This window comes from Pontiella desulfatans (assembly GCF_900890425.1).
GTDB lineage: Bacteria > Verrucomicrobiota > Kiritimatiellia > Kiritimatiellales > Pontiellaceae > Pontiella > Pontiella desulfatans.
This window is the reverse complement of record NZ_CAAHFG010000002.1, coordinates 1,211,104-1,268,774: the sequence shown is the minus strand read 5'-3', so window position 1 is coordinate 1,268,774 and position 57,671 is coordinate 1,211,104. Positions and strand designations below refer to the sequence as shown.

Here is a 57,671-nt window from a genome sequence, read left to right as displayed (position 1 = left end):
GCCCGAACACATTACGCATTACGAATTATTCGTTACGAATCCATGAGCAATAACAAACCATTCGATTTTTGGTATGCGGTGAACAACACCGAACTAATCAGCACCCCGACCAACCGGCTCGAAACCTTCGGCGACACGGTGGTGAACTATTACCTCGTCTGCCAGCAGATGGACAGCACCGAGAAGGTCGTGGTTCGCGAAGGCCACCTCAAGGCGCTCAAGCCCGCCATCATCACCCCCGGCGCACTGGGGCAGGTGGATGTCGGCGACCTTGGCGAAGAGGCCCGGCAGTATGCAGAGTGGCTGAAGGAACACGCCAACGACCTGCGCATCCTGCAATACGGGTTTTCGTTGCAGAAGCAGGAGCTCAAGGAATACATCGTTACCGACCACATCGATAACGTCCTCGCGCGGGTCAAAACCGAAGTGGCCGAGCTAAACGATCCCCTCAGCGCCATTCTCGTGGGGGTCGACGACCCCTGGCGGGTCTGCCTCATGAAGCTGATGGTCGAGCTCGTCCAGCATTCCGCCCAGGCCAACATACAAGACCTTCAGCAACAGTCGCTCGATCTCAAAAAACGCCTGGTCGACAACATCGACCAAGCGTTCCTCGAAGCCTCGCGCGATCCCGGGCGGATCAACGCCCTCGCCGACATGCTCAAGCAAAACGGGCTCTGGTCAACCTACGAAGACCGCTTCTTCGCCCTCGTCAAGGCGTCCGGGAAATAACAAGAACCGTTCCGGCCATCAATAGGCGCGTTCGTTGCTGTTTTCCATGAAGTTGATGAAGGAGCGATTGGCGACGCGGTGGCCGCCGGGGGTTGGGTAGTTGCCCGTGAAGTACCAATCGCCCTTGTGGCCGGGGCAGGCTTCGTGCAGGCCGCCGATGCTTTGATAGATGATTTGCACCTCGGCCTTCATGCCCTCCGGCGTGAGCAACTGGGCAATCTTGTCGGAAACCTGGTCGGGCGTAAACGGTTCAAACAGCCCTCGCACCTGGTTTTGGGCTTCGGACCGTGGCTTTTTCTCATCTTCTTTGCACGCCTCGTAGATAGTGTTCAGCACATGTTCGCGCCCGGATTCGCGCAACAATTCAACCGCGGCCTCGAAGGCCACGAAATCCTTCATCTTCGACATGTCGATACCATAGCAGTCCGGGAAACGGATCTGAGGCGCGGAGGAAACAATGACGATCTTCTTCATACCGAGGCGGTCGAGAATGCGAAGGATGGATGTGCGCAGCGTCGTACCGCGCACGATGGAGTCGTCGAGCACCACGAGCGTATCGGTCGGCTTAACAATGCCGTATGTGGTATCGTACACCTGCGCAACGAGATCTTCGCGGTCGGCATCGGCCGTGATGAAGGTGCGCAGCTTGGCATCCTTGGTCATCAGCTTTTCAACGCGGGGCTGGAACGAAAGCAGCTCGTCGATACGCTCGGCGGTCAGGCGGCTTTCCTTTAGCAGATGGTATTTCATCCGCTCGCCCACCATGTCCTTGACCCCTTCGACCAGCCCGAAAAAGGCGGTCTCTGCCGTGTTGGGGATGTAGGAAAACACGGTGTTCTCCAGGTCGTAGTCCACCTTGTCGAGCACACGGCGCACCAGCGAGCGCCCCAGGTTCTTGCGTTCCTGGTAGATGTCGGCGTCGGTGCCGCGCGAAAAGTAGATGCGTTCGAACGAACAGGGTGTTTTTTCCAGGGGTTCGTTGACCTTCTCCATCCTGACTTCGCCCGTCCGCTTGACGATCAGGGCGTGACCCGGATCAATCTCCTTAACCTCCCCGATCGGGATATTGAGCGCCGTCTGGATCTGCGGGCGTTCGGAGGCGATCACCACGATTTCGTCGTCCTGGTAATAGAAACCGGGGCGGATGCCGCTCGGATCGCGCAGGGCAAACAGGTCGCCATGGCCGATCATTCCGCACATCACATAGCCGCCGTCGAAGGAACGGGTGGCCTTTTTGAGGATCCGGGTAACATCGAGTTCGCGCACGATCTTCTCGGTGATCTCGATTCGGTTGAGCCCTTCCTTGCGGTATTTGCGGAAGAGGAAATCGTTGGCTTCGTCGAGGAAGTGCCCGATCTTTTCGAGCACCATCACCGTGTCCGCCTTGTTGCGCGGGTGCTGACCGAGATCGACGAGCATATCGAACAGCTCGTTGTTGTTGGTCAGGTTAAAATTGCCGGCCACCACCAGGTTGCGGGTCATCCAGTTATTCTGGCGCAGGAAGGGATGGCAGAAGGATTCGCCCTGTGCACCGTGGGTGCCATAGCGCAGATGCCCCAGCAAAAGTTCTCCGGCGAAGAGCACGTTCTCCTTTACCCACGCGCCGTCATCCATCTTTTCCGGATGCTTTTCGCGGGCATCGGCAAAGGCCTTCACCATGCGGTTGCGCACGGCCATGATCGGGTTTTTGTCGGCCGAGCGCGTTCGGAAGATATAGGGCACGCCCGGCGGCATATCGAGTTTGATCGCGCAGGCGCCGGCGCCGTCCTGCCCGCGGTTGTGCTGCTTCTCCATCAGGAGTGTCAGCTTGTTGACGGCATACATGGCGGTGCCGTATTTCTCGATGTAGTAATCGAGCGGTTTCAGAAGTCTAACGGCGGCAATACCGCACTCATGGCCGATCCAATCGCTCATAACATACCGTCCTCTGGTTATGTTCGGGTTTGATTAGGAAAAACAGCACGGTGCCCTAGAAACCGAATCCGGTCAAGCTTGGCAGTAGTATTTCCTGCCAGGAACGACTCCCCCTCGGCCGGAACCGACCAAAGCATCATACTTGCATAAGTATGATGTTTCATATTGGCCAATAATAGCGGAATAAAACCAATTATCACACTTATGCAAGTATGATAATTGCGGTTGAACTCAATGCCGAAGGATCCCGCCTATCCCCCTGCTTTTTTGACGGTGTAGCCGAGCTGCGTCAGCTCGTTCACCAGCAGGTCGCGGTGGTCGCCCTGGATCTCGATTACCTGGCCTTTGACCGTTCCCCCGGTTCCGCATTTCTGCTTCAGCTTCTTGGCCAAGTCCTTAAGGCCCTCGGGATGGATCGGGACGCCGGTGATGACGGTCATCCCCTTGCCTTTCCGCCCCTTGGTTTCGCGCCCAACGCGGACAATGCCGTCGCCTTTGGGCGCATCCGGCTTTTTCTTCTCGGGCTTGATTCGCCCTTGGTCGGTTGAAAAAACAATATCGAGATCGTCGAATGAATTCATGTTTTTGTCCCCATGCGTAATGCGTAATGCGTAATGCGTAATGCGTAATGCGTAATGCGTAATGCGTAATGCGTAATGCGTAAAGTGGGAACAACTCCCCGCCTGCCGAGTCAATTACGAATTACGTATTACTCGCTACTCCCCGAGACGAGCCGCACCCCGTCTTCCTCGATGGTGATGAGCCGCTTTTTGTAGAGCGCGCCGATGGCGTTCTTGTAGGTTTTCTTGCTGACCCCAAACAATCCATTAATCTGCTCGGGCGGCGTTTTGAACGTGATTGGAATAAAACCGTCGTGCTCTTTGAGAACGTTCAGGATGACGTCGGTCAGCTCGGTCACTTTTTCGTAGCCCGGTTTCTGGAGCGTCAGGTCGATGCGTCCATCGGGCCGCACGTTCTTGATGAATCCCTTCAGCTTCTGGCCGCGCGACAAGGCCTGGAAGACCTCGTTATGGAACACCATCCCCCAACGCTCGTTGTTGATGATGAACTTGAAGCCCAGGTCGCTCTGCTGCCAGGCCATCAGATCCACCTCTTCGCCCTGCTTGTAGAAGCGCTTCGTTCCCTTGAGATATTTATCGAGCTTGGAGGACCCGACGATGCGCCCGCTGGCCTGGTCGAAGTAGACATGAACCAAATACGACTCGCCCTGGCGCATCTTGACGCGCTGTTCACGGAACGGGACAAACAGATCCTTCGGCAGTCCCCAATCCATGAATGCGCCGATGGGGGTATTGTCCTTGCAACGGAGCAGCACGAACTCGCCCACTTGCGCCTTGGGGCGCAGGGTTGTGGCCGTCAGGCGGTCTTCGGAGTCGAGGTAGACAAACACGTCCACCTTGTCGCCCTCTTTCCAGCCGTTGGAAACAAAGCGTTTCGGCATTAGGATTTCGCCGAGCTCCAGGCCGTCGAAGAGCAGTCCGAAATCGGAATCGCGCGAAACGGCCAGCTTATTCATTTTCCCGACTTCAACCATGGCTGCGTCTCCTCGGGTTCGGACGGCGGCTCTTGATCCGGGATGGGCGCTGCCCCTTCTTCGTATTTTTCGGGCGACCGTCGTTCCCCACCGTCACCTTGCCGCGTTGCTGGCGCACCTTGGGGCCAGGCTTGGCATCGGCGCCGGTGGCGTTCATCGCCGATTCCGAATGGAGCGAATGCTTGAGATCGACCGGGATCTCGATACGGATCAGTTTTTCAATGGCCCGGAGATAGTCGCGCTCCTCCGCGCAGCAGAACGAAATGGCATCGCCTTCGGCGCCGGCACGGGCGGTACGGCCAATCCGGTGCACATAGGTTTCGGGTTCCACCGGCATATCGTAGTTGATGACGTGCGAGATTTCCTTCACGTCGATCCCGCGCGCGGCGATGTCGGTGGCCACCAACGCGCGCACCTTGCCGGCCTTGAAATCGGCCAGCGCCTGCGTACGGGCGCCCTGGCTCTTGTTGCCATGGATTGCCGCGGCGGCAATCCCAACGCCCTCGAGCTTACGCGCCACCTTGTTGGCCACGTGCTTCATCTGGACAAAGACAATGACGCGGTCGAGCTTCTTGCTCGCCATCAGCTGCATGATCAGCTCGTCCTTGTTCTTTTTCCCGACGAACATGACCTTCTGTATGATGCGGTCCACGGCCGGCTTTTCCGGCTCGATGGCAACCTGAACCGGATTAGCCACCAGCGACTCCGCCAGCTGTTTGACCGTCGGCTCCATCGTGGCGGAGAAAAAGAGCGACTGGCGCTTCTTCGGCAGCTTGGCGATCACCTTTTTGATGTCGTGGATGAAGCCCATATCGAGCATGCGGTCGGCTTCGTCGAGCACGAAGATTTCCACCCCGCCGAGATCGATGCAGTTCTGGTTCACCAGGTCGATCAAGCGCCCGGGCGTGGCAACGAGGATGTTCACGCCGCGGCGGATGGCCTTCACCTGCGGGTTTTGGCCCACCCCGCCAAAAATGACGGTGTGCGAGATTTTGGTGTTTCGCCCATATTTTTCGACGCTTTCGCCGATCTGTGCCGCCAGCTCGCGGGTTGGCGCAAGCACCAGCACTTCGGGCCTTTTCGGAACCGGCCGCTTATTTTTTTTGACCAGGTATTGGAGGATCGGCAGCGTGAACGCCGCGGTTTTTCCGGTGCCCGTCTGGGCACAACCAATCATGTCGCGTCCTTCCAGCAGCGGCGGGATGGCCTGCTCCTGGATGGGGGATGGTGTGTGGTAGCCTGCTTCGGACACGGCACTGCCGATTTCGGGCAATAGCGATCCAAAGACCCCGTTGAGGTCGTTTGCTTTCTTCATTTGTTTTTCCTATCCGGCGAATAAATATTTTTCTGCTCGCCGCCGGTGGAGTGAAGAAAAAGAGGACTTTGGCCGAACTGGCCGTCCATGAATAAGGCGCGGTTGTATAGACCCAGCCGCTTCGAGTCAAGCGGGTTCTGAGCAGCAATGAATCCATGGAATTCAATGGAGCGTTCGGATACCCGCTGAAAAACGCCCCCAAACAGGAAAAGCAACCCCTGATTTCGCCACCGGCCTGCAATGGCGTAATCCAAGGGTATGTTTTACATATTTACACTTGAGTCCATTCGCCAAGTCTATATAAACTATTCGATGAATTTACGGCTCGTGGAGTCGTCGCATCATGTAACCGCATCTCAGGGAGACAAAAATGAACAGAAAAACAGCGATTGTGATTCTATCGGGATTGACACTTCTACTTGCCGGTTGCAACGACGACGGCGGCGAACCGCAGATGAACTACACCAAACCTGCGGATGTCAGCGGTTCATGGAGCGGATGGGAATACCATTACGACAAAAACCTTGAACTGACCATGGATCTTGACCAAAACGGAAACAGCGTTTCCGGTTACGAAGAAAAGGCCTCCAGCCTCTACGGAATGCCTAACCTTGATTGGGATCTTACGGGTTCCTATGATCCGGGGACCGGGATCCTGACCCTCACGCGATTGAGCAGCTCCATTGACTACGATCCGATTCAATATCGCTTCATCGACGAGAACACAATGGAGTCGTTCGAGCCTTCCCACATTGAGCAACGGCTGACCCGATAGAACCAGAATGGCCCTAAATGGCCTGCCGCCCCTGGATGGCGCGGGCAAGGGTCGTGGCATCGGAATATTCGATGGCACTGCCTGCCGGGAGACCGAATGCGATGCGCGACACCTTCACCTCGCGGTTCGAGAGAACTTCCTTGAGATAGCTGGCCGTGGCGTCGCTTTCCACATCGGTGCCCAATGCAATCAGCACCTCCGCGATGCCCTCATCGGCAATGCGGCCGAGGAGCCGATCGACCCGCAGGTCGGCGGCACCGGTTCCATGCATCGGGGAGAGGCGCCCCATCAAGGCATGGTAGCGCCCCTGGAATCCGCCGGATTCCTCGATTTTCATGATATCGGCGGGGGACTCGACCACGCAGAGGATCTGCGCATCCTTGCGGTGGCGGGTGCACAGCTCGCACGGGTTGATGGCCGACAGCGTTACATTGCCACAACGTTCGCAGTTTGCGATTCCGTCGTCGGCTTCCAGCAACGCATTGGCCAGGATGCGCATCAGCCCCTTGTCGTCTTGCACCAGCGCCATGGCCATGCGTTCGGCCGTGCGGCGCCCGATGCCCGGCAACCGGCTCAGTGCCGCAACAAGATTATCGAGGGGGATGAGGTGGTTCATTTAATGAAGATTTAAGAATTCAGAATGAAGAATGGAGGAACTCAAACGGCGTTGGCCTTTTCAAAGGAAGGCAACCGCAGATCTACCATTCTACATTCTTAAATCAATGTTCTTAATTTAAAATGGCAAATCCATACCGGCGGGGAGGCCCATGCCCTGGGTGAGCTTGCCCATTTCCTTGGACATGGTTTCCTGGGCGGTGTTGAGCGCACCATCGACGGCGGCCAGCACGAGATCTTCGAGCATTTCCACGTCTTCGGGATCGACCGCATCGGGGTTGATCTTGATGCTCGTCACCTTCATATCGCAGGTGGCCGTAACCGTCACCATACCGCCGCCGGCCGTGAACTGCACTTCGGTCTTGGCGAGTTCGGCCTGTTTTTTCTTCATGTTTTTCTGAAGATCCTGGGCCTGCTTCATCATTTTCATCATGTTCATATCGTCGCGTCCTTCTGTTGGTTCATTAAATTACATCATCTTCTACAAATACACTATTAAGAGAGCCGTGAGCCGTGAGCCGTGAGCCGTGAGCCGAAATTCACGCATCAGTCATCACTCGTCACTCCCTAATATCGGTTATTTCGCCATTAAAAGCATCCACCACGGTTTTAACAACGGGATTCGCATACCATTTCTGCTCTTTGGTGAGCGTTTGCGTGTTGTCGGGGCCGAGATCGTTCACGGGGCTATCGGCCGGCAACGGGCGTGGGTCGTCGGGCTTGAGCGCCTCGTAGGAAACGGCAAGCAGCCGATTGAGATGCCGATCCACGGCACGGGCGAGCGCGAGCTTGGCTCGGTCGTCCTCCAGCCGCTTGAGATCATTGGAAAACTCCGGATCGTAGCCCACCACCAGGTGCGTTTCGTCGGTGCGGAGCGGAGCGGTGTTGAGCAGGCTGCCCTTGGCGAGCGCATCGGCCTTGCCGACGTGGTCGATGATGTCGTGCCACTTTTCGAGCAGGAGTTCGACCTCGCTATCGGAGGCTATCTTTTTTTTTTGATCCCCGCCGCCATAGGCGGGGGCGGTTTCCGCAACCCTGGCGGAGGCTACCGGGCCGGATTTAAAGTTTTTTTTTAGGTCGGCCACCTGTTTGAGCAGCTCGTTGATGGTGGCTGTTTCGGCCGCACGGGAACAGCGAATCAAGCCGGTTTCGAGCAGGGTTTTCTTGGAAAGCGCATAGCGCATGCGGCCATCCGTTTCGACCAGGGCATCGATGATGCGCAGCACACGGCCGGCTTCGGTTGCGGGAGCCTGCTCCTGGTAGAACGCCAGCTGCGTCTCGGGAAGCTCCAGCGCGGAAGCGCCCTGCCCGGCATAGAGCACCACCAGCAGGTTCCGGAAGTTTTCGAGCAGCTCCATCACCACGCGCTGCAGATCTTTGCCCGCCCGGTCCATCTCCGAGATAATGTTGATGATGGTCGGCACGTCCGACTTCAGGATGGCCACGGTCAGGTTTTCGAGCACATGGCGCGAAACCAGCCCGAACACGGCCAACACATCGTCTTCATCGATTTCCTTGCCCCGGAAGGAAATGATTTGGTCGAGGGCGGACTCGGCATCGCGCAGTCCGCCTTCCGCCCCGCGGGCGATGGCCAGCAGGGCGTCTTCGGTAATGGAGATCCCCTCCTCATCACACCCCTTGCGGAGGCGGTCCACAATATCCTGAACGGAGATCCGGCGGAGGTCGAACCGCTGGCAACGGGAGAGGATGGTGGGCAGCACCTTGTGCACGTCGGTGGTGGCAAAAATAAACTTCACGTGCGATGGCGGCTCTTCGAGTGTCTTAAGCAGCGCGTTGAACGCGGCGGTCGAGAGCATGTGCACTTCGTCGATAATATAGATCTTGTACGGGCCGCGGGCCGGTGAATAGCGGGCGTTGTCGCGCAGGTCGCGCACCTGGTCGACACCGTTGTTGGAAGCCCCGTCGATCTCAATGACGTCGAGGCTGTTGCCGGCCATGACCTCCTTGCAGGAGTCGCAGACATCGCAGGGGTTCGGGGTTGGCCCTTTTTGGCAATTGAGCGCCTTGGCCAGGATGCGGGCGGAGGTGGTCTTGCCGGTACCGCGCGAGCCGACGAACATATAGGCATGGGCCACGCGTTCGGTTTCGATCGCATTCGTGAGCGTCTTGGTGACGTGCCCCTGCCCGACCACATCAGCAAACTGCTGCGGCCGCCATTTTCGTGCTAGTACTTCATAAGCCATAAATAAAAGTCCACTTCCTGCGGCAGGCCAACGAAAGGGCTCCCGGCCAGCGCTCCCGCCGGCGCTTCCAGACACCCGAAAAACATGGTTTACCGCTGCTGCCTTCCGACCCTGACGGGGTTCGCCCGATCTCGTCATCCGGATGCCAACGTTCAACACGCTTGCCGGGAACCGTCTCGTTGTCCTCCCGGTTCAAGGGAAGAAACGGGAAGATACTAAGGCCGCCTTGGCAAGGCAAGCCCGACAGGCCGGAAATCCCGCGCAGAACGATTTGGCGCGGTTCCCCGAACAACGAACCGGGGCCAAAGGGGCATCCGAAACACGGGCAAACAAACCTAGATCCGGGCATGGAATTACCACAGAGAACCCAGAGACACAGAGCATTCTAATCCTCTGTGCCAGTGTCCTCTACCGCAGCGGGTGGTGAAAACCTGCCAGGCTTATCTACACATGCATGCCAAAATCCTACAAGACCCGCCGAACGTTGTTTCTGTAGATTCATGGGTTAAATCGAAGCGAGAAAGGCTTATGGGAATGATACAGGGCATTTGGGCCATAACGGCAACTACCGTTTTCGCCGCCACGTTGGTTCAGGCGCAGGAAGTGCGGACGGTCTCGCCGGATGAAACGATCGTCTTCAGCATTTTGGCGGAGGGTGCAAACATCTGCGGGAAACTGGCCGTGGACGGTAAAAGCGTGATCGATCGCATCCCGATGTCGATCACCATCGACGGTGTTGAATACCCCGGCAGCGGCGGCTTGAACAAAACGGAGACGCGCACCATCGACCGGGAAACCGTTCCGGTGATCCCCGGCATAAGCAGCCGGTTCCGGGAGCAGTGCAACGAAACCGTGATCCGGTTCGATGGCCCGGTGAACTTGCGGGTGCGCGTCCATAACGACGGCGCGGCGTTCCGCTGGGAAAGCCGGATCGACCGGGGCGAGGTGACCGTTAACGGCGAAGAATTGGCCTTCGAATTTGCGGATGACTACCCCGCCTACTACCCGACGCCCGAAAAGAAGGGCTACTTTTCCCACCAGGAACGGCGCTTAGGTCGCCTTCCCATCTCCGCGGCCCCGATAGGCCAGCCCACGAGCCCGCCCGTTCTGCTCGAGCTGGACGGTGGTCGGAAGCTCCTGCTGACCGACGTCAATGTGCAACACTATCCGGGGCTATGGATCGAAGGGGCGGAAGGCACCGCCCTCAAAGCCAGCTTCCCGCCCTATCCGGCCAAGACCGAACTAAAGGGCGACCGCGACCTGACGGTGGCGGAACGGAGCGATTTCCTGGCGAAATGCCCCGGCACCCGCAGCTTTCCATGGCGCGCTTTCGTGGTTGCCGACGATGCCGGACTGCTGACCTCGACCATGCTCCACACCCTGGCCGACCCCTGCCGGCTGGACGACACGGCGTGGATCAAGCCGGGCAAGGTGGCGTGGGACTGGTGGAACTATAGAAACATTACCGACATGCCCTTCAAGGCAGGAATCAACCAGGAAACCTACAAGCACTTCATCGACTTTGCCGCCGCCAACGACCTGCAATACATCATCCTCGACGAAGGATGGAGCGAGAAAGGGCCGGACAACCTGCTGCACGTCGTTCCCGCGCTGAACATCGCGGAGCTGGTTGAACATGGCGAATCCAAAAACGTCGGTGTCATTCTCTGGATGACCTCCGCCGCGCTCGAACAAAATTTCGATGCGGCGTTCGAACAGTTTTCAACATGGGGCATCAAAGGAATCAAGGTCGATTTCATGCAACGCGACGACCAGGTGATGATGGACTTTTGCGAGCGGATCGCCATCGTGGCCGCGAACCACCAACTGCTGGTGGATTTCCACGGTGGCTCGAAGCCGACCGGACTCCAGCGCACCTATCCCAACGTGCTGACGCACGAGTCGGTGCTGGGGCTCGAACAAAACAAGTGGAGCAAGAACGCGACGCCCGGCATGGCGGTGCTGCTGCCCTTCACCCGAATGGTGGCCGGTCCGATGGACTATACCCCCGGCGCCATGGACAACTATACGGAAGCAACCTTCCGCGCGGTCGGCCGGAACCCCGGCAGCCAGGGCACCCGCTGCCATCAGCTCGCCATGTATGTGGTCTATCTCAGCCCGCTGCAAATGCTGGCCGACACCCCGACCAAATACCGGCGGAATCCCGGGTGCATGCCGTTCCTGTCGGCGGTGCCGACCACCTGGGACGAAACAGTGGTGCTGCATGCGGAGGTCGGCAAGGCTGTGGCCGTCGCCCGCCGCAAGGGCGACACCTGGTACATCGGCGCCATGACCGACTGGACGCCGCGCGAGCTGGAGTGCAAACTCGGTTTTCTCGGCAACGGCGACTTTCAATTGAACTCCTGGAAGGACGGCCCCAACGCCGCCACCGAAGCCACCGACACCACCATCGGCGAATCGACCGTCGATGCATCATCGACGCTAACGCTAAAACTCGCGCCCGGCGGCGGCTATGCCGCCATCATTAAACGCAGCAAATCTTAAGGAGCACATAATGAAACCACTTCACGGGACATCCCTTCTGCTGGGAATCGGCCTCGCATTGGCAACCGGAGCCTTGGCCGGCAAAACCGACCAGCTGCTGGAAAAAGCGGAAGCGATCGCGGCAAACCTCGACCGCCTGGAGAACAATGGGCCCGCCATCACTGCGGCGTTCAAGCTGATCGGGCAATACGACACCGAAGTCGGACCGCTCTTCATCAACGGCGCCACCCGCAACGGAATGCCACGCAGCCCCAAGGACGGAATGGAGCTCCACTATGCCCTGATCGCCATCCAGCAGGGCTTGATCGATAAAACCTACACCTCCGAAAATCTGGAAAAACACAAGAGCCTGCTCGATGGCGCAGCATTCGAAACCTCGGCCTACTTCCCCGGAGCCGTCAAGTCGCCGGCAAACCCGAGCGCGGTCGAAACCGCGAAGGTCAACGCCTCGCAAACGACCGCGTGGGGCCAACCCGTCAGCGGGCAGGACAGCCCCGCCCGCCGCCCGACCGGTTGCTATCTCGCCCCCGGCGACATCGCGGTGGTGCGGGTCCCTTCGGCCCTGGTGGACACGGGCTATTCCATTCGCGTTGGCGCGCATTCCTGGGATTTGTCGAAAAAACCGTCCATCAAGCGGCTCGACCGGGTTTCCATCGTTTACCCGATCAAGAAACGGGACACGCTGATCGCCAATCCGCTGGGTGGAGGGATCTATCTCGAAGTGCCCTACGAAGCGGACGCGGGCGTGGTTACCCTTGCGATGAAGAACGTGGTCCGCGCACCGTTTTTCTCGGCGCGCAGCTTCGACCTGACAACGCTCGATGCGTGGAACAAGACCGAGAGAACCCATCCGGCGCCGTGGGCCGATTTCGAGACCGACAAATTCATGATGCAGATTCCAACGGCCTGGCTCGACCAGGTTGAAGACCCCGTCGCGCTAATGGCCGACTTTGACCAGGCAATGGACGCCGTGTCGGAACTATTCGGGCACCCGCTCGTACGCTCGAAAACCGTCCTCTACACCCAGCCGGATGTGAACATGCGCGGCGGCGCCAACTTTCCCGGCTATCCGCAGTCGAACTATCCCTACAACGCCAACAAGCCCGGGGAGTGCCGGCACACGTGGATGGTGAAGGGGCCGCAGCACGCCGACTGGACGGTGTTCCACGAAGTGGGCCATTCCCAGTTTTGCTCGAAGTTCCGTGGCGAGGTCGAAGCACTCGTCAACCTGCCGACTGCCGCGATCCTGAACATGAAGTTCGGCTGGAGCCTCGACAAGGCCTACGGCCACGCGGTCATGGACATGGACCAGCTCACCATGGAGGACATCGCCGCCATGTGGATGGTCACCGAGAACTTCCGCCAAGGCAAGGAGATGGACCATTCCAACAAACCCGGCGACGAAATGAAATACCAGCATCGCGGCTTCGGCAAATATATCGAGATCGCCAACCTGTTTGGCTGGGAGGCGCTCAGCCGATTCTGGCACACGGACAACGCAAACTGGAAGGAAGGCGACAAGGTTCCGAACAATGCCGACCCAACCGACGACCGCATCCTGCGCCTGTCGAAAGCGGCCGGGGCCGACCTGACGCCGTTGATTCATTTCTGGGGCATCCAACCGGAACACCCGACCGCCTTGGCCGCAGCCATGAAAAAGGAGGGGCTCAAGCCTTCTAGAAAAATCCTCGAGCGACTCCAACACTACAAAACGGCCATCCCGATGGACAACGATGCGTTCCGGCAACACACCCATCTCGTCTATCCAAAGGGATTGAACAGACGGAACAACAACCCGTTGTTTGGCCCGGGTTGGTATGAGGTTCAGTTGCCGAAATATAACGAAGAGCATGGCAAGGCGGCACAAGCCGCGTTGCAGGACATCATCGACCTCTATTTCCCGGGTATGGGCTAATGGTTTCGTTGAACACCGCCACCCGGCCCCTTGCGTGATATTGTACACAGTGACGCCCTGATCGTGCAATACGCTGTACGCCGCCCCTGCTAGCTTGATCCTAGGCAATTGGTAGGTTCCTGCTGGATCTGCCGAACGCCACGCAAGCAGGAAGAAAATAAGGAGAAACCATGAAAACAATGAAAATTACAGGGATTGCGGTTGCAACGGCCCTGGTCGCCCTGAGTGCGTCCTATGCGGACGTGACCCTTTCCACCAGCGCCCCCACGAGCGATATTTTGTCTTCGGCCGGCGGGGGCATCAACACTTCGCTCTTCGACGAAGATGCCAACGACAACCACGCACGCGGGCAGTTGTTTTCCTTGGCCGACGGCACCGGCACGGGATATAAGATTACGGCGATCACGATCCGGAAAGATGTTAATCAGACGTATGCCAACGACATACTCACATTGCGTATCTTCGAAGGAACGGCAGCACAATGGGGGACAGGAACAGGCCACTCCACCAGCATCGATGGAAGCAATTATTTTGTGGATACGACCGTGAGCCCCCTTTATACCGAGGCGTTCACTTTGAATGGAACGTTTGCCGACAACAACTATGTGACCTTCCAGCTAGCCACTGCACTTGAAGTCAGCGAGGACAGCGATTTTGGATTCTTGATGACCTATGACCGATCCTCAACATCGAATCCTGATCGATTCCAGCACTACGAAGGCTCTGCAGGCGGACGTGTTGCAATCACGTCCACCGCGCATACAACCCCCTCCACTCGAAACATCCATTACTATGTTCAAGGCACCGTCATTCCGGAACCGGCGACGCTGGGGCTGTTCGCCCTGTTCGGCGGAGCGGTCATGTTCATTCGCCGCCGCTTCAGCATCTAGGAACGTCCACCTGCGAAACGAAAACCCCGGTTGCATCCGGGGTTTTTTATTGTCCATGGCACCGAGGACGGTGCATCGGGAAAAACACAGTGTACCGGCTCCAAGAGCCGCTTGCGCTTCCGGGAAGCGCCGCTACAATGCAAGGCAACCATTTGAACCCGGAAAGCAACGATGAACATGAACCAAATCAAACACGCCGCCCTATTAACCTTCGCATGCTGCATGGGCTCCGCATTGGCGAATTCGGACTTCCACACCCCCAAGGCGGACCAGGGCGGAATCACGGCAGCGTCGAAGATGCAGAAGGGCCTGCCCAACGTGCTGATCATTGGCGATTCGATTTCGATCGGCTACACCAAGCCCGTCATTGAGGAGCTCCAGGGCGTGGCCAACGTAAGGCGGGTCAAGGAAAACTGCGGCGACACCCCCCGGGGGTTGCAGAAGATCGACCCGTGGCTGGGCAATACGGAATGGGACGTGATCCATTTCAACTGGGGCCTGTGGGATCTGTGCTACCGCCACCCCGAGTCCAAGACGCAGGGCAACCGCGATAAGAAAAACGGCACCCAGGCTGTGCCGCCGAAGCAGTATGAAAAGAACCTGGAGGCACTGGTGCAGCGACTGGAAAAAACGGGCGCCGTCCTGATCTGGGCTTCCACAACCGTCGTGCCGGAAGAAGAAGCCGGGCGCTTTGTGGGCGACGAGGTGAAATACAACGCGATCGCCGAAACGATCATGAAACAGCACGGCATCGCGATCAACGATCTCCACGCCCTCTCCAACACGATCAAGGATCAACTTACGGCCCCGGGCAATGTCCATTTCAAGAAGACCGGATATGCAACGCTCGGCAAACAGGTGGCGGACTCGATCCGCACCGCCCTTGAAGCTAGAACATCAGGGAATTGATACAGAACATATCGGGGAAGGAAACAGGATGAACGGATTGAAACAGTGCCAACGCGGTGCGATGGGCTTGGTTGCGGCGCTTCCCCTATTGGCCTCCAGCATGGCGCAGGTGGAAGAGCAGACTCCGCCGAATGTGGTGGTCTTTCTGGTTGATGACCTCGGCTACATGGATATCGGCGCAAACAACCCCGACTGTTTCTACGATACGCCGAACATCGACAGGCTGGCAAAGTCGGGCATGCGCTTCACCGACGGCTATGCCGCCAACCCGGTCTGCTCGCCGACGCGCTACAGCCTGATGACCGGCAAATATCCCACCCGCGCGGAGGCGACGAACTTTTTCGGGGGCAACCGCCCCGCGACGTATAAAGGCGCGGAAATGCAGCACCTGATGCCGCTGGAAGAGATCACGCTCGCACAAGCGCTGAAGGCCAAAGGCTATGCCACCTTTTTCGCCGGCAAATGGCATCTGGGCCCCACCGAGGAATATTGGCCCCAAAACCGCGGTTTCGATATCAACATCGGCGGGCACAAAGCGGGCGGTCCCTATTCCGGAAAAGGCTATTTCGCGCCCTTCGAAAATCCGCAGATCAAGGAGGAGAGCCCGGAGGGCGAACATCTCCCGGCCCGTCTGGCGCGCGAAACGGCCAAGTTCATCCAGGCAAACAAGGAAGGCCCCTTCCTGGCCTACCTGGCGTTCTACTCCGTCCACACCCCGCTGATGGGCCGCCCCGACCTGGTGGAAAAATATGAAAAGAAAGCCGGGCAGGTTCCGGGCAATGAATTTGGCGCGGAAGAACAGGTCTGGCCGGTGGAGAAAAAGCGCGAGGTGCGCCTCCTGCAAAAGCATGCCGTCTATGCCGCCATGGTCGAAGCCATGGACGAAGCGGTCGGCGTCGTGCTCAAGCAGCTCGAAGAATCCGGGCTGGCCGGCAACACCATCGTGGTCTTCACGTCCGACAATGGCGGCCTGTCCACCTCCGAAGGCTCACCGACCAGCAACCTGCCGCTGCGTGGTGGCAAGGGCTGGGTCTATGAGGGCGGCATCCGCGAACCGTGGATCATCCGCTATCCCGGCATCACCCAACCCGGCGCCGTCAGCGACGAGTTGATTTGTTCGATCGACCTCTTCCCCACCCTCGCCTCGGCGGCGGGTGCTGAAGTGCAACACGAGATCGACGGCGTCGATCTGCTGCCCGCGCTGAAAGGCGAGTTGCTTGAAAAGCGTCCGCTGTATTGGCACTACCCGCACTACAGCAACCAGGGAGGCATTCCCGGCGGTGCCATCCGCGTTGGCGACTACAAGCTGTTCGAGAACTACGAAGATGGGCGCGTCACCCTCCACAACCTCAAGGACGATATCGGCGAACAGAACGACATCGCCGCGCAACACCCGGAAAAGGTTAAGCAGATGCGGGCCAAGCTGCATGCCTGGTATAAGACGGTCGATGCCAAGTTCCTCCGGGAAAAGAACGGCAAGCAACCCTGGCGCCCGTAACGATTTGTTATTCCACCACTGAGGACACGGAGACACAGAGGATCAGAAATAAAATCCAACCCCTGCACCTCAGAGCCCTCTGGGGTTAAATTAGATCCATGGAGTTAATCGATGAGCTTTAAATCAAATATCGGCCTGTGCGCCGTATTGCTATTTCCCGTGGCCGCTTTTCCAGGAAGCACGGTGAAACCCTTTTCCACCATGAAGGTTTCGCGCCTGCACTGCGAATATCGCGACCAACCGATGGGCATCGACCACCCGCAGCCGCGCCTCGGCTGGGTGCTGCAATCGGGAACGCGCGGCGACCAACAGACCGCCTACCGTGTCGTGGTCTCCTCAACGGCCGAAGGGCTCGGCAAGATCGATGGCGATCTGTGGGACAGCGGAAAGATTGAATCCGCCCAAAGTGCGGGTGTCGTGTATGAAGGGAAACCCTTGGCATCCGGCCAGCGCGGCTACTGGATGGTGCAGGTTTGGGACTCCGAAGGAACGCCGTCGGACTGGTCGGCCCCCTCCTCGTGGGAAATGGGCCTGATGAAGGCTTCGGACTGGCAGGCCGAGTGGATCAACGACGGCAAGGCCAACCCGACGCAGGACGAGGACTTTTTCAAGGACGATCCGGCGCCGCTCTTCCGCAAACCCTTCAAGCTCTCGGGCAAGGTTGAATCCGCGCGGCTCTATATCACCGCGCTGGGCTACTACCGCGCGTCGCTGAACGGCGAAAAGGTTGGCGACCAACAGCTGGATCCGCTTTGGACGCGCCCGGATAAACGCGTCTTTTATTCCACCTTCGATGTGACGAAGCAACTTTCATCCGGAGAAAACTGCCTGGGGGTCTCGCTGGGCAACGGCTGGTACAATCCCCTGCCCCTGCGCCTGTGGGGCCGCCGAAACCTGCGCGAAAACCTGCCCGTTGGGCGGCCGCAGTTCATCGCCCGCCTGCAGATCAACTATGCCGACGGATCGAACGAGTCGATCGTCAGCGACGCTTCGTGGAAGGTTGCGGAAGGCCCGATCCTGCGCAACAACATTTATCTCGGCGAAAAGGTCGATGCCCGCAAGGCCATCCCCGGCTGGGACGCGCCCGGACTGGACGACGGCAGCTGGGCGACCGCCAAAACCGCGCCCGCCCCCGAAGGCCAACTGATGGTTCAGCCGAACGCGGCGATTAAGGTGACCTCCACGTTCAAACCCGTGGGAATCATGGAGCCGGCCAAGGGCGTTTATATCGTCGACATGGGCCAGAACTTTGGCGGATGGGCGAGCTTTAAGTTCAACGTACCCGCCGGCACGCAGATCAAGATGCGCTACGGCGAGCTGGTCCATGAAGACGGCTCGCTCAACCCGATGACCAGCGTCTGCGGGCAGATCAAAAACAAATCCGGCAAGCCGCAGGTTCCCGGCGCTCCGCCCATCGCCTGGCAGGAGGACACCTATGTTGCCCGCGGCGGAGGCGAAACCTACACGCCGCAGTTTACCTTCCACGCCTTCCGCTATATCGAGCTGACCGGGCTGCCCTCCAAGCCGGCGCTGGACGACATCGAAGGCCAGCGCATGAATTCGGCCGTCGAACCCATCGGCTCGTTCAACTGTTCCAACGACCTGTTCAACCGCATCCAGAAGATGGTTCAGTGGACGTTCCTCAGCAACCTCTTTGGTGTGCAGTCCGACTGCCCGCACCGCGAGCGCTTCGGCTACGGCGGCGACCTGGTCACCTCGTCGGACGCCTTCATGATGAACTTCGACTTGTCGGCCTTCTATCCCAAGGCCACCCGCGACTGGGCCGACAGCGCCCTGCCGAACGGCATGCTGACCGATACCGCGCCTTCCGTTGGGATCCAGTATTGCGGCGTGGGCTGGGCCATGGCGCATCCGCATCTTCAGGCGCAGCTCCACCGCTACTACGGCGACCGCCGGATTATCGAGGAGCAGTATGCCGTCAGCAGACGCTGGTTCGAACTCGTCCGCTCCAAAAACAAAGATCATATCGTACGAAACGGCCTGCACGACCACGAGGCGATCAAAAAGGATAAAACGCCGCAGATGGTCACCCCGCTCTATTGCGAATCCGCCCGCATACTTGCGCGCCTCGCAAGCATCCTCGGCAGAGAGGACGAGGCCAGGGAATACGCCGAGCTCGCCGAAACCATTAAAGCGGCCTACATCGAAAACTTCGTCGACCAGCAAACGGGCGTGGCCGGCTCGGGATTCCAGAACTCACAGTCGTTCGCGCTCTATCTCGACATGTTGCCGGAATCCGTGCGCCCCAAGGCGCTGGCGCATCTGCTCAAGGATATCGAAAATCATGATGGTCACCTGACGACCGGTATCTTCGGCACCTTCTATATGCTCGATGCGCTGAGCCGCGACGGCGAAGAGGAAACGGTCAACGCCATGGTCAACAAGAAGGCGTATCCCGGCTGGGGGCACATGCTCGAAAACGGAGCGACCACATTGTGGGAGCATTGGTCGTTCAGCGACAACACCTTCAGCCATAACCATCCCATGTTCGGCTCCGTCAGCCAATGGTTCTACAACTGGCTCGGCGGCATTGAACCCGCCAAGGACGCGATCGGCTTCGACCGCATCAACCTGCAACCCCGCTTTGTCGAAGGGCTCGACTGGGTCGAATGCTCGCACCGCACCATCCACGGCCCGGTCGTCTGCAACTGGAAACGCACCGGCAACACCGTTGAACTGGAGCTGCGCGTCCCGGTCGGCGCCACGGCCGTGCTGACGCTTCCCACCGCTTCGTCCGTCACCGAAGGCGGACGACCGCTCGACCAAGGATTGAAACTGCAGCTCGGATCCGGAAGCTATGCCTTTGAAGTGAAGCTTTAACGCACTGCCGTGGGTTGCAATTCCAATTTCGACCGTACGGATGCCATAGACGGGACTGGAGACCCCCTCCCGAACGTCCTGTTCGCGGAGGGATTCGCGTTTTCCCTGCCACCCGTTTGGGTAGCCCCAATCGGGGTCAGCCCTCGAATTAATACTTTACTATCAAGCAATATCATGACACAAACCCTTCATGGCAAGGTCATTGAGAGTTGAGTTCCATGGAGCAATCTATCATGTCTCATGCAGAATGATTGGCGACCATAGGTTTGACCAGAGCCCTCTGTTTGCTGACGACAAAGACCGCGCACGGTTTATTGATCAACTTAGCGAACGGGTTGGTCGCCACCAGATACGCCTTTACCTGTATGTGCTGATGACCAACCACTTCCATCTCGTGTTCGAGACTCCTGCCGGAAACTGCTCAACGTTCATGCAGGCATTATCCACAGCCTACACCGTCTACTACAATCGCCGGCATCACCGACATGGCCACCTGCTCGATGGTCGCTACAAGGCAAAGCTTGTCGAGGGAGACCGGTATCTTCTCGCGTTGTCACGTTATGTCCACCTGAATCCAGTTCAAACCCAAAGCGAAAGAGCCAAGCCGAACCGGGAGCGGATCTCTACACTGCGCGCCTACCGATGGAGCAGTTTCCCAAGCTATATCGGCAAACGGAGAGCGCACGAATTCGTGGACTACTGCCCCATCCTCGCAATGGCCGGGGGGAGTGCTGACGAACAGCCTAAACGCTATCGGTCCTTCGTGGAATCCGGCCTGGCAAACGACGACATTGAATTTCAGGAACTACTAAAGCTCTCTCCTCGCAGCATCGGGGGAGAATCCTTTCGCACTTGGATTGATCACCTGCATGGCAAGCGTTCCAAGGACTGCAATCGGGAAGACGTTTCCTTCCGCCACATCACCGAACCATTGCCATCCAATACGGTTCTGGAAACCGTAGCCAATGCATTGGGCGTCGAAACGACGTCATTCATGGTACGCCGCCGGAACAGCCCCTTGCGGGCAATAGCAGCCTCCATGCTCATTCGCTTTGCAGGAATTTCCCAGCGCGGAGCAGCAGTGTTTCTGGGTATGGGAACGGGCGGAGCGGTGAGTGCCCAGCTTCGCAAGCTTCCCGTTTGGCTGGCCGCCAATGCCCAACTTAGGAAGGCGTGCGGGAACATCGAAAAAAGCCTGGAAGAACTGAGAAGTTCAAACAGCCGCCCAATCAAGTAAAGTATTAATTCGAGGGCTGACCCCACCACGCCCACCACGCCCGGGAACATCGAAAAAAGCCTGGAAGAACTGAGAAGTTCAAACAGCAGCCCAAGCAAGTAAAGTATTAATTCGAGGGCTGACCCCACCACGCCTGAAGCGAAGTCCGTCAACGAGAACGGACGAACGATCGACAACGCGGTGGGCGTGGAAAAACTCCCCGCCGACCAAGGATTGAAACTGCAGCTCGGATCCGGAAGCTATGCCTTTGACGCTTTAACGGTTTTTCCCTGCGCCGCGCCTAATCCCAGATACACAGGCATGCCCAAATCCTACAAGACGCCGCGATCCGGGCTCTGGTAGCTTTATCGGCTTACTAAACAGTGGACTAGTGTATGGGTCGTAAATTCAAAGCATGGGGGGTTGGCCTGCTGGCCGCAGCCTGCGCGCCGCTTCTGGCATCGGCGGCACCACCGGCGACCGGGGTTCCGCAAACCGAAAAACTCGTGTTCGGCTGGACGTTCAGCCGGTCCGGCTCCGACCTGGCATCGGAACCCGGTTTCGACGATTCCGGATGGGAAACGGTGCGCATCCCCCACGACTGGTCGATCCTCGGCCCCTATGAAAAAACGAATCCCAGCGGCGGCCAAGGCGGCTATCTGCCGACCGGACTCGGCTGGTACCGCAAGACCTTCCAGCTCGACGAGGTTGATCCCGCGAAACAATACCTGCTCCTCTTCGATGCCTCCTTCATGAACACCGAGGTGTGGGTAAACGGCAACAAAGTCGGCGAACGCCCCTATGGCTACATCAGCTTTTATATCGACATCTCGCAGGAACTGAACTCCGGCCGCAACACGCTGGCCGTGCGGGTGGATAACCAACAGGCGCCCAACGCCCGCTGGTACCCCGGTTGCGGCCTCTATGGCGACGTGACCCTGATATCCAAAAACAAAATCAATTTCGACCAATGGGGCGTGTTCGTCACCACGCCGTCCATCACAGCTGGACAGGCTACCGTCGCGGTCGAAGCCACGCTGAACAACGGCACCGCCAAGGCGCATAAAGCCACCGTGGAATCCATCGTGCTCGACAGGGCGGGCAAGCAAGTGGCATCGACGAAACAAGCGGTTCTGTTGGCGGCCAACGGACCGTCCGTGGCAACGCTTGGTTTGCGCATCGAAACCCCGGAGCTCTGGTCGCCGGAATCGTCCGCCCTCTACACCCTGGTCAGTTCCATCAAGATCGGGAGCAAGACCATCGACACCAACCAAACGCGCTTCGGCATCCGCTCGCTGCGGTTCGATCCGGACGAGGGCTTCTTCCTGAACGGGAAATCGACCAAACTCAAGGGGGTGTGCGAGCATTCCGATGCGGGGCTTGTCGGGTCGGCCATTCCCGAAAAGGTGCTGCGCCGCCGCCTGCGGATCCTGAAGGAGATGGGCTGCAATGCCATCCGCGTCTCCCACAATCCGCGCCGACCGATCTTCTACGACCTGTGCGACGAAATGGGCATCATGGTGATGGACGAGCTGTTCGACGGCTGGGGAGCGAAGAGCAAGCACGACTATGGCCGCCACCATTTCAAGGAGTGGTGGAAAACCGATGTGAAGGACTGGGTGCGGCGCGACCGCAACCATCCCGCGGTCATCATGTACAGCATCGGCAACGAAACCGGCATCAAGGATACGCACAACATTAGCGCCGAAGTGAAGAAATACGACACGACGCGCCCGACCACCGGTGGCAGCCTGTTCTATGGCGTGGATGTGGCGGGCTTCAACGCGCCGGGCGGCACACCGGGCATCCTCGAAAAGTTCCACGAGGAAAATCCCGAAAAGGCCGTTGTGCTGACCGAGGTTCCGCATACGCTGCAGACGCGCGGCTTCTACCGCACGCTCACCTGGTGGCGCAACCGCAGCATCATGGTCAATCCGTTCACGGCTTACGGCGACAAGCAGATTTTCTTCGATGGCCACGAACGCTACAGCTCGTCGTACGACAACTGCGGCGTGCGCATCACTGCCCGCACCTGCTGGAAGCGCACCAAGGAAACGCCGTGGATCATGGGCGAGTTCCGCTGGACCGGGTTCGACTATCTCGGCGAAGCCTCGTTCGGCGGCGGCAGCTGGCCGGCGCGGATCTGGAACTTCGGCATCATCGACCTGTGCGGCTTCCCGAAAGACCACTATTTCTTCTACCAGAGCCAATGGACGGACGAGCCGATGGTGCACCTCCTGCCGCACTGGACGCACCCCGGCATGGAGGGCGTCGGAATTCCCGTGGTGGCCTACTCCAACTGCGAAGAGGTCGAACTCTTCCTCAACGGCAAGCCGCTCGGCAAAAAGCCGCCGCGCGACCTGCTCGACATCGTCTGGAAGGTGCCCTACGAAGCCGGAACATTGAAAGCCGTCGGCTACCGCGGCGGCAAGGCCGTTGCCGAAAAGATATTCAAGACCGCCGGCGCCCCGACGACCATCGAGTTTGCCGCCGACAATACAAACATGGCCGCCGACCGGTTCGACATCAGCCACCTCACCACAACGATCAAGGATGCCAACGGCAATTTTGTGCCGTGGGCCTGCAACCGAATCGATTACCAGATCGACGGCCCGGTCGAACTGCTCGGCTTCGACAACGGCGACCCGCTCGACGTCACCACCCACCGCGAAACCCACCGCAAAACCTTCAACGGCCTCTCGCTCGGCATCTTCCAAAGCACCGACCAGGACGGCGCCATCGAAGTAAGCGGCGCGGGCATCCTCGGGCGCACCCTCTTTCCGGAGAGCACTACGGTTGCCATCGAGATGAACCGGATTGCGTTGAGGGGTGATCTTGACGACGCCAGGTTCGACATCACCTATTCTGTCAACGGATCAAAGGCGGTTAGATACACGGCACCGTTCGAACTGAATGAAACCGCAACCATCAAGGCGATCATCGCGAAGAACGGAAAGCCCTTCCTGACGACCGAAAGCACGTTCACCAAGGGGCCGCTGCCGCGAATCACCTCCCCGAACTTCGACACCGAAGGGAGCGACGACCCCCAAACCTTCAACGGCCCCAAGGACAAGGAGGTCGTCGGAAAATGGAGGCTCACCGCCATCCAACGCGGCAAGGGGGAAGTCAAAAAGGTGGCCCCTCGCACATTTGATTTTGATGGAAGCGGAAGCGTGTTCACCCTCGACGGCACCGAAAGGAACCTCTACGGCTACTGGTGGTACGACTATCCCGACGATGTGTTTGAAAATCCGGACGACGCGGGGGTGGGCAAGCTCTTCATGTATGTGACCGACCAGATGTGCGTCATGAAGCTCGACTCGCAGGAAGCGGAAACAATGTCCATCGCCTCGCGCTTCTCCACCTGGTATTTCGAACGCGGCAAATCGAGTGGCAACGAATGAATACGAGATATTTCTCCATTGCTTTCAGCATCATAGTCGCAACCGTCCTTGCACAAACATCCGTTGCCGACGGCGCGGGGATTTCCGAACAGATCGCGAAACTCAAGGTTGCGGCGCCAACGCAAGAAATGGTGGCCGACCTAAACCTGGATCCCTTCTACACCAAGGCGCTGGATCTGGGAGGCTTCACCATTGTCGGCAACGACAAGGTGGATGACCATGCCTTCAGGGAGACGGCCTACATCGTCAAGCAAATGCTGCAAAACCGCCCCGACGCGATCCAGAAACTGGCCGAAAACCACGTCCGCTTCGTGCTGATCGACTACACCGAATTCGTGACGCAGATGCCGGAATACAGCGACATGAAACCCGCGAAGTTCTGGGACCGCCGCGCACGGGGCCTTGGCCCCAACCATCAACGCCCCGCTGTCAGCTGCGGCGAGGAAAACGTGCTGCGCTACCCCGGCGACCCCTACCATCAGGAAAGCATCCTCGTCCACGAATTCGCGCACGCCATCATGGACATGGCGCTCGTCGACCTCGATCCCGAATTCAAGCCCAGGCTGGTGGCGGCCTACGACGACGCCATGGCCAAGGGGCTCTGGAAAGACAAATACGCCGCCAACAACGTCCACGAATATTGGGCCGAGGGGGTGCAGTCGTTCTTCGACGACAACCGCGAACCGGACCACGACCACAACCACGTCAACACCCGCGAAGAGCTGACCGAATACGATCCGGTTCTTGCCGATATCATCATGGAACAGCTCGGCGACATTGATTGGAAATATGCGAAACCCGCCGCTAGAGCCGCGTCGGAAAACATTCATCTCGCAGGCTACGACCCGGCGACCGCCCCGACCTTTGCCTGGCCGCAGGAGCTGCTCGACTGGTACGCCAATTACCAGGAGGAGCAGAAAGCAAAGAAAAAGGAAGAAGGCTGAAGCATCACCGTAGCAGGAAATATGACCGCAAAGACGCTAAGATACCAAGTACAGATGATTCCACGCCTTTGTTTCTTTGCGTCTTCGCGGTCAACACCTCCTGTAGCAAAGCAATCAACATGACTAGCTATGAAATGAAGGATGGCATGATGAAAAAAGTAAACCGCAGATCGTTCCAGAAAACCGCGGTGGCGGCCTCGACCGCAGTGCCGCTCTTCAGCATTGGCAAGCCCGGCCCATCGGCCAACAGCAGGCTGAACGTCGCGGTGATCGGCACGGGCAACGTGGCATGGCGGGCTTTTGAAGGAACCCAAAACGAAAACCTCGTGGCCATCTGCGATGTCGATTCGCGGATGTTCGCGCAACATGCCAAACGGTTTTCCGCCATGGAGAAAGCGGCCACCTTCGCCGACTTCCGGGTCATGCTCGACAAGCTGGGCGGGGAGATCGACATGGTTTGCATCAGCACGCCCGACCACACGCACTTCCCCGCCACGCTGGGCGCCATGGAACGCGGCATCCATACCTTCACGCAGAAACCGCTGACGCACAACGTCTGGCAGGCACGCACGCTGAAAAAGGCGAAGGCCCACTACAAGGTGCTCACCAACATGGGCAACCAGGGCCATACCTCCAACGGCATCCGGCAGCTTAAGGAATGGTACGACCTCGGTATTTTCGGCCAGATCACCGAGGTGCATTCCTACAGGGACGGGCCGAAGTGGAACGGCAACTATTTCCAGCGTCCGGAAACCCTCCCGCCGGCAACGGATGCGGTTCCCGCCACCCTGGACTGGGATCTCTGGCAGGGGCCGACCGGCCCGGCCCCCTTCAACAAACTCTACCACCCGAAAAAATGGCGCGGCTTCAATCGCTATGGCGGGGGCATGTTCGGCGACTGGTTCTGCCACATCGCCGACGCCCCGGTCTGGCTGCTCGACCTCTACGAACCGGTCTGCATCGAAGCCGAGAGCGTGGAGGGCGGCAACGAATGGATGGTGGCCGATGGTTGCCGCGTCCGGTTCGACTTCGAACGCCGCGCCGACAAGGCCCCCTGCACCGTCTATTGGTATAACGGCGATCCCAAGCGGTTCAGCCCGGCTCTTCCGGAAGACTGGGGCTGGGGCAGCCTGCCCGCAGCCGGCACATTCTTTCATGGCACCAAGAACAACGGCTTCACCGACGAGCGCTCCAACAACCCTCGCCTCTCCAGCAGGGATGCCGCGATTGCGTTCAAGAACGCGGGCTATCCCGCCGAAACCATTCCACGTATCGAAGGCGGTCCGGTGCTTGAACTCGTCAACGCCATCAAGGGCGGTCCCGAACCGGGATCGAATTTCGACTATGCCGCGCCGTTCACCGAGATCATGCTGCTCGGCATCCTTGCCGTGAACCATGGCGGCCGGATCGAATGGGACTCCAGGAACATGCGGATCACCAACCGCCCGGAACTGAACCAATACCTCAAAGAGCCCGTCCGCAAGGGCTGGGAATATGGCGAGGAGCTCTGGAAGAGCTAACCCATTCAATTGACGACATCCCGGCCACCATTCACCAAAGCGACCATTGGATGTTTAGCACAAGAAACCAACAGGATACTGAATGATGAAAAACATGAACCGCAGATCGTTTCAGGCCATCGGCTCCGCCGCGGCCGGGGCTTCGGCGCTGGGACTCACCGGCTGCCAAACCACCGCCAACCGCAAAAGCGAAATCTACCAATTCAACATAGGCAAGCCCGGCCCCTCCGCCAACGAAAAGGTCAACATTGCCCTGATTGGTTCCGGCAACATTGCCGCATACGTCTACCACGAAGCGCAGAACGAAAACATCGTGGCGCGCTGCGATGTCGACGAGGCCATGTTCGCCCACCACCTCGGCAAGCATCCAGACAATGCCACGGCACCGACGTTCACCGACTTCCGCGTGATGCTCGACCAAATGGGCAAGGAGATCGACATGGTCTGCGTCAGCACGCCCGACCATACCCACTTCGCCGCAACGATGGCCTCGATGGAGCGCGGCCTCGCGACCTTCACCCAGAAGCCGCTGGTCCACAACATTTGGCAGGCGCGCACGCTGAAGAAGGCCAAGGCCCAATACAAGGTGCTCACCAACATGGGCAACCAGGGCCACACCTACAACGGCATCCGACAGCTTCGCGAATGGTACGAGGATGGCATCTTCGGCCAAATCACCGAAGCGCATTCCTGGATCGGCGGCCCCGAATGGGGCGGCGAATATTTCGAACGCCCCGGCGCGTTCCCGCCGCCGAACGATCCCGTTCCGGCCACCCTCAACTGGGACCTGTGGCAGGGTCCGACCGGACCGGCCCCTTTCAACCATCTCTACCATCCGAAAAAATGGCGCGCGTTCCATCCCTATGGCACGGGCACCTTCGGCGACTGGTTCTGCCACATCGCCGACGCCCCGGTCTGGCTGCTCGATCTCTACGAACCCGTTGCGGTCGAGGCCGAGAAGGTGTCCGGCGGAAACGAGTGGATCGTGCCCGACGGCGTCCGCGTCCGTTTCGATTTCGAGAAGCGCGGCACCAAGGAGCCCTGCAAGCTCTACTGGTATAACGGCAACGCACACTTTGCTCCCAAGGCCCCGGACGACTGGACCTGGGAAAACACGCCCGGAAACGGAACCTACTACTTCGGCACCAAGAACAATGGCTACACCGATGCCCGTTCCAACAATCCGCGCCTCGCCAACAAGGAAGCGCAAAAGGCCTACAAGGAAGCGGGCTACCCCGAGGAAGTCTATCCGCGCCTGAAGCAGAGCGGCCCCATCCGCGAGCTGATCAGCGCCGTTAAGGGCGAGATTCCGGAATGCGGATCCAACTTCGACTATGCCGCGCCGTTCACGGAGGTCATGCTGCTGGGCATCCTTGCCGTGAACCATGGCGGCAAGATTGAGTGGGATTCCAGGAACATGCGGATCACCAACCGTCCGGAACTGAACCAATACCTCAAGGAACCCGTCCGCAAGGGCTGGGAATATGGCGAGGAACTCTGGAAAAGCTAAACCTTTACCCCCGGAGGGCACGGAGACATACAGAGGGGTCTGGCGTATGGAATGCGTCGTCTCCGTGTCCCTCCGGTTTCCGACTCCACCTTTCCATTGATCGTCCTACCGCCCCAGCGAGGGCGATGATCACGACGATGAACGTTCGAATGCGGTGGGCGGTTGGGGATTAGTTGGCGCGGTGCATGAGCACCAGGCCGGCGATCTGCCCGAAGACGATCGGCAACCAGGGCATCAGCCACGGGTAGAGGTGCGGGTCTTTGTCGAAGGTGTCGGACAGGATGATGAAGATGTAGTAGACGAACATGATGACGAGGCTCATCAACATGCCGATCGAGGATTCCTTGCGGTGCGACTTGATCCCCAGCGGAATGGCGATGAGCACGAACATCAGGGGCGAAACCGAAAGGCACATGCGCTGGTGGAAATCCACCAGGTCGCGGGTTCGTTCAACGACGAGGTCTTTCTTCCCCATCCATTCCTGGTTTTGCTCCGGGTTCCGGATGCGGTGGATCAGCTCCAACGCCGTCATGTTCTTGCGTTTCTTGGTGAGGGTCTTTTTTCCGGTGAGTTCGTTGATATCGAGCCGGATCGGATATTTGCGGGCATTGACGTAGCGGGTTTTGGCGGAATCGTCCGGGGCATCGGGATCGGGGATTTCGATCCGGACATCGAAAAGGTCGATCTTGAGCAGCGCCTTTTCCTTATCGACCGTCATGATTCCGCTGTCGGCGCGGACGGTTCCGGTCACCTTGCCCTTCTTGTCGACTTCGTAGACGATCAGATCCTTGACCCGGTTCCGGTTTTTCTTTCCGACATAGATCATGTATCCGTCGAATTCGCGGATGAAGCGCCCTTCCTCGAGGAGCTTGATGGGATCCTCCACCCCCATGCCCTGGAGGAGCTTCCTGGTTTCGTAGGTGGTGCTGGGATAGACGACGCAAACGTTGTAAAGGCAGAGGCAGGAAAGCACCAAGGAAAAGAGCAGGATGGGCGAGGAAATCTGCCACAGGCTCAGTCCGCCACTTTTCAGGGCGCTGATTTCGCTATCGGACGAAAGACGCCCGAAAAGCAGCAGCGTGGAAAACAGGGCGCTGATGGGGATGGCGAATGCGAGCGCATAGGGCAGGTTATACACGAAAAACTTGCCAACCACGATGGCCGGCAGCCCTTTGGATATGACGTCGATCGCTTTATAGATGGCACCGATGCTGAAGGCGAACGTGACCAGCAGCATCGCCGTGCCGAACACGATGGCGAAATCCACCAACAGGTATTTAGTTAATTTGCGCAATGCATCCTCCTTCAGATGCTTCTATTGATAGGCGATTGGCGGAAGCAGGACAAGGTTTACATCATCACCGAGCCGCAATCCTGCCGCGCATATTCGGGCACAATCCGCTCGACCACGGATTTGATGGCGCAGGCATCGTGGGTGGCGGCCGCCGACCGCAACTCGTTGATGCGCTCCTCCAAGGCCCCCTGGAACTCGGCATAGACGGACTCGTCCTCGGTTCGCAGCACCATGATTTTTTCGTGGTTGGTTTGAACAATGCCCTCCCCCTCGGTAATGAGCTCTTCGTAGAGTTTTTCCCCCTCGCGAATGCCCGTGAAGCGGACTTCGATCTCGGTATCGGGTTCCTTGCCGGAAAGGCGGATGAGATCGCGCGCCATGTTGGCAATCTTGACCGGCGTGCCCATCTTGAGGATGAAGATTTCGCCCCCCTGGCCAAGCGCGCCGGCCTGCAGGATTAATTGGGCGGCTTCGGGAATGGTCATGAAATAGCGCGTCATTTCCGGATGGGTGACGGTTACGGGGCCACCGCGCGCGATCTGCTTGCGGAAGATGGGGATGACCGAACCGGAAGAACCAAGGACATTGCCGAACCGAACCGCCATGAACGCGGTGCTGGATTGTTTCGCGATGGCGTGAAGCACCAGCTCGGTCATGCGCTTGGATGCGCCCATGATGTTGGTGGGTCGCACGGCCTTGTCGGTCGAAACCAGGACGAAACGCTTGACCCCGGCCTCGTGGGCGCACTTCATAACGGTGTAGCTGCCGATCACATTGTTGTCGATCGCCTGCCACGGATTGTTCTCCATGAGCGGGACGTGCTTGTATGCGGCGGCGTGGTAGACCGTGGACGGACGAAAGCACTCGAACATTTTTTTCATGACCGGTTCGTCCTGCACGCGCGCGATTACCGGGACGATTCCCTCGAAGCCGTGCACCCCCTGGAGTTCCATTTGGATATTGAACAGGTTTTCCTCGCAACTATCCACCAGCACCAGCCGCGCGGGGTTGAAGCGGATCACCTGGCGCACCAGCTCCGATCCAATGGAGCCGCCCGCCCCCGTAATGAGGACGGTGCGATCTTCCAGATAGTTCGCGATGGCCGAGGTATCGAGCTTGACCGCCGGTCGACCGAGCAGGTCGGAAAAGTCGACATCGCGCAGTTCCTTCATCGAAACCGTTCCATCAATAATGCTCTGGGCATTGGGCACCTTCTTGAACGGGAGCCCGGAGGCCTCGCAGGCCTCGATGATTGAGCGGAGCCTTCCGCCGTCAACGTTGGAAATGGCGATCAGAATCAGCTCCGCTTCGTATTTCCGGATGGCCTGGCCCAGCTTATCGACCGCCCCGAAAATCCGGCATCCATGAAGCGAGCGCCCATGCTTTTTGGGATCGTCGTCGAGATAGGCAATGATCTGGTAGGGGTTCCTGATATCGGACTGAAGCTCCCGGAACAATCGCTCTCCGCTATACCCCGCCCCGATCACCAGCGTCCGTTGCTGGCGCGGCAGCGATTGTTTGAGCATGGCTCCAACCGACCCGAACTGGCGATAGCCGAACCCAATGCGAATGGAAATGCGCACTGCGGCCACCAGCACAAAGGTCAACAGCGCATCCAACACGTAGACACTGCGGGCAAAACCGACGAAGTGGTAGCGGTAGGCGATGTAGGAAACCATCAGCATGGAAGAGAGCATGACCGCCACCGCCAGCTTGCGCATATCGCGCAGGTTGGTGTAGCGCCACATCCCGCGGTAGAGGCCGAATAAACCGAAGATGACCATTTTATAGGGAACAACCACGGCCAGGGCCCGGATCAATTGGGTGTCGTATCTGCCTTCCAGGAAAACCGGGTCGGAGAAAAAGTCGAAGCGCAACGCATAGGCCCCGACCAATGCCAATGAAACCATGGCCACATCGGCCAGCAGCATCAGGTATGAATTGGGATTCTTTAAATGGATGTTAAACATTGCTGCTTTCGTGCCTCGCCCCTAGTGGCTGACATCCTTGCGCCAGACAACATGCCAAGCGGTCAAAAGGATAATCTTCATGTCGAGCGCAAAGCTTCGGTTATGGAAATACCAGGTGTCCAGCTCGACCTTGCGAACAATCGGGATATCGTCGCGCCCATTCACCTGCGCCCATCCGGTGATGCCGGGAACCAGCACATGGCAACCGGCCTCGGTTCGCAACGAAATCTGGTCGTCCTGGTTGAACAGCGCCGGGCGCGGCCCAACGATCGACATCTCGCCCTTGAGCACATTGATCAATTGCGGCAGTTCGTCGAGACTGCTTTTGCGCAGGAAATCGCCCACCGGGGTAAGGAATGCCTTGGGATCGGTCATCAGATGCGTGGCCACCTGGGGCGTATCGATGCGCATGGTCCGGAACTTGATCATGTTGAAATGGGAGTTGTTCGCACCGATCCGGTCGGAGACATAGAACACCGGCCCCTTCGAAGTGAACCGAACGGCCAGGGCGCAAAGAACGAAAACCGGCGAAAAAACCACCAGAATCGACAGCGAGACAACAATATCAAAAAAACGTTTCATGGCATTCGCGACATGTAAGCAAAGAATGGCGGAACCTACAAGGAGATGTAGTACTCCTTGCAAGAGGCCAGGCAGTCGGAAAAGGGCTGGAATGCCATTCCCGGGAAACACGCCTGCATGCGGGTGGTTGAAACCTCGGTGGTCTGGGTGAGTTTTCCAAGGGTATTGGATGTGAATGGGAACCGGCCCAAAACCTTGGCGGCGAGATCCCCGCCGAATCCCAAAACCCGCAATAATGCGAGGGGAACATGAGGTACTGCCGAGAAGCCGCAAACCTCATTGTAGGCGGCGCAGATTTCCGATAAGGACGGGGCTTCGGGCAATGCCAGGTTGACCAAACGGTGCGGCACCTGGTCCATCAGGGCGAATTCCGAGATGAGCCCGGCGGCCACCTCCACGGGAAGTACGCTCTTGCGGGCCGTCCCCTTTCCAGGAACCAGGAACATCCTTTTTTTCATGGCCGCCGCCATTTTGGCAAAGTTTGCCCGGTCGCCCTCGCCGAAGACGGTTGCGAGGCGGACAATGCGCCAATCCAGACCGGAGCCGGCCACCAGTTGCTCCCCTTCATATTTGGAACGGGCATAGTGCGTTTCGAGCAACATCGGGAAATCCTCATCCACGGGTTCGCCATTGGCCGCCTTCCAGTCGTAGGAAGCGATCGACCCCACGTAAAGAAAACGGCCGACCCCGTTGCGGGAACACCAATCGAGCATATTGCGGGTGCCGTCGCGGTTGACGGCATAGAACATTTTTTGCTCCTCCGGAGTCTCATTCGGCCGGTGGGCATATCCCGCGCAATGGATCACGGCATCGATGCCCTCGGCCGGGAAATCGAGCGGCTGGGTGATGTCGAGACCTTCGAAACGCTCCCACGGCCCGGTGGCCTCCGCCAAATCGGCACCGACCACGGGAATCCCCTTCCCGGCCAGGAACGCGCAAACCGCCCGGCCGATCCACCCGCATGCACCTGTCACCAAAACCGCCATGGTTCCTACCTTGCCATCCAGCCCTGAAAACGCTGCCACGTCCGGTTCAGTAGCTTGGCCGGGAAAAACAGGGGGGACACATGAATCCCGTTCTTTCGCATGCCTCGCATGATTTCGCGGTTTTGCCGCCATAGATTGGAACGCTGTCCCGTTGCGCCGCCGGTTCGCATCCGTACCATGATTTTCGGAATGTAGCGGGCGCGGATTCCCTTCGAGAAGATGCGAAAAAGGAACTCTCCGTCCGCTGCGAGTGGGAAGTCCAGGTCGAAAAGTCCGAACCGCTCATAGACGGAACGCCGCAGATAGACGGTCGGATGCGCAGGATACCACCCTCGCGCCAACTTCTGTTTTGAATATATTCCAGACCGCCAAACACGCTTCGTTTTCGAAACATCGCCGGCATCGACATAGACCAAATCGCCGTAAACGGCCTCCACCTCCTGATCCTCAAATGCCGCGGCAACTTCCAGGAGGACATCCGGTGCGGCCAGCATGTCGTCTGAATTGATAAGCCCCACGACATCTCCCGTAGCCATGCGGATTCCCTTGTTCATGGCATCGTAGATCCCCCCGTCCGGCTCGCTGACCTGTTTCGATATGAGGTTTTCGTATTTTCCGGCAAGTTCCAGGGTGGCATCCGAGGAAGCGCCATCGACGAGGATGTATTCAAGTTCGCTGAACGCCTGCAACCCCACGGATTTAAAGGTGTCTTCGATAGTCGAAGCGCTGTTGAACGAAGCTGTGACCAGACTAATCTTCATTTGGAACGAGCCCAATCCCCAAGAATTTCAAGGCCATGGCAAACAGAGCCAGCCAGGCAACCAATAGCGCACCGGGGCAAGTGAACCAGACAAAATCCATCATGAAGAGCACAAGAGCGAAGCTGACCATGTCGCGGTTGGCCAGAAAACTACGGTAGGCCAGTGCGGCAAACACGCCCTTGACCAGCCCCGCCACAACCAGACCGAGCACGCCGAAATTAAGGTATCCCTCAATGCCGCGCCGGAACACCTTGCCGCCGACCACCCGGCCGTGCCCCTTGGCCGCAAGCCCCGGATGGTATTTTTCTATCACGAACTCGGTCAGGCCGAACGACATGGGCTTTTCGGGGTAAATGAAGCGCGGCACATAGGTCCACAGCGCATTGACGTACTCCGCGCCGTAGCAAAGGTGGAACTGATCCCCAAAGTCGCGGAAGAACAGGCAGGCATAGTAATAGTGGTCTGCATAGGACACCACTGCGTGCGAGGTGCTTTGCTCCTCTTCGTCCCCCATCGCTGTTTTCACATAATCCTTCTGTTGGAAATCGACATAGCGAGGCACGGGAAAGGAATCGATGTTGTCCTTGAAAGACTGCCATTGCACGCGATGGGTCTGGAACAAGATGATGAATATGACGGCCAACGAGGACATCGCGAGAATAAGTTTCGGCAATGAAAGCCTGCGGAAAAAGAAATAGTAATAGGCCACCCCGGAAAAGCCAACGTAGAGCGGGCCGCCCTTGGAGCCGAAGAAATAGGCGATGAACGCGAAAAACACCACCGTTGCGGCAATCGCCTTCGCCGTCTTGGCGCGGAAAAACAAGATCAGGAAATAGGCGGAGACGAGCAGCAACTGCGCCCCGACGAACAACGGCCCGACCCCACCACGATAGAACTGGAGGCCAAGACGCGGGTAGAGTAGCCAGTTACGAAGCCCGAACCCGGAAAGCCAAGTCAGCAATCCATAACAAACAACCATGCCCCCCAATGCAAGGAACACCAACACGTCCACCCGCCGGCCATGCTGCGTCCCCTTCTGCCGAAGTGCACCGAAGGCTGCGGGGGATCGACGGAAAAGAAAGAAGGGCAGGGAAAAGCTGCAATAGTACAGCAGCACCATGAAGTTCGTTTTCACGATCGCCTTGGTTTCTTCGGGGAAATTGCCGAGCGCGAGCTGCAAGGCCGGAAAAAACACCAACAGCAAGACAAAGAACGCCGATTGGTAGGTGTGGGGCGTGAAAAAATCCCACTTTTGGGCCCGCACGAATGCGAGTGTAATACCGGCAATAACAAGAAAAACAGCTGCGAAAGAAAAATAAGCCAAAACAATACTCCTAGACCATGTCCCTATAGATTTGCATGTACTTTGCGGCAATTACGGAAGGAGTGCAACCCTCCGCAAACCGGCGCCCCACATTACCGAGGCAATTGTCCGGGTTGTTGCCCAGGCACCATTCGATTCCAGTGGCCAGATCCCCTACATCGAAGGGCGTTGCCAGATAGCCGGATTCCCGGTGCGCAATCATGTCCGGCATGCCGCCGATGTTGAAAGCAACGGCGGGGGTTGCGCACGAGAGGGACTCCATTACCGTATTGGGCAGGTTGTCCTGAAGCGACGGGGCAACAAATACATCCGCGGCGGCATAGTATGAAGCCATCTCCTCTTCGCTGGAAATATATCCCGTATAGTGGATCGGGAACGGCAAGTCCTCCTGCCCGTCGGTTTTGTCGGCCCCCACCACCACCAGATGGACATCCTGGTTCCGGGAGGCGAGTTCCTGCAGGGCGGGTTTGAGCAAATGCAAACCCTTGATTCGGTTGACATGCCCCCGCATGGAACTGAACAGAACCAGTTTTTTATCCAGTGGCAACCCAAGCCTCGACCTTGCAACCGCCTTGCTTTGCCCCACGAAGACCGTTGTATCGATCGGGTTCTTCACCACATGGACAGGTTTTCCCGCGAATGCCAAACTTCGGTCTGCGCAACTGGCCATCCACTTGGAGGGGCATACAATGCCCATATTAACCATGGAATAATGCCTGGCCTTGCGCTGCTGCTGACGGAAGGCCGCATCCTCCACCTTCGTCGAGCCCAGTTGTTCGCAGGTTCCGCAGGCTGCGGAAAACTTTTTGCATTCGCCACTGTAGTGGCATCCGCCGGTCATGGGCCACATGTCGTGAACCGTCCAGACCACCGGTTTCCCGAACCCCTCCAGCTGGCGGGTGTTCAGGAACCCGTTGTTAATCCAGTGGAGATGGATGATGTCGGGATCGAACCCCGATGGCCATGCAAACGGGAAGCCCGGCATGGAATCGAAGGAATACATCGGCATCGGCGCCCGCTTGGGATGGGCCATGAGCGGAATGCGTGTGGTCGCCATCCAAAGGAGCGCCAACTGGCTCTTCGGGAACCCCGTTGCCCCATGCACAAAGGAATCCGAACCCAGCTTGCGCATGACGCCCATGCGGGAATCGACCCCGGTGGCGCGCAATGCCGAACAGATTCGGTATCCGGCACGCGATGCCCCCCCCTTGATATCGTAGATGGTCAGATGCAAAATCTTCATTGCCAAAGCCCCGTCAATTCGTTGCGGTAGACGGAACGGGCGGTTTCCAACAATCCGGCATCCAGCCCGAACAACTCACTGGAGGATTCGAAGAATGAAATCCCGTCGAGACTGGCGGATTCGCACAACTGGATCATATGCCTGGAATCGAAGAAACCCGCCGTGTCGTAGTCGCGGATGAATCCTGCCGTCTTCCCTTCGTTTTCACCGGTGTAGTTCAGAAGAATGCAGCGCCCATTGACAATGGACATCAACAGGAACGAGTGGAAGCGCATGCCGACGCAGAAACACGAATCCGCAAAAAACCGCATGGTTCCCTCCAGGCTCAAGGGTTTGTTCCGCACGGTCAGGTTGCCGGCATCCGACCTGAAGCGAATCCCGTTCAATAACACGCGGTCGTCGTTCCCCATGGCAAAATAGTGGTTTGGCGTCAGCACAACCTCCTTTTCGGGAAAGCGCTGCGCCAGCGACAGCACCAAACGCTCCGTCGCTTCGTCGATCCGTTCGGGCGCGCCATCGAGATAGCCGTCCGGCATCCGACGCAAATTCACGCAAATGCGTTCTGCCCCCCGCACCGGCGGATATTCTTCCCGGAAATGCATTGCACAGAATGCGGCGGGGCAAATCGCCGATTTGAAGGTTCCGGCGGCGCACAATCCTTGCTCCTCCACAAAATCCAGCGAAGCCCGATCCCGGAAGACCGCGAAATCCGCATTCGAAAGGATATCGGCGGTCACCTTCCGGTATTCCGCAGTCTTCAGAGGGCCTGCACCGCACCCGAAGACCCCGGTTCTTTTGCCGCGTTTCCTGGCATAGGCAAACGCATAGGAGAGCACGTGCATGGAGCGAAGGTCCATCAACGGCCCGCCGCCAACAAGCACCAGATCCGATTCCCCGACTGCCCGCCTTAGCCCGGTCATCGAAGTGCTATCGAACATGTGCAACTTCACAGTCCTTCCCGCAAGCTTTGCCCATAGGTCGGCGTCCTCGTGTAGCATCCGCTCGGAAAAAAAAGGAATCAAGCTGCCCAGTTCCACTTCAAAATCCGGAAAGGACTCGGCGAGCAGTTGGATGATGCCGGCCAGGATTGCCCGGTCACCAATGGTTTCGGTTCCGTACCAGCCTACGATGCAGATTTTCACAGGCGCCTCCGCATGGCTTTGTAGAGCCGGGAAAAGGCCACCCACCGGCCGGCGAACAGCGCGAAACGAAACAAGCCCCCGGGGGTCGGCATGAAGGCGTAGTGGATGCAGGAGGAGCAATGCCCGGCACACAGCCGCTTGCGATAGCGCTGGTTGTCGCGTGCAAAGAAGAGTGAACGGCCGTTCCGCCCATCCAGTTGTCCGATGCTCTCGCTTTGGGTTGCACAATAGTAGAGTTTGCCGGACTCGTCGATGGTGGCATCGCGCCATGCCCAGAAACAATTGGCAAGCCGGACGGTTCCCTTCGAAAGCAAATATTCAAGGATCATGAAATACACGAGCTTTTCCCGCCAGTTCCTGTTCGAGCGGTCGATGATTTTTCCGTAGAAGAATTCCTGGGCCGACTGGAGGGCATTCTCGTCTGCGAGCACACTGAAATCCATTTCGCATGAATCGGTGAAGATTCTGCGGTTTCCGACGGCAAGACGATAGAAAACCGGATAGGCCTTCGCACGGCAAAATTCGTCGAGTTCGACCAAATGGTCAACATTGGCCTTGGAAACCGTGCACCCGACGCTGAAGGCATCGCAATAGGATGAACGCTCGGCCAGCACCCGGTCGATGGTTTCCACCGTTCTGCCGAAGCCGTGCGGTATTCCACGGCACTCGTCGTGGATTTCCCCCACACCGTCCAGGGAAACCGACAAGGAAAACCGGACGCCGCGTTCGCGGCACTGTGAAACAATCGCCTTGGACTGCTCCAAAACGCGGTCGGAAAGCAATCCGTTGGTGATGAGGGTAAATGACCGTATGCGGGGTAGCTCCAGCAGGATGCCGACGAGTTCGGGCAGGTTGCGCATCAACGAAGGCTCTCCACCGTTGATCCCGACGGATTCGGTTTTTTTCAGGAGCGGGTCGCGAACCAGTTTCCGCAGCAGCTCGACCGACATATCGATCTTGCTACCTTCGGAAGGAATATTGCAGCTCTTGCATAGCGAATTGCAGCGCGAGGTGACCGGAAACTGCAACACCCGGGGATAGACTTTCATCCCAGGCATCAAGCCGCACAGCCTGTCGGCCGCATATTTCACCACAAAACCAAATCCCGGCATGCTACCGTTCCCCTGCCAAACCAAAAGATTTCAAATACATACCCAACCACGCAAAGAACATGAGCAAAGCATAACCGCCCCCTAGTACGGCAAGCGCAAACACCACCCCATTCAGACCGAACCGGCCAGCGGCATACCAATAGACCGCAACCGCCAGCCCCGCCATGACGGCCTTAAGCGGAATCAGGATCTTGGTGGATGAAAAGCTCATGACGCTGATCAGCAACTGCTCTCCGACCGCGTACAATCCTCCGGCAACGACCATCCATGGCAGCATCCACGCGTGGGTGCGGTAGGCCTCGTCTAGCAGCAGTGCGCAAATCCAGCCCCTCATTATGGCGACGGCCAGCGTCCCGGCAACGACCACAGCGAGAATGCCCGCCGCCACAGCAAGGTTGACCCGGAACATTCGGGCATGGGTAGCCTTGTCCTGGCCATCGGAGACCCGACGGTAGAAGATGGGCGCGAGCAGGCTATTGAGAACGCTGGCCCCCAGCAACGAAGGCACCACCCCGATCTGGTAGAACGCCGAAAACACCGCCACATCCTCGAGCGACTCGAAGCGCATCAGGATCCAGCGTACGGAGAATAGGAATATCCAGGTCAGGAATCCCCCCGCCACAACGGGGAGCAGGTAGCCGGCATAGTGCTTCCCAACATACGTTTCACGGACGTCCTGGAAAAGATGGATTTCCGGAAAGGCCAACCATTTCCGGATGAAGAACCCATGGAAGGCCGTTGCAAGGACAGCGGATGCCATGAAGCCCACCACCGCCATCTCGGCCGATGGCGTAACAACGGCAACCAACAGTGCCGCCAACAAGACCCGCCCCCATTCGTAGCCCATCTGCCCGATTGCCGCGGCGGGCCGATGGCGGGCGGCGTTCTCGATGCCCGTTCCCAAGGCATGGAGCAACAGGAATGCGGTTAACCCAACACCGCCCGCAAGCAGGGGCACCGAAACAGGCCAATCCAATCCAAGACGCAACAACAGAAGCAACGGAAGGAAAACAAGAAGCATGGCGATGGAGCCTGCACTCCAACGAAGTGTCACGGCACCAAACGCGCCGAGTTCCCCTTTGTCTTGGGAGACCCCGAGGAAACGGTACGAAGCCGTCCCGAATGCCCGGCCCAGTGAAAGTTGCACCAGGTTCACTAGGCTCAGCACAAGTGCAACCTTGCCGTACTCGCCGGGCGTCATCAATTCGGTCAGCACCCGTACCCCGGCGAAAGTTCCAAGCGCAGCCACAATCTGCCCGAGCATGATCCACAGCATCTCCCCGCCATGGTTTTGGGCTTGCCCCAGCAGGCTCTTTAAGCGACCGAACAAGACCTATCCCTCTCCCTGACGTTCCATGGCGCAAGAAGGCTCTTCAGTCGATATGATCCAGGCCGACACCATCACGTAAAACGTGATAAATGCATTCCGCGCAAAAATATCTTCCGTAAGCCCGAATATCCCGTACCCCAGCAGAACCACCCAAACACACGCAGAGGAGAAAGCGCCTCGCTGCCCTCTTTTCCAAAAAGCAGCTGGATAGATGTAGAACGCCAGCAAAAACAACAAGCCAACAATCCCCCCGCTCCAAAGATACGAAAGAAACACGTTGTGTGGATGGTTGAATTCCATTTGGAATGTGCGCCCCCGTTCGTCGGTGAATTCCGTTTCATAGCGAAAGGTTCCCGGCCCATGCCCAAGAACCGGATGTTCGCTGAATTCGCCAATCACCTGTTGCCACATGCCAAAACGCATACCGACCGAAGACCCGGGTTTTTCCCCCGCCAGGTAGCCATCATACCGACTGACTGCCAGGGAAACCCTTTCGCGCACAACCTTCACCGAGGCCCCAGCGGCAACCAAAACCACGATGGACAGTATGCAGATTGCAATCCTTCGACCTAACGACGACGGCGACAGTATGTAGTTGAATGCAACTACAAGAAAAAAAGGCCCCGCCACCCATCCCCCGCGCGCTCCAGAGAGAAACGAAGCAGCGAGCCCCATCACGGCGGCAACCACCGAGAGGGCAACCATGAAAGCATGGCCCTTGAACCGCTCGACCCCCAGCAGGGAGAGGCCTCCGAGCAGAAGGGCGAGATTTCCGAAGATGATGGTATTGTGGCACCCCTCCACTTCTTTCTTGGCCAGCGCATAAAAGAGGATCGCAAACAGGCCGACGGCGATGGTGCCCCAGACTACGGAATGCATGAAGGCACGCTCGCCTAGGTTTAGTTTCCGGAAAAGGAGCAGCAAGGGAAGGAAGAGGAGGAAGCGCGGGGTGTTGTCGAGGCCGGCCATCTCGGAGAGTGGGGCATCCGCGAACGGCCACTGGATCAGCGACCAGATGAACAGGGAGCTGAAGGCGAGAGCCAGAAGCTTATGGGAACGGTCGATTTTCCAGTCGTCCTTGCCAAGGAAAAAGACCGCACCGATCAGGCCAAGCACGAGGGCGGCACTGGCATAGTCATCGATGAGCAACGATGCCGCGGGGAAGGCCATCAATGCGATGCGCAATACCCATGCAAGAATCCTCCCCCACCCTTCGTCTACCTTAGCGATGGGAAACGCTATCATGAGAGAATCAAACCCCGCTGGAGATTGCGCAGCTTCAGGTATTTCATCCAGACCCCGAATGAGGAGAGCAGCGCAATCACGAGGCCGGCGGAACCATCCAGGAAGCCCATCCGGAACACATAACCACGCACGAATTTCCAAAAGGGACGAAGCAGAATATCCGGCCAATAGGTACGCCGGTTCCTTTTGTACATCTCTTCGGCGGAGATCGTGGAATAACGATTGAGCGTCTGGAGGTGATGGGTCAGGTCGTCGTAGGTGTAGTGGAAAATGGGATTGCGCAGGCGTTTCACCTTGCCTTCGACGGCAACATATTCGTGGATTTCGCCACCCACGACCCGCCCCCGCTCCTTGCGGTAGAGCCTCAGCTTGCGGTCGGGATACCAGTCGCCATGCCGGATCCATTTACCGAAATAGTTGACCATGCGCGGGATTTCGTAGCCATTCACCGAGCCATCATTGCACTTCATGGCCTCAATCAGCTCGGCCTTGAGCTTTGGGGAAATTTCCTCGTCGGCATCGAGTTGAAGCGACCATTCATTGCCCCCCTGCAACCGGGCAAACTCCTTTTGCGCCCGGAAGCCCGGCCATTCGCGCTGGATCACCTTATCCGTATATTCCCGGGCAATCTCCACAGTGCGATCGGAGCTGAAGCTATCGACCACAATGATTTCATCGCACCATTTTACGCTTTCGAGGCAACGGCGGATGTTGCGCTCCTCGTTGAAAGAGACGATGCAGGCCGTTACCGCAGGCTTTATGCTGTCCTGTTTCTTTTCCAAAATAATTGCCTTCTTATTTCAAGAACTGCTGATCGTACAAGCCTTTGTAAAGCACATCGGAGGCATAGAGTTCCGCGTGCGGCCCCATGGCGCGCATCACGCCATCCTCCATCACAACGATTTGGTCGGCCATCTTGATGGTAGCGAAGCGGTGCGCAATCATGAAAACGGTTTTCCCCTGCACCAGTTGTTCGAGCGCACGTTGTATTTTTTCCTCGCTCTCGGAGTCGAGCGCGGAGGTGGCCTCGTCCAGAATCAGGATCGGCGCGTTTTTCAGGAAGGCGCGGGCAATGGCAATACGCTGCTTTTGGCCGCCGGAGAGGCGCGTGCCGCGCTCACCCACCACCGTACCGTACCCCTCTTCCAGCTCCAGAATGAAGTCGTGGGCAAAAGCATGCCGGGCGGCTTCGAAAACCTGCTCGTCGGTGGCATCCGGGCTTCCCACACGAATGTTGTCGAGAATGGTTTCGTTGAAGAGGAACGTATCTTGGGAAACCACCGAAATGAATGAGCGCAGTTCAACCGAAGAAACGGATTTTACATCCTTTCCATCGATGCAAACACAGCCTTGCTGTACGTCGTAGAATCGTGGAATGAGATCGGCGATGGTGGTTTTCCCCGCTCCGCTGGGGCCGACGAGGGCAACGACCGTTCCGGGTTCGACCTTCAGGTCAACGTCCTTGAGCACCCAATCCTCCAGGTAGCGGAAGCTGACGTTGTTGAAATCAACCCGCCCCCTGACCTCGCCCAGCTCCACCGGCCGCTCGGGCTCGGGCACGGTGTTTTCGGCATGGAGCACATATTCGATGCGCTGCAAGGCGGCCTCGCCGCGCTTGAGCGCCAGATGCATCTCGCCAAACTTTTTGATGGGGTCGTAGCAAAAATAGAAGGCCCCGAGCAAAGCCACCGCTTCGTAGTCGACGTTTTTCAGGCGCATGTAGACCACGGCCACCGAGACGCCGACCACCCCCATCAACTCGATGCCGGGGCGGATCAGATTCTGGTATTTGATCACCTTCATGGAGAGATGGCGGAACCGCCCAAGCGCTTGGCCGAAGGCGCCGATTTCGCGCTCCTGCAGGTTGAATGCGCGGATCTCGCGGACGGCGCTGATGTTTTCGCCAACCGTGCGCGAGATGTCGCCGCTGGTCTCCTGCACCTGCCTCGCCCGTTTCAACAGCTTGCGTCCGGCATACTGGATCGGGAATATGATCAGCACGATGGTTCCGATGAACAGGAGCATGAAAAGGGTTTCCTGCTCCTTGATCGAAAGATAGACCAACACCCCGATGGCTCCGACAATGGTCATGGGTTGCTTAACCAGGTCGTTCGCCACGGAGGTGAGCACCTGCTGCAGCGCCATGGCATCGCCTAGCACACGTGCCATCAGATCGCCTACGGTGTTCTTGTGGAAAAACGACAGCGGCAACCACTGCATTTTTTCGTGCACCTTCTGCTGGATCTGCAGCAAGACGCTTAAGCCGGCATACGACACGAGATAGATATTGAAGAATCCACTGACCGCCCGGACGCCCATGGCTGCCGGGAAAATGGCGATGTATCCCACCAGAATCCAGAACTCGGGCGGCGGGTCCGCCATGACCACCGGCAACGCCTTATAAAGGAGGAACGGCAGGCCGAAACCGCTCGCCGCACCGGAGATGGCACCAAACAGAAGCCCGAGGATGAATTGCTTCCTGACCGGCTTCAGCAACCCGAGGTAGGGGCCGTAGCGTTTGAATGCTGCTTTAATGTCCTTAAACATCTGCGCCCGCATCCTTTCGGAGCACCGGTTTCGCCTCCGGCGGGGGCCATCCATGCGACTGGACTTCCGTTAGTTTTGCATAGCGATAGAACGACTGGTCGAAATAGGCTGCCGCAATCACGAACCCCGCCCCGCCATCCAGGAAACCCAGCTTGAGGAAATAATGTTTGAAGAAGGCCCAGAATCCATGGGCAAAGGCCTTTCCAAGCGATCCTTTCTTGCCCCGCTCCTCCAGCTTCGCAACCCCAAGCCTGGAATAGCGGTTGGCCTTATGAAGCACCTCGTCCAAATCCTTGAACGGGAACTGCCAGATGGCGCACTTCAAGGCTCCAATCGGCTTGTCGGAATGGCTGACGAAGCCTTCATGCACTGGTTTCAGGTCATAGGTCATTTTACCGTTGCGAAACAGCTGGGGCTGCCGATAGTTCGGATACCAGCCGGAAAACCGGATCCAGCGCCCCATGAAATAGTTGCGGCGCGGCTGGCGATAGATGTCCAGCGGGGCATCCTGGATCAACTCCAGGATTTCGTCGCGCACCTCCGGCGTGCACCGTTCATCCGAATCCAGACTATAGATCCATTCATGCGAACAATGCTTGATCGCCTCGTTGCGAAGCGCCCCGAACCCATTGAACTCGATCTGGACCACCTTGGCACCAAGCGATTCCGCAATTTCCGCCGTGCGATCCTCGCTAAAGGAATCGGCCACAATCACCTCGTCCGCCCAGAGCACACTGCCAATGCAGTCCGCAATTTTTTCCTCTTCGTTATATGCGATGATATAGGCTGTTATCTTCATGTTTTCCCTGCTCTTCCCCATGGATTGCTAGATTCCAGTGTTTTCTCGCAAAGCGGGCAGGATGCATTTATCGGGGCATGATTGGCAACAGGCAAATGCACCCCGAACAGAAAATCCTCGAAAACGTGCCTTAGTATTGCCCGGCCTTCTCAAGGTATTTCTTCACCACCAGCAACGAAACCAGTTCTTCGAGCCGCGGATCGCAGAAACTGCGGTAATAGTCTTGGGAGTTCTTAATGATGGCCTTCGCCTCATCCGGGTTCCGCACGTAGTATTCCACTTTTTCCCCGAGATCCGCATAGTCGTCGCGCACCTCGACATAGTGCTTGGAAGCAACCAGGCAACCCTCCATGAACCAGCTCTCGATCTTGGGCTTGGTCATGAAACAGAGGGAGTTTGACTGCGAAATCCATTTCAGGTTGGTGGCCACGTCGTTGCCCTCGATGGAGAGGATAAACTTATAGCGCAACTGTTCCGGCACCGTCATCTTGGGTTTGTTCCATTCCGGCGGCGTTCCTTCCTCTGGCGTGTTGACCTGCCCGACATCGCAGAGCGGATGGCCACAGCAGCGGCGCAGGAACTCCTTGCGATGCTCCTGCCACCCGGCACCCCGCCAGACCAGCTTGTCGATCTTTTCATCGTAGGGGAGTTCATCCCGAATGGGCCGGAAATGCCTGAGCTTTTCCATATTGATCACGACGCTGTTGGCATTGTCCTCGGAAATGGGCCGGCTTTTCACCAGGCTCGGCCGCTCAGCAATCCAATAGATGTCGCCGAAGAGATAGTCCACCGCTGCCCGGGCAGGGAAATGGCGGAGAATCTCGCGCAAATCGTAGTAGTAGACGGTCTTGCTTGAAAAAGGGATGTCCTTCAAGAGCGCCGCGTCGCCGGAGACCTGGAAGTCGGCATCCAGGCGATTGTAATAATTTACCCGCCGCTCGACCTCACTCCGGTCGTACTCGCCAAGCCGGGCCAGCTTCCGCTCCAGCTGGCTGCGGTAAAAGGCATTGGGCACAAGGAACTGCTGGGAAAAGCCTCGCGCATAATATAGGACTTTTCTGGCTCGCTGATTGGTTATCTGTTTCATACTCTCCCCAAGTGCCGACCTTGTTTGCATATGATACTTAGAGCACCTTCATGGTCGAAAAAGGAATAGTAGGAACCAAATCTGGTAAAAAAAAGAAAAACACGGTTGGTTTTTAAATAGGAGCGAAACCAAAACACCGCCGGCGCCGGAACCGAAGCATGAATATCCTCATTTCAAACAACTCGATCATACCAGCGGTTCACTATGGAGGCACGGAACGCGTCATCTGGGATCTGGGCAAGGAACTGGCCAACAAGCGCCACAACGTCACCTTTCTTGTCCGCGAAGGTTCAACGTGCGATTTTGCACGGATCATTCCCGTAGACCGTTCCAAAACGATACGTGAGCAAGTCCCGGATGACATCGATGTGATCCATTTCAACGGCGATATCGATCAAACCGTCGATAAGCCCTACCTCAATACACTTCACGGCAACCATCCTGATCCGGATTTTCAGATGGACAAGAACACGGTGTTCGTCTCACGCAACCATGCCGAGCTCTATGGCTCGGACTCCTTTGTCCACAACGGACTGGATTGGAACAACTATCCGGAGCCGGATCTCGATGCTCCGCGCAGCTTTTTCCACTTCCTGGGCAAAGCCGCCTGGAGGAAGAAAAACGTGAAAGGCGCCATCAGGATTGCGCGCATGGCCAATGAAAAGCTAAAAGTACTAGGCGGCACCCGCCTCAACTTCAAGATGGGCTTCCGCTACACCCCCTACCCCTCGATCTCGTTCGAGGGCATGGTGGACAACCAGCGCAAGTCCGAGCTGATGAACCAGTCGAAAGGACTCATCTTCCCGGTGCGCTGGCAGGAGCCATTCGGGCTGGCACTTACTGAAAGCCTCTATTTCGGTTGCCCCGTGTTCGGAACTCCCTATGGGTCGCTTCCTGAAATCATCAACCAAGACGTGGGATTCCTTTCTACCTCGTCGAGTGAACTGGCGGCTGCGGTTTCGGATGCAGGCCGGTTCTCCAGAACCGCATGCCATGATTATGCCCGGGATGTGTTCAATGCCAATGCCATGACGAAAGCCTACATGGAACGCTATGAAAAGGTCTTGAACGGCGAGCACCTGAATAGCGAGCCGCCCCAGCTGATTAAGGAACAAACCGAAAAGTTTTTGGATTTCAATTAAGCCGAACAGCGAGACCCCGGCCTTTGCTATTCAGAAGGGGCGATGACCGCCCGGTACGATTCGAATCCATGCTCTAATCGATCGTAGGCAGGTTCAAATACTTCATCATTGATAACCCGCAAAAAAAACGAGCGATCCGGTTTTCCTTGCTCCAAGGAGAACATGCGCTCCGGCCCCCAAAAACCGGATGGATCAACAATCTTGAGGAAATCCCGAATGTCTGAGGCACAACCACTCGACGCATTAAGAATTCGGCCTTTCCCGTTCAACAGGGACATTAACATTACGGCATGGTAGTTCATGCCGAAAAAAGATGAGCTTGAAGCAAACAACCGCATGGTCTCTTCCAACGACAAGGGACGGTTTTGAACCGAGAGTTCCCGCCTTCCCAGCCTGTACCTGATCGCATTCATGAATGCCCGGTCGTCGCGGGTTGGAGGAAAATAGCCCATGGGAACCAGCACAGCCTTATTGCCTTCATTCCCGTCCATGATGGCTTCAACCATTTCCGCCGACAAACCCGGGCAACCATCTGCCAAATTGATGCTAACCATTTTGCCAACTTCGACCAGAGGACACACTGCCTTGAACAGAACGGCACAGTAGGTGGCGGGATCGGAGGCCGAACAGTAGACCGCACCTGAATCCGGACTTAGCGCACGAGCGGCCTCCTCCGAGCGGGAGTCGCGGAAAACGGCGAAATCGACATTGCTCAGCACATCCATGGCAGCTTGCCGATATGCCGCTCCCGACAGTCGACCCAATCCACACCCCAACAGGCCGGAGCGCACCCGGCGTTTGCGGGCGAACCGGAAGGCAAAGGAAAGCATGTGCATTCCCCTCCAGTCCGCCAACATCCCGCCTCCCAACAACAGGAGTTCGGCTCCCGCAATCGAGGCCTTTAGTTCACCGAGAACGGTGCTATTGAACAAATCCACCTTGATCCGACCGGGAATGAGCTTTTCCCACAGGGATTGATCCTCGCGGACGGTTCTCTCGGAATAGAACGGTTCCAAAGACCCCAGCTGAACATCCAATTCCCCATGCAACTCTGAAAGAAACGCGAGAATCCCGGCAAGGCTTGCCCGGTCGCCTATCGATTCGCCCCCATAACCACCAATGATGCAGACCTTCATCCCAACCTCCGCATGAGGCGATAGCTCCCCGGGAAACTTAAACGCCGGAGAATAAATCCCAGGAAATCCAGTGCTCCCCCAATCGTCGGGAAAAATGCATAGTGGATGCAATGCTGGCAGTTTTCGGAAATCAGTTCCTTCCTGTATTGAAGGCTTTCCCGGGAATGGAATATGGCCTTGGCATTGCTGCCGTCCAGCTTACCGAGGCATTTGCTCTCCGTGGCACAATAATAGATATTGCCCTCCTCATCCACCGTCGCATCGCGCCATTTCCAGAAGCAGTCGGCCAACCGCCTGTGCCCCTTCGCCTCCAAATACTTGAAGATGGCATAATAGGTGAACCTCTGCCGCCAACTCCCATTCCCATCAACCACCTTCCCGAAGAAAAACTCCAGGGCTGTTTGCCGGTGGTTTTCATCAACCAGCACACTGAAATCGTCGGTATAGCCCAGATTGTGTATGCGACGGTTGGGCACCGCCAGACGATAGGTGATGGGAATACCGTTTTCAGCGCAATAGGTGTCGTTTGCCGTAAGGTGATCCACATTGTATCTGGAAACCGTGCATCCTGCGGTAAACGAGTTGCAATAGACCCCGGGATGTTCAACCACTGTTTTGATGGTGGCCATGGTCTTGGCAAAACTCGATACTCCGCGGCAGGCCCAATAGACCTCTTCGATGCCATCGAGCGATATCGAGAGTTCGAACCGCACCCCTTTGCTCCGACAGGCTTCGTACATGGTTTTGGTAATCTCAAGAATGCGTCCTGTAAGCATTCCGTTGGTAATCATATGTATCGACCTCAGCCTAGGCAGCAGCAGGAGTTCATCGATAATCAAGGGAAGCTCCTTGACCAGCGAAGGTTCCCCCCCATTGATGCCGATGGCCTGAAGATTCTTGAACAGGTCGTTTTTCATGATTTCCCGGACACGCTCCACCGTCATATCCACATCGGGGGCCAACTCCGGCACGGAACAGGTTCCGCATTTCGAATTGCATCGGCCGGTGATGGGAAACTGGAGTACACGGGGATACGGTTGAACACCGGGCAGCAAGGCCAGGAATTTATCGATCAACAAATAGAGCAATTGCCTCATGCTCTACCGCCAACAAGCGTATTTGGAATGGAGTGCGTTTCATTCATGCCGTGGAGCAATCCAGATTCACCAGCCAAGTACCACCTTTAATAAGAAAAAATATTCCGATGCAATGGTTTCCCCCGGGTGCTCGAACGGGCGGAATGGGCCTTGTAAAAAGAGTGCAACCCAACACTTTCAAACGAACCGCAATAGCCATAATATGCAAATTGATTAACCGGGAACCAATAACCAGAACCATGAAACGAATTACGCAAATCCTGATCGCCCTTGCTCTGGCCTCGTCGGTGGCCCTTGCAGAAAAGAAGTTGCCGGTTGGGCTGATGCTCAACCTCGACTTCCAGAACGTGCAGGACGGGCTGATCCCGAACAAGTCGCTCTATCCGCTGCACGTCCCGAAGGGCGAGCTCGGCATGGAATGGGCGAATCACCGCTACATGCTGGCCATCCAATCCGGCCAGGGACTCTCCATCCCCCACAGCTCGCTGCTCGATCCGGACGGGAGCGAGTGGGTGGTCACGGTGCGCGCGTTCGTGCTGACCGACGGGCTGGTGCTCTCCCAAGGCAACGATGAGCACGGATATGCCATCTACATCAAAGACCACACCGTCCAAGCCACCGTGCGCACGAGCCACATTGCCATGACCCTCCAGGAAGGCACCTATCTCGGGATTAACAAATACCGCAACCAGTGGGTCACGATCGAGTTGCGTATCAAGAAGGACAAGGCCTACCTGTTGCTGAACCGGAAAATGGTGGCCAAGCTCGATCTCGATGCGCCGCTGAAGGGCGAAAACATGCACATACGGATCGGCAACCACCAGGCGCTACCGACCGTATTAAAGAACAAGCCCGGCTCAACCACCACCGGATTCACCGGTGCCATCAGCTCGTTGAAGGTGATTCGGCAATAGGCGTGAGGCGTGACGATTGAAATGCATTATAGGAACTTAACTTGAATGGTCTCACCACAGAGGACACGGAGGCAAAGAGAAAGCAACCCCGCTCCTCTGTGCCTCAGTGCCCTCTGTGGTAAAAAAAACGAATCAGTTTAATTTGGTATTCGTCACGTCTCAATCGTCACTCCTCACTAAAACGGCACAAAGTTGGTGCGCGGCGTGATTTTCTCCACCGTCTTGGCCAGCAATTTCGCGCATAGCTCCAGATCGTTGAGGCTGAGCATCTCGCATGGGCTGTGCATGTAGCGCAACGGAATGCTCACGAGAGCCGAAACCACCCCCGCCCGGTTGAGCTGGATGGCGTTGGCATCGGTGCCGGTGCCGCGCGGCTCCGCATTGATCTGGTACGGAATCTTTTCGGCCTTGGCCGTCTTGACCAGCAACTCGAACAGCTTGGAGTTAATGTTGGGGCCGCGCGTGATGACGGGGCCCTTGCCGAGTTCGATCAGGTTCTTGCGCTTCATCGCTTCGCCCATGTTCGGGTGGTCGGTCGCGAAAGTCACATCCACCGCAATGCCAATATCCGGATCGATGCCGTAGGCGGCGGTACGGGCGCCGCGCAGGCCAATCTCCTCCTGAACCGTGGCAACCGCGTGGATCTCGGCCTTCGGATTGAGCTTGGCAAGTTGCTTCGCGGCTTCCAGCACCACGAATGCCCCGGCGCGGTCGTCGAACGCACGCCCGGCGGCAAGGCCGTTGGCCAGCTCCTCGAAACCGTAGGCCACCACCAGCGGATCGCCAACCTCCACCATCTTTTCAGCATCCTTCCGGTCCTTCGCACCGATGTCCACCCACAGATCCTTCACCTCGGAAACCTTCTTGCGATCCTCCGGCGTCTGCATGTGGATGGCCACCTTGCCGATCACTCCGCGAACGATGCCCTTTTTCGTCATGATCTGCACCCGCTGCCCCTGGGCAATCTGCGGATCCCAGCCGCCCAGCGCCTGGATCCAAAGAAACCCCTGCTCGTCGATGTATGAAACCTGGAAGCCGATTTCGTCGTAGTGCCCGGCAAACATGACGCGTGGCGAGCCCCCCGGATTCACGATGGCGTGCGAATTGCCGTGGGTGTCCGTCCAAACCTTGGCGGCAAACGTCCCTGCTTCGACTTTCCAGACCTTGGCCACGGGGGCTTCATAGCCCGACGGGCTGATGCTATTGATGAGATCGGCGAGAAACTGCTTGGTTTGCTTGGTCATGAATGTCTCCGTGATTCGTAAAACATAATACGTAATCCCCGATCCACCTAAAAGCAACCCATCTTGCCTCTAAGTTGGGGCTGAACTAAAAAACGTATACCTACAGCGTCCATTCATCGCCAAGAGGGAGTAAAAACAATCGAAATCCGATGTTGTTTCGTCCAACAAACGGAACTCCGCCGCCGCCAGTGCAACGCAAACGTTCCTTGTCGCTATCGCCCCAGGACGCTCCGCAAATAATGTATTTGCGAAAGCCAGCCTTATCCCTCGTCCATTCCCACACGTTGCCCCCAACACCATACATGCCCCATATGTTACGTCCGCTATCTTCCACCGGACACGTCGCCGGAAATTGATCCCAAAAGCCAACGGCAGCGTAATTCCCATTCTTCGGCGGCCAACCACTACCCCAGGGGTATTGCTGGCTCCTATCACCGCACTGCGCCACCTTCATCCACTCCTCCCGAGAGGGAAGGGTTAAATCATACCCCTCCGGCAGACCATGACTGTCCTTTATCAAACGGATGAATTTTTGCGCGTCGTCCCAGCTCACCTCGACTACAGGCTGACGGTTCCCATCCAAAGAACCTTCATCACATTTACCGGAATCGTGCCGGGGAACCAAACTACGGTATTCGCCATTGGTAACCTCATATTTTCCTGCCCAGCCATTGAGGGCAGGAATCCAGACAAACTCCATTCTTTGCGAGCCACCGAGATCGAGGGAAAAGTTTTGCCTAGCCTGCCCCGCATGTTCAACCCGTGGCGTTTCGGCGGCGTTGTGCCTGATCAGCAGAAAACCACCGACGTAAATTGCAACTGCGATCAATAAGCCGGGCATCACTTTCGGACGCTGGTGCTTCGCCCTGGACGACGTGCCCTTTGGCTTGGTGGGGGACGCCGTCGACGGTTCTTTCGTCGAGCCCCCGCCTGCGCTTGATCCCTGCACCGAGGGGCATGAAGGCGCTTCGTCTTCCGCCACACTCGACTCTTCATTGCCTTGCGCCTCCTCACCCGTAACCGGGATCGGCCGTTGCTCTTCCCCTCGCTCCAGGCCACCTAGCGCCGCAATCATTTCGCTTACGCTTTGGAAGCGTTTATCGGGGTGGTTTTCAAGCGCCTTGAACACCAAAGCGTCCCATGCGGGGTCGATGGAGGAGTCGAGCTGAGAGGGCGTACGCAAGCCCAACTCCTCGCCCGTCAACAAATAGTAGATAATGAGACCAATGGAATAGATGTCGGAGCGTTCGTCGCCCTCTTCTCCGCGCTTTTGTTCGGGACTCATATACCTATAGGTACCAAGCAACGGCTCGGAGGAGGTCGTCGCCGTATCTAGATCCATGGCCGGGTGGTCGATGCCCGACATGGAACGCCGTCCCCCCGGCACCATCATCGTCTTCAACCATTCCTCGCCTAACAACCTGACCAAACCAAAGTCGGTGATCTTAACATGCGGCACAGAACCATTTTTCCCGCAAAAAAGAATATTGGCCGGCTTCAGGTCGCGATGGACAGCGCCTCGGGCATGGGCATAGTCCAAGCCATCCAAAATCTGGACCAGGATCGGCAGCAGCATTTCCTGCGGCACCTTCCCGCCCATCGTCTTTGCCAGATCCGACAAGGAAACAATCCGTTCCGTCTGTGTCTCGACATTTCCTGCCTGGAATTCCTCGGCTCCATCGATTCCTTCGGCGAGCTCCATCCTCAGCCAATAGCGACCATCGGTTTGGCCGAATTCATCGACATGGATAATGTTGGGATGCTCGATGTTGGCCATGACCTTGGCTTCGCGCCGGAAACGATGAAGAGCAAAGGAAAAACGGCCAAAATCCTCGGCCAACAGCTTCAGGGCATAATGGCGACCGAGCGTGGTGTGCACCACCTTGTAGACCTGCCCCATGCCGCCCTTGCCCAGAACGCCAACCACGCAGTATTGACCCAGCATATCCCCTGCCGCAAGGGAATAGCCTTTGATTTCCCCTTGGCCTAAAGGGATGGTATCGGCATTTCTTAAATCGATTGGCTCGTCCATCTTAAATCCCTCTGAAAAGATCGATAACAGAATAGCAAAAGCGAAACACGTACGGCAAATCCGGAATTCAGAAACGATGCATTGGACATCGGCGGAACCAATCAGCGGGTTTTCGCTCGCAAAGATACGCATTACGCATTACTCGTTAACCCCATGGAAAACCTGAGCATCATCATTACGTTCCTAGCCTACCTCGGCTTCATGCTGGCGGTGGGCACCCATTTCTACAAACGAAACGAATCGCTCTCGGACTATCTGATCGGCGACCGGCAGCTCAACAAGTGGGTCACCTCCATGAGTGCGCAGGCGTCCGACATGAGCGGATGGCTCCTGCTCGGTCTTCCTGGCTATGCCTATCTCCAGGGCATGGAGGCGGCCTGGATTGCCCTGGGGCTGGGCGTTGGCACCTACCTTAACTGGCGTTTCGTGGCGCGGCGCCTTCGCCGCTACACCGAGATTGCCGGCAACGCCATCACCCTGCCGGATTATTTCGCCAACCGCTTCCACGACCACAACCGGCTGCTGCGCACCCTTTCGGCCGTATTCATTCTCGTCTTTTTCCTGATCTACACCGCCTCCGGCTTCGTGGCCGGCGCCAAACTGTTCGAATCGATCTTCGGTCTGCCCTACCACAGCGCGCTGCTCATTGGTGTGGTGGTGATTATTTCCTACACCGCGCTGGGCGGCTTCATGGCGGTGAGCTGGACGGACTTTTTCCAGGGCATCATCATGTTTTTCGCCATCATCACGGTTCCAATGCTGGCCCTGCACGCCACCGGCGGTTTCGCCGAATCCGCCCATGCCTTGCGGGAAGTCGATGCCGGGTTCCTGAATGTTTTCACCAACGGCAGAGGGGAACCGCTTAAAACCATCGCCGTGGTCTCGCTGATGGCCTGGGGCATGGGCTATTTCGGCCAGCCCCACATCCTGACCCGCTTCATGGCCATCCGCTCGCCGGACGAAATCAAACCCGCGCGCCGGATCGCCATGATCTGGGTGATCGTCAGCCTGGCCTGCGCGGTACTCGTCGGCCTGGCCGGCAGGATCTTCCTGCCGGAAACGCTCTCGGACTCCGACTCGGAAAAGGTGTTCATGATCCTGGTCGACCAATTGACCCACCCCATCGTCGGCGGCATCCTACTCGCGGCGGTACTGGCGGCCATCATGAGCACGGCCGACTCGCAGTTGCTCGTCACCTCATCCGCCCTGACGGAAGACCTCTACCGGGTCATCATCCGCCCCTCCGCCTCCGACAAAGAGCTGGTCTGGGTGAGCCGGGGAACGGTGATCGGCGTGGCGGCAGTGGCCTGCGCCATCGCCCTCAAACCCGACAGCAGCGTGCTCGATCTCGTCTCCTACGCCTGGGCGGGCTTCGGCGCCACCTTCGGGCCGCTGGTGCTCATCTCGCTCTACTGGAAGCGCATGACGCGCGACGGCGCCATTGCCGGCATCATCGGCGGAGGGATCACGGTATTGGTTTGGAAGCAGTTGAAGGGTGGTTTGTTCGATCTCTACGAAATCGTTCCGGGCTTTGCCGCATCGGTTCTGCTGATCGTGCTGGTCAGCCTGCTCGGGAAAAAACCGACGCCCGAGATTGAAGCCCAGTTCAAGGAAGCCCGGCGCTAATTGGGCAAAGCAATAATGTCGTAATGCGTTCCTGCCGCAAGGTTTTCCGTGGTGAGTTCATCGCCGGCCACCAGCGGCTCCTCCACAACCCTGCGAACCGTGTAGTTCATCTGACGGAAGAACTCCAGGACATCCGCCCGATACTGCTTGCTTGTTTTCTTGAAAATCTCGGTCTTCACTACGGGCCTGAACTCTCGGATGATTTCCTCGATCGACCGCAGGACATAGAGATCGTAACCCTCCGCATCCGTCTTGATGAAACTCAGCTTGGGAAGATATTCGGCAAAGTCAGACCGAAGCTCGTTTTGAAGGTTTACGGCAAAAACCTCCAGCTTGTACGCATGCCCGTGCTTTAGAGCCGAAATCCCCTCGTGTCGTCCCCCGTTGCAGAATCCCGGGTCGGAATATTCAAACTCCATGAAACCCTCTTGCGCCCCGGCAGCAGCCATGATGGTCTTGATATTGACCAAACCGGAATTGGCACGAATTGATTTTTCCAGAACGTGGTAGACGTAGGGATTGGGTTCCAACGCAAGAACGCAACCTGCCTTCCCCGCCGCAATTCCCATCGGCACTGTCGTATCGCCGCAATGTGCACCGATATCAATGCAAAAGTCGCCTTCCTTGACAAATTCCCGATATCCATCAACAAGGCCGGAACTTATGCCCTCCAGCACCATGGCGGGGTGTTTCCAGTCCGCCAAAAATGCCTTCTGACCATTGCCAATATCATAACCGACAACCTCATAGGCATAGTGTTTGGCTTTTCCCTTAAATCCCATTACTTGAATCAAGTTCTTCAACTTCGGCATGCGTGTTCCCCTTCATAAGAATAAAAGGGTAAACATAACCATGGGAGGGAGCGAACAGAAAGGAAATTAACATGGAAAAGTACGGTGGAATATCCACCGTGAAAAGGTTTGAGATGCGCAGCCCGGCGCTAAACCAATGCGGCCTGCGCCTTGCGGCGGGCCTTGCGGCGTTTCTCGCGTTCGGGGGCGGCAAATTCCGCCGATGCCCCCACCAGCCCCAGCAAAAGGAACAGCCCCATGGCCGTACCAAAGGGAAATACCATGAGATTGCAGATGGCGAGGAAATAGCCCAATCCAACACCCCAGGTCTTCTTTCCGAACAATCCGACCGCCGCAACGATCGAAATGATGACCAATCCGCCAAACAGCGCGGGCAGCAGCCATGCAAATTCCGCCATTTCAACCCGCTTGAGCAAACTGCGGGCAAGCAAGCCGATGTAGACCAAAGGCATAACGATACAGCAAATGCGCAACATGCCCATCCACAGGCCAATCATCTCCTTCGGCGGGGCATGGCGCGATTTCGGAGTACGCGTTCGCCGCCCCTGCCAATCATCCATGGTTTTCGGTGCGGCGTAGATGGAAGTGGAATCCAGCCCATCGGTCACCTCTTCCTTTTCATCATGGAAGCGCCTTCTTCCATAATGACGCCTATTGGAAAGATTCCTGATATGCGACAGCTCGAAACCACCCAGGGCCGCAACCGCAACAACGGAGAAAGCCAACATCGTGATGTTCGCTTTGCGGCGGCTGTTGTATTGGTCCAGCAATTCGCCACTTTCGTGCATTTTCCATAACGTGTTGGCGGCCAAACCCACCAACAAGGCAAACACAACCAATCCTATAATGCGCAATCCTCTTAACACGGTTCTTCCTCCTAAAACCCCATGTATAATGGTCACACATTAGCTGGCGATTAGATTCTGTCAACCCTTGCACTAGTATTTTTTACTACTGCCGCCAACCAGATCAACGGTGAAAAACGTTTTTTCGGTTTGATAAAACCTGTTTACCAACCCATATTTGGCGAAATAACGAGATCAACAGGAAATCACCATGAGCACAAAACCCGCGAATATCAAAGACGTTGCCCACGAAGCCAAATGTTCCATCGCCACCGTATCGTGCGTGCTCAACGACCGCGGGAGGATCGGCAAGGCCACCCAGAAGCGGGTGCGCGAAGCGTGCAAGAAACTAAACTATTTCCCCAGCGCCGCCGGCCGCAACCTCCGCAGCCGCAAGACCGAAAGCATCGGCATCCTCTTCTATCCTTCCTGCGCGCACATTTTCCGCAACGTATTCTACGCAGAAATCATGGAAGGGCTCGAAGAAGAACTCACCCTGGCCAACCAAAACCTGTTGCTGGCCGGATACGACATCTCGACCCAGCAAGAAGAACTACCCAAGTTTATCCGCGAAGGCAACGTCGACGGCGTCATCCTGATGGGAGGCTGCCCCGAGGAATTTAAACAGAAACTGAGCGAGGTCAACCTCCCCTTCCTGCTGCTCGACACCGACATCTCCGGGGTTTCCGTCGATTCCGTCACATCCGATGGCTTCCGCGCCATGATCGACATGGTCTCCTACCTCCACAAACAGGGGCACAAGCACATGCTGATGCTCCGGCATGCATTCGACAACTATAACGAAATCTCACGTTGCATGGGATTCGAAGCCGAAACCCGCCGGCTCGGACTGGAAACGGAAGTGCTTAAGGTCAAGACCAACGACCAGGCCACCCAGGAAATTATTACCCGCATCAACGGAAACGATCCTGTTACGGCCATTTGCACCGTGAACGACGACATGGCCGCCGACATTATGAACAAGCTGCTTGCCGTCGGAATCAACGTCCCCGAACAAATCAGCATTACCGGCTTCGACGACACCGAATTTTCAAAAAAAACCCACCCGCCGCTCACCACCATCCGAATCGACCGGAAACAAATGGGCGTGGAAGGTGCAAAAACCATCCTTCGGCGCATCG

The 57,671-nt window shown here is 57.4% G+C and carries 46 protein-coding genes and 1 other RNA gene (1 of these 47 running past the window's edge); 17 read left to right on the top strand and 30 right to left on the bottom strand.

What is annotated here, in order from left to right; genetic code table 11:
• The first annotated feature begins 42 nt into the window (after positions 1–42).
• Complete coding sequence (locus E9954_RS20750; protein ID WP_136081180.1) at positions 43–729, top strand: hypothetical protein; 687 nt, start codon at positions 43–45, stop codon at positions 727–729.
• An 18-nt stretch (positions 730–747) separates the two neighbouring features.
• On the opposite strand, the gene E9954_RS20745 is transcribed toward E9954_RS20750, so the two are convergent.
• From E9954_RS20745 to E9954_RS20725, 5 genes are all read right to left on the bottom strand, one after another.
• A complete protein-coding gene (locus tag E9954_RS20745) occupies positions 748–2,643 on the bottom strand; it encodes an amidophosphoribosyltransferase (protein WP_136081179.1) in 1,896 nt (631 codons plus the stop codon).
• 251 nt (positions 2,644–2,894) lie between these two features.
• Positions 2,895–3,224, bottom strand: coding sequence for a stress response translation initiation inhibitor YciH (gene yciH / locus E9954_RS20740; protein WP_136081178.1), 330 nt, complete (start codon positions 3,222–3,224; stop codon positions 2,895–2,897).
• Positions 3,225–3,352: 128 nt separating this feature from the next.
• Positions 3,353–4,198, bottom strand: a complete 846-nt coding sequence (locus E9954_RS20735; protein WP_136081177.1) for a CvfB family protein — start codon at positions 4,196–4,198, stop codon at positions 3,353–3,355.
• On the bottom strand, positions 4,191–5,513 hold the full coding sequence (locus E9954_RS20730) for a DEAD/DEAH box helicase (protein ID WP_136081176.1): 1,323 nt from the start codon (positions 5,511–5,513) through the stop codon (positions 4,191–4,193). The genes E9954_RS20735 and E9954_RS20730 overlap by 8 nt, the downstream gene beginning before the upstream one ends.
• Positions 5,510–5,767, bottom strand: coding sequence for a hypothetical protein (locus E9954_RS20725; RefSeq protein WP_136081175.1), 258 nt, complete (start codon positions 5,765–5,767; stop codon positions 5,510–5,512). The genes E9954_RS20730 and E9954_RS20725 overlap by 4 nt, the downstream gene beginning before the upstream one ends.
• Before the next feature lie 116 nt (positions 5,768–5,883).
• Between E9954_RS20725 and E9954_RS20720 the strand changes: the two genes are divergently transcribed.
• The gene (locus tag E9954_RS20720) at positions 5,884–6,288 is read left to right on the top strand and encodes a hypothetical protein (protein ID WP_136081174.1); all 405 of its coding nucleotides are present in this window, start codon (positions 5,884–5,886) and stop codon (positions 6,286–6,288) included.
• Positions 6,289–6,301: 13 nt separating this feature from the next.
• On the opposite strand, the gene recR is transcribed toward E9954_RS20720, so the two are convergent.
• The 4 genes from recR to ffs all read right to left on the bottom strand — a co-directional run bounded on the left by recR (position 6,302) and on the right by ffs (position 9,258).
• The gene (recR, locus tag E9954_RS20715; RefSeq protein WP_136081173.1) at positions 6,302–6,904 is read right to left on the bottom strand and encodes a recombination mediator RecR; all 603 of its coding nucleotides are present in this window, start codon (positions 6,902–6,904) and stop codon (positions 6,302–6,304) included.
• 117 nt (positions 6,905–7,021) lie between these two features.
• Positions 7,022–7,342 (bottom strand): YbaB/EbfC family nucleoid-associated protein, encoded by a 321-nt coding sequence (locus E9954_RS20710; protein ID WP_136081172.1) that lies wholly within the window; start codon positions 7,340–7,342, stop codon positions 7,022–7,024.
• A 121-nt stretch (positions 7,343–7,463) separates the two neighbouring features.
• Positions 7,464–9,107: a DNA polymerase III subunit gamma/tau gene (dnaX, locus tag E9954_RS20705; RefSeq protein ID WP_136081171.1), complete on the bottom strand. Its 1,644-nt coding sequence runs from the start codon at positions 9,105–9,107 to the stop codon at positions 7,464–7,466.
• A gap of 53 nt (positions 9,108–9,160) precedes the next feature.
• Positions 9,161–9,258: signal recognition particle sRNA small type (gene ffs / locus E9954_RS20700), an RNA gene on the bottom strand.
• Positions 9,259–9,635: 377 nt separating this feature from the next.
• Here ffs and E9954_RS20695 point away from each other — a divergent pair.
• The 11 genes from E9954_RS20695 to E9954_RS20645 all read left to right on the top strand — a co-directional run bounded on the left by E9954_RS20695 (position 9,636) and on the right by E9954_RS20645 (position 28,259).
• The gene (locus E9954_RS20695; RefSeq protein WP_168442460.1) at positions 9,636–11,612 is read left to right on the top strand and encodes a glycoside hydrolase family 97 protein; all 1,977 of its coding nucleotides are present in this window, start codon (positions 9,636–9,638) and stop codon (positions 11,610–11,612) included.
• Positions 11,613–11,622: 10 nt separating this feature from the next.
• Positions 11,623–13,527, top strand: a complete 1,905-nt coding sequence (locus tag E9954_RS20690) for a M60 family metallopeptidase (RefSeq protein WP_222847261.1) — start codon at positions 11,623–11,625, stop codon at positions 13,525–13,527.
• A 170-nt stretch (positions 13,528–13,697) separates the two neighbouring features.
• A complete protein-coding gene (locus E9954_RS20685; protein WP_136081168.1) occupies positions 13,698–14,417 on the top strand; it encodes a PEP-CTERM sorting domain-containing protein in 720 nt (239 codons plus the stop codon).
• A 171-nt stretch (positions 14,418–14,588) separates the two neighbouring features.
• Positions 14,589–15,326: an SGNH/GDSL hydrolase family protein gene (locus tag E9954_RS33110; protein ID WP_222847260.1), complete on the top strand. Its 738-nt coding sequence runs from the start codon at positions 14,589–14,591 to the stop codon at positions 15,324–15,326.
• Between the two features lie 28 nt (positions 15,327–15,354).
• On the top strand, positions 15,355–16,824 hold the full coding sequence (locus E9954_RS20675) for a sulfatase (protein WP_222847259.1): 1,470 nt from the start codon (positions 15,355–15,357) through the stop codon (positions 16,822–16,824).
• Between the two features lie 111 nt (positions 16,825–16,935).
• Positions 16,936–19,665 carry a family 78 glycoside hydrolase catalytic domain gene (locus E9954_RS20670; protein WP_136081167.1) on the top strand — a complete coding sequence of 910 codons (2,730 nt, stop codon included), beginning with the start codon at positions 16,936–16,938 and terminating at the stop codon, positions 19,663–19,665.
• Positions 19,666–19,912: 247 nt separating this feature from the next.
• Positions 19,913–20,902 carry a transposase gene (locus tag E9954_RS20665; protein ID WP_168442459.1) on the top strand — a complete coding sequence of 330 codons (990 nt, stop codon included), beginning with the start codon at positions 19,913–19,915 and terminating at the stop codon, positions 20,900–20,902.
• Between the two features lie 374 nt (positions 20,903–21,276).
• The gene (locus E9954_RS20660; RefSeq protein ID WP_136081165.1) at positions 21,277–24,285 is read left to right on the top strand and encodes a glycoside hydrolase family 2 TIM barrel-domain containing protein; all 3,009 of its coding nucleotides are present in this window, start codon (positions 21,277–21,279) and stop codon (positions 24,283–24,285) included.
• On the top strand, positions 24,282–25,229 hold the full coding sequence (locus tag E9954_RS20655) for a hypothetical protein (protein ID WP_136081164.1): 948 nt from the start codon (positions 24,282–24,284) through the stop codon (positions 25,227–25,229). The genes E9954_RS20660 and E9954_RS20655 overlap by 4 nt, the downstream gene beginning before the upstream one ends.
• Positions 25,230–25,375: 146 nt before the next feature.
• Positions 25,376–26,749, top strand: a complete 1,374-nt coding sequence (locus E9954_RS20650) for a Gfo/Idh/MocA family protein (RefSeq protein WP_222847258.1) — start codon at positions 25,376–25,378, stop codon at positions 26,747–26,749.
• A gap of 82 nt (positions 26,750–26,831) precedes the next feature.
• A complete protein-coding gene (locus tag E9954_RS20645) occupies positions 26,832–28,259 on the top strand; it encodes a Gfo/Idh/MocA family oxidoreductase (RefSeq protein WP_136081163.1) in 1,428 nt (475 codons plus the stop codon).
• A 169-nt stretch (positions 28,260–28,428) separates the two neighbouring features.
• Here the strand turns inward: E9954_RS20645 and E9954_RS20640 are convergent, their stop codons facing one another.
• The 15 genes from E9954_RS20640 to E9954_RS20570 form a co-directional block, all read right to left on the bottom strand.
• Positions 28,429–29,553 carry an LptF/LptG family permease gene (locus tag E9954_RS20640; protein WP_136081162.1) on the bottom strand — a complete coding sequence of 375 codons (1,125 nt, stop codon included), beginning with the start codon at positions 29,551–29,553 and terminating at the stop codon, positions 28,429–28,431.
• Positions 29,554–29,609: 56 nt separating this feature from the next.
• Complete coding sequence (locus E9954_RS20635; RefSeq protein WP_136081161.1) at positions 29,610–31,523, bottom strand: polysaccharide biosynthesis protein; 1,914 nt, start codon at positions 31,521–31,523, stop codon at positions 29,610–29,612.
• 21 nt (positions 31,524–31,544) lie between these two features.
• Positions 31,545–32,105, bottom strand: coding sequence for a sugar transferase (locus E9954_RS20630; protein ID WP_136081160.1), 561 nt, complete (start codon positions 32,103–32,105; stop codon positions 31,545–31,547).
• A 35-nt stretch (positions 32,106–32,140) separates the two neighbouring features.
• Positions 32,141–33,091: an NAD-dependent epimerase/dehydratase family protein gene (locus E9954_RS20625; RefSeq protein WP_168442458.1), complete on the bottom strand. Its 951-nt coding sequence runs from the start codon at positions 33,089–33,091 to the stop codon at positions 32,141–32,143.
• Between the two features lie 5 nt (positions 33,092–33,096).
• Positions 33,097–33,852 (bottom strand): glycosyltransferase family 2 protein, encoded by a 756-nt coding sequence (locus E9954_RS20620; protein WP_136081158.1) that lies wholly within the window; start codon positions 33,850–33,852, stop codon positions 33,097–33,099.
• Positions 33,842–35,176 (bottom strand): hypothetical protein, encoded by a 1,335-nt coding sequence (locus E9954_RS20615; RefSeq protein WP_136081157.1) that lies wholly within the window; start codon positions 35,174–35,176, stop codon positions 33,842–33,844. Before E9954_RS20615 ends, E9954_RS20620 begins: the two co-directional genes overlap by 11 nt.
• Positions 35,177–35,186: 10 nt before the next feature.
• Positions 35,187–36,419: a glycosyltransferase family 4 protein gene (locus E9954_RS20610; protein WP_136081156.1), complete on the bottom strand. Its 1,233-nt coding sequence runs from the start codon at positions 36,417–36,419 to the stop codon at positions 35,187–35,189.
• Positions 36,416–37,561 carry a polysaccharide pyruvyl transferase family protein gene (locus tag E9954_RS20605; RefSeq protein ID WP_168442457.1) on the bottom strand — a complete coding sequence of 382 codons (1,146 nt, stop codon included), beginning with the start codon at positions 37,559–37,561 and terminating at the stop codon, positions 36,416–36,418. Before E9954_RS20605 ends, E9954_RS20610 begins: the two co-directional genes overlap by 4 nt.
• Positions 37,558–38,673, bottom strand: a complete 1,116-nt coding sequence (locus E9954_RS20600; protein WP_136081154.1) for a radical SAM protein — start codon at positions 38,671–38,673, stop codon at positions 37,558–37,560. The genes E9954_RS20605 and E9954_RS20600 overlap by 4 nt, the downstream gene beginning before the upstream one ends.
• 1 nt (position 38,674) lies before the next feature.
• A complete protein-coding gene (locus E9954_RS20595; RefSeq protein WP_136081153.1) occupies positions 38,675–40,003 on the bottom strand; it encodes a lipopolysaccharide biosynthesis protein in 1,329 nt (442 codons plus the stop codon).
• Between the two features lie 3 nt (positions 40,004–40,006).
• On the bottom strand, positions 40,007–41,248 hold the full coding sequence (locus E9954_RS20590; protein WP_168442456.1) for an O-antigen ligase family protein: 1,242 nt from the start codon (positions 41,246–41,248) through the stop codon (positions 40,007–40,009).
• Complete coding sequence (locus E9954_RS20585; protein ID WP_168442455.1) at positions 41,245–42,030, bottom strand: glycosyltransferase family 2 protein; 786 nt, start codon at positions 42,028–42,030, stop codon at positions 41,245–41,247. The genes E9954_RS20590 and E9954_RS20585 overlap by 4 nt, the downstream gene beginning before the upstream one ends.
• A gap of 13 nt (positions 42,031–42,043) precedes the next feature.
• The gene (locus tag E9954_RS20580) at positions 42,044–43,795 is read right to left on the bottom strand and encodes an ABC transporter ATP-binding protein (protein ID WP_168442454.1); all 1,752 of its coding nucleotides are present in this window, start codon (positions 43,793–43,795) and stop codon (positions 42,044–42,046) included.
• A complete protein-coding gene (locus tag E9954_RS20575) occupies positions 43,788–44,594 on the bottom strand; it encodes a glycosyltransferase family 2 protein (protein WP_136081149.1) in 807 nt (268 codons plus the stop codon). Before E9954_RS20575 ends, E9954_RS20580 begins: the two co-directional genes overlap by 8 nt.
• Positions 44,595–44,724: 130 nt before the next feature.
• Positions 44,725–45,681 carry a glycosyl transferase family 90 gene (locus E9954_RS20570; RefSeq protein WP_168442453.1) on the bottom strand — a complete coding sequence of 319 codons (957 nt, stop codon included), beginning with the start codon at positions 45,679–45,681 and terminating at the stop codon, positions 44,725–44,727.
• A 158-nt stretch (positions 45,682–45,839) separates the two neighbouring features.
• On the opposite strand from E9954_RS20570, the gene E9954_RS20565 reads away from it, so the two are divergent.
• Positions 45,840–46,823 (top strand): glycosyltransferase, encoded by a 984-nt coding sequence (locus tag E9954_RS20565; RefSeq protein ID WP_136081147.1) that lies wholly within the window; start codon positions 45,840–45,842, stop codon positions 46,821–46,823.
• 26 nt (positions 46,824–46,849) lie between these two features.
• Here the strand turns inward: E9954_RS20565 and E9954_RS20560 are convergent, their stop codons facing one another.
• Both E9954_RS20560 and E9954_RS20555 read right to left on the bottom strand, forming a co-directional pair.
• Positions 46,850–47,959: a polysaccharide pyruvyl transferase family protein gene (locus E9954_RS20560; RefSeq protein WP_136081146.1), complete on the bottom strand. Its 1,110-nt coding sequence runs from the start codon at positions 47,957–47,959 to the stop codon at positions 46,850–46,852.
• Positions 47,956–49,056 (bottom strand): radical SAM protein, encoded by a 1,101-nt coding sequence (locus tag E9954_RS20555; protein WP_136081145.1) that lies wholly within the window; start codon positions 49,054–49,056, stop codon positions 47,956–47,958. Before E9954_RS20555 ends, E9954_RS20560 begins: the two co-directional genes overlap by 4 nt.
• Positions 49,057–49,295: 239 nt before the next feature.
• Here E9954_RS20555 and E9954_RS20550 point away from each other — a divergent pair, with 239 nt between their 5' ends.
• Entirely contained in the window at positions 49,296–49,970 is a 675-nt protein-coding gene (locus E9954_RS20550; RefSeq protein ID WP_136081144.1) for a LamG domain-containing protein, read from the top strand.
• A gap of 176 nt (positions 49,971–50,146) precedes the next feature.
• Here E9954_RS20550 and E9954_RS20545 read toward each other — a convergent pair whose 3' ends face one another.
• Both E9954_RS20545 and E9954_RS20540 read right to left on the bottom strand, forming a co-directional pair.
• The gene (locus E9954_RS20545) at positions 50,147–51,214 is read right to left on the bottom strand and encodes a M42 family metallopeptidase (RefSeq protein WP_136081143.1); all 1,068 of its coding nucleotides are present in this window, start codon (positions 51,212–51,214) and stop codon (positions 50,147–50,149) included.
• Between the two features lie 100 nt (positions 51,215–51,314).
• Positions 51,315–53,246 carry a bifunctional serine/threonine-protein kinase/formylglycine-generating enzyme family protein gene (locus E9954_RS20540; protein WP_168442452.1) on the bottom strand — a complete coding sequence of 644 codons (1,932 nt, stop codon included), beginning with the start codon at positions 53,244–53,246 and terminating at the stop codon, positions 51,315–51,317.
• Between the two features lie 153 nt (positions 53,247–53,399).
• Here E9954_RS20540 and putP point away from each other — a divergent pair, with 153 nt between their 5' ends.
• Positions 53,400–54,872 (top strand): sodium/proline symporter PutP, encoded by a 1,473-nt coding sequence (gene putP, locus E9954_RS20535; protein WP_136081141.1) that lies wholly within the window; start codon positions 53,400–53,402, stop codon positions 54,870–54,872.
• On the opposite strand, the gene E9954_RS20530 is transcribed toward putP, so the two are convergent.
• Together E9954_RS20530 and E9954_RS20525 are read right to left on the bottom strand one after the other, a co-directional pair.
• Positions 54,869–55,684, bottom strand: a complete 816-nt coding sequence (locus E9954_RS20530) for an FkbM family methyltransferase (protein WP_136081140.1) — start codon at positions 55,682–55,684, stop codon at positions 54,869–54,871. The two genes, putP and E9954_RS20530, sit on opposite strands and share 4 nt — an antisense overlap.
• Before the next feature lie 128 nt (positions 55,685–55,812).
• On the bottom strand, positions 55,813–56,517 hold the full coding sequence (locus tag E9954_RS20525) for a hypothetical protein (RefSeq protein WP_136081139.1): 705 nt from the start codon (positions 56,515–56,517) through the stop codon (positions 55,813–55,815).
• 223 nt (positions 56,518–56,740) lie between these two features.
• On the opposite strand from E9954_RS20525, the gene E9954_RS20520 reads away from it, so the two are divergent.
• Positions 56,741–57,671, top strand: the 5' portion of a protein-coding gene (locus E9954_RS20520; protein WP_136081138.1) for a LacI family DNA-binding transcriptional regulator. 77 nt of this gene lie beyond the right edge of the window; the window shows 931 of its 1,008 coding nt (coding positions 1–931); its start codon is at positions 56,741–56,743; its stop codon lies off the right edge, out of view.

Coding starts and splice junctions, on each gene's coding strand:
- E9954_RS20635 (WP_136081161.1), bottom strand. CDS start 31,523: ATGTTTAACATCCATTTAAAGAATCCCAATTCATACCTGATGCTGCTG.
- E9954_RS20645 (WP_136081163.1), top strand. CDS start 26,832: ATGATGAAAAACATGAACCGCAGATCGTTTCAGGCCATCGGCTCCGCC.
- yciH (WP_136081178.1), bottom strand. CDS start 3,224: ATGAATTCATTCGACGATCTCGATATTGTTTTTTCAACCGACCAAGGG.
- E9954_RS20750 (WP_136081180.1), top strand. CDS start 43: ATGAGCAATAACAAACCATTCGATTTTTGGTATGCGGTGAACAACACC.
- putP (WP_136081141.1), top strand. CDS start 53,400: ATGGAAAACCTGAGCATCATCATTACGTTCCTAGCCTACCTCGGCTTC.
- E9954_RS20565 (WP_136081147.1), top strand. CDS start 45,840: ATGAATATCCTCATTTCAAACAACTCGATCATACCAGCGGTTCACTAT.
- E9954_RS20570 (WP_168442453.1), bottom strand. CDS start 45,681: ATGAAACAGATAACCAATCAGCGAGCCAGAAAAGTCCTATATTATGCG.
- E9954_RS20695 (WP_168442460.1), top strand. CDS start 9,636: ATGGGAATGATACAGGGCATTTGGGCCATAACGGCAACTACCGTTTTC.
- E9954_RS20600 (WP_136081154.1), bottom strand. CDS start 38,673: ATGCCGGGATTTGGTTTTGTGGTGAAATATGCGGCCGACAGGCTGTGC.
- E9954_RS20665 (WP_168442459.1), top strand. CDS start 19,913: ATGATTGGCGACCATAGGTTTGACCAGAGCCCTCTGTTTGCTGACGAC.
- E9954_RS20545 (WP_136081143.1), bottom strand. CDS start 51,214: ATGACCAAGCAAACCAAGCAGTTTCTCGCCGATCTCATCAATAGCATC.
- E9954_RS20560 (WP_136081146.1), bottom strand. CDS start 47,959: ATGAAGGTCTGCATCATTGGTGGTTATGGGGGCGAATCGATAGGCGAC.
- E9954_RS20590 (WP_168442456.1), bottom strand. CDS start 41,248: ATGATAGCGTTTCCCATCGCTAAGGTAGACGAAGGGTGGGGGAGGATT.
- E9954_RS20630 (WP_136081160.1), bottom strand. CDS start 32,105: ATGAAACGTTTTTTTGATATTGTTGTCTCGCTGTCGATTCTGGTGGTT.
- E9954_RS20685 (WP_136081168.1), top strand. CDS start 13,698: ATGAAAACAATGAAAATTACAGGGATTGCGGTTGCAACGGCCCTGGTC.
- E9954_RS20580 (WP_168442454.1), bottom strand. CDS start 43,795: ATGTTTAAGGACATTAAAGCAGCATTCAAACGCTACGGCCCCTACCTC.
- E9954_RS20655 (WP_136081164.1), top strand. CDS start 24,282: ATGAATACGAGATATTTCTCCATTGCTTTCAGCATCATAGTCGCAACC.
- E9954_RS20575 (WP_136081149.1), bottom strand. CDS start 44,594: ATGAAGATAACAGCCTATATCATCGCATATAACGAAGAGGAAAAAATT.
- E9954_RS20555 (WP_136081145.1), bottom strand. CDS start 49,056: ATGAGGCAATTGCTCTATTTGTTGATCGATAAATTCCTGGCCTTGCTG.
- dnaX (WP_136081171.1), bottom strand. CDS start 9,107: ATGGCTTATGAAGTACTAGCACGAAAATGGCGGCCGCAGCAGTTTGCT.
- E9954_RS20670 (WP_136081167.1), top strand. CDS start 16,936: ATGAGCTTTAAATCAAATATCGGCCTGTGCGCCGTATTGCTATTTCCC.
- E9954_RS20720 (WP_136081174.1), top strand. CDS start 5,884: ATGAACAGAAAAACAGCGATTGTGATTCTATCGGGATTGACACTTCTA.
- E9954_RS20620 (WP_136081158.1), bottom strand. CDS start 33,852: ATGAAGATTAGTCTGGTCACAGCTTCGTTCAACAGCGCTTCGACTATC.
- recR (WP_136081173.1), bottom strand. CDS start 6,904: ATGAACCACCTCATCCCCCTCGATAATCTTGTTGCGGCACTGAGCCGG.
- E9954_RS20530 (WP_136081140.1), bottom strand. CDS start 55,684: ATGCCGAAGTTGAAGAACTTGATTCAAGTAATGGGATTTAAGGGAAAA.
- E9954_RS20730 (WP_136081176.1), bottom strand. CDS start 5,513: ATGAAGAAAGCAAACGACCTCAACGGGGTCTTTGGATCGCTATTGCCC.
- E9954_RS20625 (WP_168442458.1), bottom strand. CDS start 33,091: ATGGCGGTTTTGGTGACAGGTGCATGCGGGTGGATCGGCCGGGCGGTT.
- E9954_RS20690 (WP_222847261.1), top strand. CDS start 11,623: ATGAAACCACTTCACGGGACATCCCTTCTGCTGGGAATCGGCCTCGCA.
- E9954_RS20550 (WP_136081144.1), top strand. CDS start 49,296: ATGAAACGAATTACGCAAATCCTGATCGCCCTTGCTCTGGCCTCGTCG.
- E9954_RS20675 (WP_222847259.1), top strand. CDS start 15,355: ATGAACGGATTGAAACAGTGCCAACGCGGTGCGATGGGCTTGGTTGCG.
- E9954_RS20540 (WP_168442452.1), bottom strand. CDS start 53,246: ATGGACGAGCCAATCGATTTAAGAAATGCCGATACCATCCCTTTAGGC.
- E9954_RS20745 (WP_136081179.1), bottom strand. CDS start 2,643: ATGAGCGATTGGATCGGCCATGAGTGCGGTATTGCCGCCGTTAGACTT.
- E9954_RS20735 (WP_136081177.1), bottom strand. CDS start 4,198: ATGGTTGAAGTCGGGAAAATGAATAAGCTGGCCGTTTCGCGCGATTCC.
- E9954_RS20610 (WP_136081156.1), bottom strand. CDS start 36,419: ATGAAGATTTTGCATCTGACCATCTACGATATCAAGGGGGGGGCATCG.
- E9954_RS33110 (WP_222847260.1), top strand. CDS start 14,589: ATGAACATGAACCAAATCAAACACGCCGCCCTATTAACCTTCGCATGC.
- E9954_RS20660 (WP_136081165.1), top strand. CDS start 21,277: ATGGGTCGTAAATTCAAAGCATGGGGGGTTGGCCTGCTGGCCGCAGCC.
- E9954_RS20650 (WP_222847258.1), top strand. CDS start 25,376: ATGATGAAAAAAGTAAACCGCAGATCGTTCCAGAAAACCGCGGTGGCG.
- E9954_RS20710 (WP_136081172.1), bottom strand. CDS start 7,342: ATGAACATGATGAAAATGATGAAGCAGGCCCAGGATCTTCAGAAAAAC.